Origin of the sequence: Streptomyces sp. NPDC001502 (genome assembly GCF_042894785.1) — a bacterium.
In the GTDB taxonomy this organism is placed as follows: domain Bacteria; phylum Actinomycetota; class Actinomycetes; order Streptomycetales; family Streptomycetaceae; genus Streptomyces; species Streptomyces kutzneri.
Genome location: NZ_JBIAVW010000007.1, coordinates 198,120 through 255,563 on the forward strand (window position 1 = coordinate 198,120; position 57,444 = coordinate 255,563).

Here is a 57,444-nt window from a genome sequence, read left to right on the forward strand (position 1 = left end):
CTCCCGCGGGGCAGGCTCCTGTGCGGGGCCGAGCCCCGGGGAGCGGACGGCCGCAGGAGCGCGTCCCGGTGCCTGCGGGCCAGGCCACTGCGCGGTGGTGTGCCCGCAGGGGTCGACGGCCCGGGGCGGGCCCCTGCCGCCGGGCCCGGCCCTCCGGCTCCGACGGGCCGTGGGCGCGGGGCGCCGGGCCGTACGGGCGGCCCGGGGTGCAACGGCCACGTCGGTGAAGGCCCGCTCCCGCGGGGCAGGCTCCTGTGCGGGGCCGAGCCCCGGGGAGCGGACGGCCGCAGGAGCGCGTCCCGGTGCCTGCGGGCCAGGCCACTGCGCGGGGGTGTGCCCGCAGGGGTCGACGGCCCGGGGCGGGCCCCTGCCGCCGGGCCCGGCCCTCCGGCTCCGACGGGCCGTGGGCGCGGGGTGCCGGTCCGTACCCGTGCGGGTACCGACCGCGGCGGCTCGGGGCGGAGGGCACGTGGGGGAAGGCCCGCTCCCGCAGGGCAGGCTCCTGCGGGGGGCCGAGCCCCGGGGAGCGGACGGCCGCAGGAGCGCGTCCCGGCGCCGGCGCGGCTGGCCACTGCGCGGGGTGGGCCCCGTAGGGCCGACGGCCCGGGCGGGAAGCCCGAAGGGGGCGCGCCCTGCTGGGCGCGCCCCCTTCGTCGTCGAGCAGGCCCGCAGGGCTAGCGGCGGGCCTGGAGGAGGTCCTCCAGCTGTTCCTCGCGGGCCTGGGCGGCCACGAAGAGCAGTTCGTCGCCCGGCTCCAGGGTCTCCTCCCCGTGCGGGGTGAGGACCCGGTTGCCCCGGATGATCGTGACCAGCGAGGTGTCCTCGGGCCAGGTGATGTCGCCGATCTGGGTGCCCGCGACCGAGGAGTCGGCCGGCAGGGTCAGCTCGACGAGGTTGGCGTCGCCGTGGCTGAAGCGCAGCAGCCGTACCAGGTCGCCGACGCTCACGGCCTCCTCGACCAGGGCCGACATCAGGCGCGGCGTGGAGACGGCGACGTCGACGCCCCAGGACTCGTTGAAGAGCCACTCGTTCTTCGGGTTGTTGACGCGGGCCACCACGCGCGGCACCCCGTACTCGGTCTTGGCGAGCAGCGAGACGACGAGGTTGACCTTGTCGTCACCGGTGGCCGCGATGACCACGTTGCAACGCTGCAGCGCCGCCTCGTCCAGCGAGGTGATCTCGCAGGCGTCGGCCAGCAGCCACTCGGCCTGCGGCACCCGCTCGACCGAGATGGCGGTCGGGGCCTTGTCGACCAGGAGCACCTCGTGGCCGTTCTCCAGCAGTTCGCCCGCGATGGAGCGGCCCACCGCGCCTGCACCGGCGATCGCGACCCTCATGCGTGTGCCTCCTCAGGCCCCTCGGCGAACGCCGCCTCGACCTTGTCGATCTCGTCCGTGCGCATCATCACGTGGACGAGGTCGCCCTCCTGCAGGACCGTCGCGGACGTGGGCAGCATCGCCTCGCCCAGGCGGGTGAGGAACGCCACGCGCACGCCCGTCTCGTCCTGGAGCTTGCTGACCTTGTGGCCGATCCAGGCGGCGGAGGTGTGCACCTCGGCGAGCTGCACCCCGCCGCTCGGGTCGCGCCACAGCGGCTCGGCGCCCGAGGGCAGCAGCCGGCGCAGCATCTGGTCGGCGGTCCACCGCACGGTGGCGACGGTGGGGATGCCCAGGCGCTGGTAGACCTCGGCGCGCTTGGGGTCGTAGATGCGGGCCGCGACGTTCTCCACGCCGAACATCTCGCGTGCCACGCGGGCAGCGATGATGTTGGAATTGTCACCACTGCTGACGGCGGCGAAGGCGCCCGCGTCCTCGATTCCCGCCTCCCTCAGGGTGTCCTGGTCGAAGCCGACCCCGGTGACGCGGCGGCCGCCGAATCCGGCGCCGAGCCGGCGGAATGCGGTGGGGTCCTGGTCGACGACGGCGACCGTATGCCCCTGCTGTTCCAGGGTTTGCGCGAGGGCGGAGCCCACCCTTCCGCAACCCATGATGACGATGTGCACGGCCGTCCTTCCGGCTGTCAGCGACTCGCTGGTTCCCAGCCTCATTGCATGCTCTGGTTTAACAGGGTCTCAGACCATGGCCCAAGCTACACACGGGCGGTCACCGATGGGGCCTCTTGCGTCGCAGTCGTGCTGCGGGTGGGGAGGAATTGCGGCGGGATTGCGGTATGAGGGGGTGGGGGTTCGTCAGTCTGATTTCGAACGCTTACGATCCTCTGCGTGTCCAAACTGACCGACGTGCCCAAACGGATCCTGATCGGCCGGGCGCTACGCAGCGACCGCCTCGGAGAAACACTCCTTCCCAAGCGGATCGCCCTTCCCGTCTTCGCCTCCGACCCGCTGTCCTCCGTGGCATATGCCCCTGGCGAGGTACTGCTGGTCCTGTCGATCGCGGGCGTGTCGGCGTACCAGTACAGCCCCTGGATCGCGCTCGCGGTCGTCGTGCTGATGTTCACCGTCGTGGCGTCCTACCGCCAGAACGTCCACGCCTACCCGAGCGGTGGCGGTGACTACGAGGTCGCCAACACGAACCTCGGACCCAGGGCCGGCCTCACCGTGGCGAGCGCCCTGCTCGTCGACTACGTCCTGACCGTCGCCGTGTCGATCTCCTCCGGGGTCGAGAATCTCGGCTCCGCGGTGCATTTCGTCATCGAGCACAAGGTGCTCTCGGCGACCGTCATGATCCTTCTGCTCACGCTGATGAACCTGCGCGGTGTGAAGGAATCCGGCAAGCTCTTCGCGATCCCGACCTATGTTTTCGTCGCCGCCGTATTCGTCATGATCGGCTGGGGTGCCTGGAAGGGCATCGTCCTCGGCGAGACCCTGACGGCGCCGACCGCCGACCTTGAGATCAAACCCGAGCAACAGGGGCTGGCCGGCTTCGCGATGGTCTTCCTGCTGCTGAGGGCCTTCTCATCCGGCTGTGCGGCCCTGACCGGCGTCGAGGCCATCAGCAACGGCGTACCCGCCTTCCGCAAGCCGAAGAGCAAGAACGCCGCGTCCACCCTCGCCTACATGGGCGGCCTGGCGGTCACCATGTTCTGCGGGATCATCGGCCTGGCCATGGCCAGCGACGTGAGGATGGCCGAGAACCCCGCCGAGGATCTGCTGGCGAACGGCGTCCCGGTCGGCCCCGAGTACATCCAGAACCCGGTGATCTCGCAGGTGGCCGAAGCCGTCTTCGGTGATGGCAGCTTCCTCTTCATCCTGCTGGCCGCGGCCACCGCCCTGGTGCTCTTCCTGGCGGCGAACACCGCGTACAACGGCTTCCCGCTGCTCGGTTCGATCCTCGCGCAGGACCGCTACCTGCCGCGCCAGCTGCACACCCGGGGCGACCGGCTCGCCTTCTCCAACGGCATCGTGCTCCTCGCCGGCGCGGCCATCCTGCTCGTCTGGATCTACGACGCGGACTCGACCAAGCTGATCCAGCTCTACATCGTCGGCGTGTTCGTCTCCTTCACGCTGAGCCAGATCGGCATGGTCCGGCACTGGAACCGCCACCTGAAGACGGAGCGCGACGCCGCCGCCCGCCGTCGGATGCACCGCTCCCGGGCGATCAACGCCTTCGGCGCCTTCTTCACCGGCATGGTGCTGGTCATCGTCCTCGCCACCAAGTTCACTCACGGTGCGTGGGTGGCCCTGCTCGGCATGCTGATCTTCTACGGCACGATGAGCGCGATCCGGAAGCACTACGACCGCGTCTCCGCGGAGATCGCCGCCGCCGAGGGCCCCAGCGACGACAGCGTGCGGCCCTCCCGGGTCCACTCGATCGTCCTGGTCTCCAAGGTCCACAAGCCCACGCTGCGCGCCCTGGCGTTCGCCAAGCTGACCCGCTCGGACACCCTGGAAGCGCTCAGCATCAGCGTCGATCCGGCCGAGACCAAGGCCCTGCGCGAGGAATGGGACCGGCGCGGGATCAACGTCCCGCTCAAGATCCTCGACTCGCCGTACCGGGAGATCACCCGCCCGGTGGTCGAGTACGTCAAGGGCCTGCGCAGCGAGAACCCGCGCGACGCGGTCAGCGTCTACATCCCCGAGTACGTCGTCGGCCGCTGGTACGAACACCTGCTGCACAACCAGAGCGCGCTGCGCCTCAAGGGCCGGCTGCTCTTCACCCCCGGTGTGATGGTCACCTCGGTGCCCTACCAGCTGGAGTCCTCGGAGCTCGCCAAGCGGCGGGCGAAGAAGCGCCAGGACTGGAACGCCCCGGGTGCGGTGCGCCGCGGCCCGGTGGACACGCCGCGGCCGCCGAGGCCGCCGAAGGAGCCCACCGCGAAGGGCTGAGCAGGTTGGTGAACGGCCGGACGAGATCCACGTAAACTGGTGGGTCGGTCGTCCGGCCGTTTTCCGTTGTTTCAGTTTTTGGAGTCTCCCCACCATGACGAGCGTCGAGCAGAACGAGAAGCAGTCACTGGTCGGGGAGGAGTACGAGGTCGAGGTCGGCCCCGTGGCGCACGGCGGGCACTGCATCGCCCGGACCCAGGACGGCCGCGTGCTGTTCGTCCGTCACACCCTGCCCGGTGAGAAGGTCGTCGCCAAGGTCACCGAGGGCGACGCGGACTCCCGCTACCTGCGCGCCGACGCGATCACCGTGCTCGACGCCTCCAAGGACCGCGTGGAGGCCCCCTGCCCGTACGCCGGCCCCGGCAAGTGCGGCGGCTGCGACTGGCAGCACGCCAAGCCCGGCGCCCAGCGCCGCCTCAAGGGCGAGGTCGTCGCCGAGCAGCTGAAGCGGCTCGCGGGACTCACCCCGGAGGAAGCCGGCTGGGACGGCACCGTGATGCCGGCCGAGGGCGACAAGCTGCCGGCCGGGCAGGTGCCGCAGTGGCGCACCCGCGTGCAGTTCGCGATCGACGAGGACGGCACCGTCGGCCTGCGCCGCCACCGCTCGCACGAGATCGAGGCGATCGACCACTGCATGATCGCGGCGCCGGGCGTCAGCGAACTGGGCATCGAGAAGCAGGACTGGCCGCAGATGGCCACGGTCGAGGCGATCGCGGCGACCGGCTCGCAGGACCGCCAGGTCGTCCTGACCCCCCGCCCCGGCGGCCGCCTTCCCCTCGTCGAGCTGGACAAGCCGGTCTCCGTCCTGCGCGTGGAGGAGAAGGACGGCGGCGTCCACCGCGTCCACGGCCGCCCCTTCGTACGGGAGCGCGCGGACGGCCGTACGTACCGCGTGGGCATGGGCGGCTTCTGGCAGGTCCACCCCCAGGCCGCGGACACCCTGATCAAGGCCGTCATGCAGGGCCTGATGCCGCGCAAGGGCGAGATGGCTCTCGACCTCTACTGCGGCGTCGGCATCTTCGCGGGAGCCCTCGCGGAACGCCTCGGCGAGACCGGGGCCGTCCTCGGCATCGAGTCGACGAAGCGCGCGGTGGAGGACGCCCGCCACAACCTGGCGGACTTCCCGCGGGTCCGCATCGAGCAGGGCAAGGTCGAGCAGATCCTCCCGAAGACCGGGATCACGGAATGCGACCTGGTCGTCCTGGACCCCCCGCGCGCGGGCGCCGGCAAGCAGACGGTCCGCCACATCACGGGCCTCTCGGCCCGCCGCATCGCGTACGTGGCCTGCGACCCGGCGGCCCTGGCACGCGACCTGGGCTACTTCAAGGAAAACGGCTACAAGGTCCGCACCCTCCGCGTCTTCGACCTCTTCCCGATGACCCACCATGTCGAGTGCGTGGCAATCCTGGAGCCGATCGCAAAGGGCGCCTGACCTGCAGGTCAGGGCGGTGTGCATGTGGGCGTTACGGGCGATGTCTTGACGCTGAGATGGCGCTCGTGACGCTCATCCGGCAGGGGCAGTGCAGGTCCGCGTCAGCAATCGACATGCCGCACTCCGGGGCGGTGAGCAGAGCTCAAGCGCCGCGCAGCATCATGCTGACAGCCGACGCTATGACGGCATCGGAGAGCAGCCGCCAACCGAATTCGTCGTCCCGGGCGAGGGCCGTCGAGTCGTGATCAGCCAGTTCCCCGTGGGTCGTGCGAAGCCTCTCGTGATCCTGATCGCATACGGCATCGAGGAGGCGGAGCGTCTGCATCTTGTATGGCATGCATGTCACCTCGGCTTCCAGGCTGAGGTGTCCGGCAGGCATGTGCGACACCATGCTGAGGAGAGTGGACAGGAGTGGCCGGCACTCAGGGGCGGGCGATGGGTCGGTTTCGCCGATCAGGACAGTGAACGCAGTGCGGCACTCGGGCACACCGGAGGCGACGGCCAGCCCCACACGCAGACCGACATTGTGTAGGGTCCTGGCCATCAACTGTGGGTGCAGCGGCCACTCGACCATGTACTCGCAGAGGGCCTGCAGGTGTTCCAGGGCATCGCTCCAACGATGCTGAAACGCCAGGGCCTCCGTGAGCAGCCCGGTCACTTGGAGGCGCTGCGGGCGGGGAAGGCTGTCCTCCTCGAGGAGTGATCGGCAGCGCTGCTCTACTTCCTCGTCCGACATGCGACCGGTGCTCAACGCCAAGGTGATCTGGCCGATCTCGCGTTGAGCCTGCGAGTGGGGAGTGCCCGGCATCCGTTGGCGCAGCGACTCTAGATCGTCTGCGAGGGTCTGCACCTCTGGTTGCGCAGCCCCACGGCCGGTGTGACTTGCGAGGATCGTCAGGCAGTTCGCAACGGCCAGAGATACGTCCTCGGGGCGGGAGTCGGCCAGTTGGAAGGCAAGGTCTCGGGCGCGGTGGAGATGGTGCAGCCACACTGCTGACGTTTCTCCCGTGTTGCGCAGTACGTCGGCGAGCTGGGTGCGGGTCTTGAGTTCCAGCAAGGGCGCGGGCTCTCTGCGGGTAAGCAGGTATGCCAGTTCGTTCTCAAATGCCTCGCGGGCATCGTCTAGCTTCCCTCGCAGGACGTACGCTCCGGCCAGGTTGCCCCACATGACGGCCAGCGTGTCGGTGGCGATGCCCAGCCGGCTCGCATGGTCAGCAAGGCTCTGTACGTGAGGCAGGACAGCGAGGAGGTGCTTCTCGTCATCCGCTTCGATGAATGCCGTCAGCCAGCCCTGAGCGTGGAAGGCGGCCTGGCTCAGGATTTCGGGCACGTCGCTGCTGCGCTCTGCCAGTGTGCGGATGACGTGCTGCACGATCTCGTTGATGCTGATGGTGTCATCGATGCCCTCGCAGTGGGCGGTCGACCATTCCTGCTGGGGCAGCGTGCACAGTGGTTCATCACGCTGGGCCAGGGACTCGGTGCGCAATGCGCGATGCATCTCGTGGGCGGTGAAGGGGACCTTGGCTGCCGGGCTGAAGACCGCCGGATGGCGAAGGCCGGCCTGGATGGCGTTGTCGCTGGACATCAGGGTGGAGAAGTAGAGCAGCCAGATCGGTATCTGCCTGGAGGCGAAGTACGCCGCGGGAAAGAGTGAGTGGGCTGCGCCGGTAGACGCTGGCTGCAGCTCGTCTTTGTCCATCAGCCGCTGCAGAGCCAACCGGATCGCTCCGACCAGCGTTTCGGGGTATCCATCCGGGATGGAGGCCGTGTCGTCCAGTGCCCAATCACGGATCTGCTCGAGATAGCGGGCTGCTTCGTTGAGTCCGAACTCGCAGCCGGCGAGATGGCCGCAGGCGAGCTCTATGGCCAGTGGCCAGTAGTTCAGGCGCTGTGCCAGATCTGAGGCAGTCCGTTCGCTGAGAGCGTCCCAGTCTTCGTCCGGGCTCAGGCGTATCCGGATCAGTGTCCTGGCTTGATCGGGAGTCATGCTCTGAACCACGACCCTGGCCCGATGAGTTGCCCAACTTGCTTGGTTGGTCGAGGTAATGAGGACGTGGCCACGGCCGCTGGTCGGCATCCAAGGCTGCAGGAGCCGACGGTCAACGACATTGTCGATGACCATGAGCCAGGGCCGCGCCGAGGCACTGAGCAAGGTGCGCACCCGGTCGCGGAGCCTGCTGTTGTCCGCACCGGCGTCATAGCTGTTGCGGGGGAGTAGCCAGTCATGGAGGCTTTGGAAGGAGGCGCGCAGGGATGCGCTGCTCTCGCCGTTGACCCAGAAGATGTGGTCGTAGGAATCTGCCAGGTCGTGGGCATACGCGGCGGCGATACTGGTCTTACCGATGCCGGAGGGGCCGAGTACCACGCAGGTGCTCACCGCGCGTTCCCCGCGGCCGCCGGTCAGCGCCGTACGGATGTGACCGACAAGTTCCGGGCGGGGGACGTCCGGAGGAGCAGGCACCGCGTTGACCATGACGCCCCAGTCGAACTCGCCCAGCTCATAAGCAAGATGGCGCCCCGGGGTCAGGAGTTCCTCGCGGAACTCTGCGAGCGAGAACAACCCGTCGAACTCACCCGAAGCACGGCGGTGGATTTCGAACGCCAGGTAATTCGTGAGGCGGCCAGCAGACTCGTGGCCGAGACCGCTGCGATGCTCGTTGCGAAGCCGTCGCATCCGCTCCCGAAGCTGATCGCGCAGCTGAAACCGCTCCCGGAGGTCCACCGAGACTCGTGCGCGGCGTAGACGGCTCACGTCTTCGTCGCTCATCACCGCAGGTTCTTGACGCCAGCGGCTGCGCTCCAGCAACCGTTGCAGCCGCTCGCGGAGCTCGTGTGGATCGTCCATGCCCAAGATACGGTTCAGTTGCACGGCCTTGGGATGGAGTCGCATATTCGTGATCAGCTGGTACGACCGCGCCCGGGGCCGTGCGCGGATCATTCGAAGGAGGATGCCGAAGGCGTCGGGAGCCGACATCTCCGCACCTGAGCCGCCGGATTTCACCTGTACGGCGTGCAAGCTGGTGCGCTCGTGGTCGACGAGCTCAAAGTCGACTGCATCGGGGTCCGTCGAATCTTGATCTGCGGTGATCGCCGGTTCGATCAGTGCGGCGGCGACTCCAGAGACGCGGTCTTCCGCGGCATCGAGGAGCGCTTCCAGCGTGACGAGGTACTGATACTGGAATCCATCTGCTGCTGCCTGACCTCCGCGCTCGGCCACCGGCGCCCCTATCCGTAGGAAGGGACCAACTTACCCGGCGCCGTAGACATTCCGCTCGCGAAGGGGTGCGAGGGAGGGTGTGAGCGACGTGCTCTGTGAACTGAGGACCTGGGTTCGGACAGGCGCAACCAGACGGCCAGCCGTGGAGTGTGAACCTCCTCGCCCTGCGGCCCCTCGCTGCCCGACTGGCTGTCTTCTCCGAAGGCGAGAGCTCGCTCGGCCGTATCCAGCAGGTCGGCATACGTCACTACCTGGATCCGGGAGAGGTGGGCGCTCAGGATAGCCAATCACCACTGTGGCGCGAGCGTGTCGGTAGTCGTAGTCCAGGTTCAAATCATTGCGGTGGAGAGCGCTGAGAGCGGCACCCATTTCGTCAAGAGTGCGAAGGTAATTCATGCACTGCCCGACAGCCTCATTGACGGCACTCGCCTTGAGGCGACTCCTGTGTGCTGGCCGCCAAAGATCCAGTGATGGCCGGACATGGCCTTGTGCATGACCGTCTCGTTGGCGGTTTCGGCGAGGGCGAGTTCACGCAATTCTCCCAGCAGCGCTCGCCGCCTGCGAACAACCGCCGCCTCGGCCGCAAACAGACCTGCGGGCGTTGAGGTAAGGCCAGTCAGGACTGCATCAATGTCACTACGTCTCGACAGCATCTCGCCGAAGGTCACGGACGTGAGTCCAGCTGCCCCATTGTCGCTCAGCGACTTGCCAAGACCGTCCCAATGCACTGGTAGATCTCCGACGGACGCCGGCTGGACCCGGGCATCCTGCCGCGCTTGCTTGCGTCTCGAAGCACCCGCCTGCGTTGCAGTGTTGGCAAAGCCGACGCTGCCGGTATCCGCCTGAAACCGCGGTGTCAGCAGCCCTCCAGAAGGCCTGTGACCCGCCCGGGTGCCCACCGAGCGTGTGCCATGCCAGGGCCGGATGGTCGGCGCGAACAGCGGTGAGGCTGGCGGTGGCCAACCCACACCGCTGGCACTTGGGCAGGGTGTAGGGCTGCTCGACCCAGTCGATGCGATAGCGACGGCAGATGAGGTAGTCGACAGCGAAGGCGAATTCGCCGTTCAGATGTGCCGGGTGTTGGCGCCAGCCATCCCGCTCGGTCGATGCCATGTCCTGCCATGGCGTATCCAGTTGAGGGACGACTGGCATCCGTACCCGACGGCCGCGCGTCGCCAACGCCCTCAGGCGCCGCACTTATCCGGGGATGCCGAGGTCCTTCAGGTACGTGAGGCGCGCGTTTATTGCCGCGGAGAAATGGCGCCAGTCGAGGCTCTCGACCAGTTCGATCGGCTTCGGGTTTTCGGCCGAGGACGTGACGTAGCATGCGGCATCGTAGAGCTGTTCGTTCATGAGTCTCTGGCAGAAGATTCCGAACCGGTCCTGATACGACGTTCCGTGCCAGATCTCATCGGCGGGAAGGGCGCCCTTGGCAGTCTTGACCGGCCGCCGTGATCCATCACCGTCCTGCATGACGAAGAAGTAGCCCAGCCAGGGCTTCTCCTTGGGGTACAGGTCAGCGAGGGACGCTCGACGCAGATCAACAGCGCTGCCCAACGCCTCTTCGACCCGGTTGTTGTAGTTGTTGCCGTACGACGGTCCGCCCAGTGCCTTCAGTTCGAACGCCGCCACGAGGACGTTGTCGTGAACCACCACGAGGTCCCATTGCTTCTGCGGCCGGTAGTAGCCAGGCAGTTCAAGGCCCTGTGACTTGGTGACCCGGATGCTCTCCTGCGGGTAGCCGGCTTCCAGAAAGAACTTCGCCAGGAGCGCCGCGATGACATCGAAGTGCTTGCCGCCTCGGACGGAGCCCGCAGTGCCGGCCCCTACCGCGTTCTTGATTGCAGACAGGTCGTTCTACAGTTGCTTTGCATCCCAGTACGCCGCGATGGCGTCTTCGAAGTCTTGGCGGGTGACCGTCAAGATCCGTTCCTCCTAGTCAGGCAGCTCGGCGAGTCCGTAGACACGCAAAGCAGCCTCGGTGGCAGCCTCCACATCCCGCTTGTCGAAGGCTTCTGCAAGAGCAAACTGGTCGCTCTCGCTGATTGCCTCCGGGGCAGGGACGCGGATCTTCCGGAGGTACTGCGCCTGGAAGCGGAGGGTGCCCCCACGCATCTTGACCGCGTACGCCTCCACGAATGCCTCCGCGACCTTGGACAGCAATAGGCCACCGAGTACGCGCATGTCCCAGACGTCCGAGACGATGAAGTACAGGTTGTGGTGAGGATACAGGCCGCCTTCGTCGAGGACCGGATGGATCCTCAGCTTCATGTCCGGAAACAGCAGCTTCTGACGACGGGTGAGGTGGTGGTCGACCTTGTCGATGGTCTTGTACCAGCGCTGCGGCTGCTTGACCGCGACGTAGCGCTTACGCAGGGCCTCGCGGTGCTTCTGGAAGTAGAAGGCGAGACGCGGGTACACGTCGAGGTCGACCAGGTCGCCGCTGGCCGTCCAGGGGTTGACCAGGTACGTGCCGTCCCAGTCGATCGTGCCGCTGGTGGTATCACGAACCATGGCCATGGGGAGCAAACGCTCCTCCTCCACCAGGTCCTTGTCCTTGGTGAGGAAGATCTTGTCTGCGCCGGTGGCGATGCCGATTCCGACCTTCGTTCCGGTCTCGGCGTCTTCCAGGAGCCGGAAGCGCTCGGTCAGGTCCTCAAGAACCGCGAGCCGCGCCGGCGAAGCGGCCGGCCACGAATCCTCCTCCGGGAACCAATGAGGCATGCGAGCAGCTTGGTGGGAGGTTGTGGTCACCGTCGACTGCTCGTTCCCCAGGTACCAGCCGGCGAACTCCCGAGCCTGTTCAGCGCCGAAGGAGCGGCTCGTGTCCGCGGCGACCGCTGCGCCCTGGGGCTTGTTCGAGATGAGGGTGATCGCGGGATAGGCCGAAACCTGATCTTCGAAGGCGTCGACATCGTGCATCACGAGGGCGAGGTCCATGCTGAAATTCTTGGTCACCAGCTGCCTGAGCCGTCGGCCGTACTGGTTGCGCATCCATCGGTCGGCGCAGATGAATCCCAGCTGGCCGCCGCGGTTGAGGCTGCGCAAGGCCACCTCGTAGAAGCCGATGTAGATGTCGGCTCGGCCTCCCATCGTGGGGCAAGCCTGGCGGTAAGCGGCCATCCGGTCGTCGGGAACGTCTTCGAGCCGGATATACGGAGGGTTGCCGACGACGTAATCGGCGCGATGCTCGGCGTCCGATTGCAGTAGGTAGTCGCCTTGTTTCACCCACGCTGTGGCGACTTTCCTTGCGTGCCTCGGATCCCAGCCCTCTCCTTGAAGCGCTTCCGCGATCAGCGTCCGGCTCTGTTCGACGTTGCGGTCCAGCAAGTCGAAGGCGCGGACGGCGTCGATCGCTTCTGTGATGGGACGCTGGCGCGCGCGGCATGACGCGCTGATTCGGGAGGCGATGACGGCCAGGAATGCTCCGCCGCCACAGGCTGGCTCTACGAGCTTCAGATTGCGGAGGTCTTTGTCTGCGGTGTAGCCGAGGAGATCCAGGATGAGCTCGACAACCCAGGCACGCGTGAATACCTCGCCATGCTCCACAGCCTCCTGCAGAGACTTGGGAAAGGAGAGGTCGTCGATGCTGAACAGCGAGATAGTTGCCACGCAAGGACAGTACCGCCCGTCCCTCCTCAAGCCTGACTTCTATCCACAGAACGTAGTCAGTCAATAACAGGAGTCTGTGATGTGGCGTGCCGAAGTCGATGGCGTGGCTGTCAGTGGTGATCGCCTACAGCCTGGAACGGAAGCGCAGTCCGGGCTTCGGACGGAATTCGGCTGGTCACGCGCGATGCGGCCTGTGAGGTCCATGCCAACGACGGAGGGCGTACGCGGATGCCATGGCTGCCAAAGGGGTCTCGCCCGACGACCCGTCGCTACGCGCGGTCGACCTCGACGCTGCCGACGCCCGGGTGCCACAGTGGTGCCGGGCGTCGGACCAGTTCGGGGGATCGGGCCGCAGCCCGCGTGCAGCCTCTTCGCGAATCCCATTGGTGCATCTCACCGCTCCGAATGTGCTGGTCTACCGGGCGGTGACGGGGGCGTGCCGTGCACCCGCTCCCTCCACGTTGCGCTGAGCCGGAACTGCCTGGAGCAGTCCACCTCAGCGGCCGTCCCCTTGGCAGCTTCGGGGTGGCGTGCGGAGGGGCGTCACGGTGTTGCCGGGGACCCGGTACGTATGCACGTCTGCTGCCCGAATAGCACCGATGGGAGAACGACCCCGGCACGCTCCTCGGCTACGGTAACCAATTCCCGCAGGCGTGGGAGGTCCGCGAGAAAGGCTGGGACGGTCAGCGCGGGAACGGGAACTACCAGCAGTTCGAGATCCTGGACGGCCCCGAGCCGGTCGGGACGACCGTTCTCATCGTCAATACCTTCGTCTCCACGGCCGAGTTCGTGATCGTCATCTCCCCCGAACACCGGGGCAAGGGCTACGCGGCCGAGGCGACTCGTCTGACCCTGGACTACGGGTTCCATCTCGGCGGCCTGCGCATGGTCCACCTCAAGGTCCTGGAGCCCAACACCGCCGGGAACAAGGCGTACACGAAGGCCGGGTTCAAGGAGGTCGGCCGCCTGCGGCGTTCCGGCTTCTGGCTCGGGCAGGACTGCGCGGAAATCCTGATGGACGCCCTCCCCGAGGACTTCACCGGCCGCTCCGCCGTACGGGCTCTGGCGGAATAGCCGCAACGCTGTGATGCGTACGGCCGCGCCCCGCTCTCCAGCGTGATCAGGAGAGCGGGTCCCGCATCCACGCCCGCCGCGGATTCCCTGAACCGGGAGTCCGCGGCGGGCCTTTGTTGTCCTGGTGCGTCAGCCTTGTGGTTGGGGTGGGTCAGGCCAGGGTCAGGGGGAGGGTGGTCAGGCCGCGGGTGAGGCGGGTTTGGCGCCAGGTCGGGGACTCCGTGGGGGTGGCCAGGCGGGTGTTCGGGAAGCGGGTCAGCAGGGTGCGGAGGGCGATCTCCGCCTCGGCGCGGGCCAGGGGAGCGCCCGGGCAGCGGTGGATGCCGTGGCCGAAGGAGAGGTGGGCGGTGGAGTCGCGGTCGAGGTCCAGGTGATTCGGGTCGGGGAACGCCGCCGGGTCGCGGTTCGCGGCACCGGGGGCGATGAGCACCGGGAAGCCCGCCGGGATGTCCATGCCGCCGATGCGCAGGTCCTCCGTGCTGTGGCGGAAGGTGGCCACGCTCACCGGGGAGTCGAAGCGGAGCAGTTCGTCGAGGGCGCCGGGGATCAGGTCCGGGTCCCGGCGCAGGCGGTCGAGCGCCTCCGGGTGCCGGAGCAGGGCCAGGACGGCGTTGCCGATGAAGTGGGTGGTGGTCTCGTGCCCGGCGACCAGGAGGAGGGCGGCCAGGGAGACCGTCTCGTCCCGGTCGAGGCCGCCCTCGTCGCAGTCCCGCAGGAGGGAGCGGAGCGGACCGTCGCCGGGTGTGGCGCGGGCCGTGTCGAGCAGGTGGGCGAGGTAGTCGCCGATGTGGTGTGACGCGGCGTCGACGAGGGCGGTGTCGGTCGCGTCGAAGAGGTCGTGGGATCGGGCGGCGAGGGTGGCGCGGTCGGCTTCGGGGACGCCCAGCAGCTCGCAGACGACGGTGACCGGCAGGGGGACCGCCAGGTCCGCCACCAGGTCGATGTCCGTGCCAAGTCGCCACGCGGCCGTGAGGTCGTCCACGACCCGGGTGATGAACGGGCGCAGCTCCCGGACGCGGCCGGTCGTGAACAGCCGGGTCGCCACCCGCCGGTGGCGGGTGTGCGCGGGCGGGTCGCTCGCCAGCATGTTGCGGGAGATCGCCGGGTGCAGGTCGCGGTCCGAGGGCCGGTCGGCGAAGAAGCGGGCCGTGTCCTTGGACAGGCGGGGGTCGGTGAACGCCTCGCGGGCCTCGGGGTGACCGGTGATCAGGTACGCGTGGTGTCCGCCGGAGCCGGTGGGGATGCGTCGGACCGGGCAGCCTTCGCGCAGCCGGTCGTACGTGGGGTAGGGGTCGGCGAAGAAGCGCGGGTCGCGCAGGGGGTCCTGCCGCGGGGCGGTCACGAGGCCACGCCCGCGTTCTCGGGTGCCGGGTGCCGCGCGTAGGCGTCCGCCACGAGCAGCAGCCACGCGGTCTCCGCCGGGAGGTCGCCCTTGCGGGAGCGGGTGCCGGCGGCGGGCGGGGCCTCGTCGCCGTCGAGGGGGAGTCCGGCGCGCTTCGCGTCGACGGCCGCGGCGATGACCGCCGCCTCCACCTCGGCGTCGCCCTCGGGGGTGTCGGCCGTGCCCAAGCGGGCCACCTCGGCGGCCGCGGCGTCCCGTACCGACGCCCGACGGTACGGGCGCAGGGCCAGTACGCAGTCGTTGATCTCGATGACCCGGCGGTGGAGGTGGAAGTCGAGGTCATGGGTGTCGGCCTCGGTGGGGCCCGGGTCGAGCACGACTTCGGGGACGGCCGAGGTGACTTCCCGCCACAGGGGTTCCAGCGCGGTGAACGAGTTCCGTTCCCAGCGACGGCGGCGCAGTTGGCTGAGCGGCCACAGCAGGGCGGGGAGGGTGAGTCCGACGGTGATGAGGAGAACGGCGACGGCGGGCGCGGTCACGCTGAACGTGCAGCGGAAGGGGGTCAGCGGGCTTGAGCACCGGGCGTGGTCGGGTACGAGCCCCAGGCCGAGGCCGATGGAGACCAGGGCGAAGAGCTTGTACGCGGCGTAGACGAGGGCGAAGCCACAGCCGATCGAGGTCGTGCGCAGGCCCCACCGCTGACTGCGGCGGGTCGAGCGCTTGGACTGGGCCCAGGTCTGCAGCAGGAAGTCCTTGGCCGTGTACCCCAGGTAGGAGATGTAGATGAGCACGTAGCAGGCGTACAACACCGGGTTTCGTCCGGTGAGTTGTTCGGCCGTGAAGAAGACGGTCATGCCGGCGACGCAGATCGCGAGCGCGAGGACGCGCAGCCGGATCTGCCGGCGGGCCCGTTCGCGGTCCAGATTGAGCTGGAAGAGGAAGGCGAGGACCGAGGTGGCCGCCGTCAGGGTGAAGGTGTTGCTGAGGAGCCGGGCGACGTGCGGGACCACCGATTCGACCGCGCGCTCCACAGCGGGGGCGTAGGAGGCGAAGGCGAGGGCGAACGAGGTCAGGAGCGCCGCCATCGCCCAGGCGCCCGTGGGGCGGTGTCCGCCGCGTCCGCGTACCCAGTAGGCGGCGAAGCACAGCAGCACGGCGGCCGTGCCCGTGAAGAGGATGTTGATCATTTCCGGTGGCGTTTCTTCCTGTGTGGCTCGGCGAACAGCGCGTCCCAGCTCTCGGCGCCGCTGGCGGGCCGGCTCGACGGGCTTTCGCGTCCCCGGTACATGAGTTGTCGGATCACGCTGGCCATCACCTCGGCCTCACGCTCGTCCTCGCTGGTGTAGCTGGTCCGGCCGGACATGCGCTGGACGAGGGTGGGGTTGAACCCGATCGCGCGCAGGGTGTCCTGGTCCAGTTCCAGGCTGCCCGGGTGGTCGCAGATGATGTGGCTGATCTCGTGGGCGAGGATGTGGTTCTGGTGGAGGGGGGACGTGGCCTCCTCGTAGAACAACAGGTCGGCGTCCGCGGTCTCCAGGCGGATGCCGCACGGGGCGTCCATGGCGCCCAGGGTGCTCAGGGGGCGCAGGATGATGGGGCGTCCGCGCTGTTCGGCCACGGCGTCGCGGAGGTCGCGGGTGCTGAAGCGGTGCGGGAGTTGAAGTGCCTCGACGCGCGCCTCACATGTGGCGCGAAGCTGCTCAAGGTCCATGTTCTCACTCTGGTGACGCCGGGCGGGGTGGTCGGCCGGGGCGGATCTCTCCCTGGAAGCCCGGTACGCGCGCGCCCCAATGCTGGCATGTCCGCGACGCCGATTCGAGGGCGGGGTGCCGTCGCGGCCGGGCCGTGCGGCGGGCGATGCCGGGCTTGTGCCGGGAAACGCCTGATGCCCCCCTGTCGATGAGCGGCCACAGGGGGGTGTCGTGTTGTGTCGCGTCGGGGCGGGGACCGTGGGATCGCCGCCCGGCGCGCGGTTCAGTCGTCCAGGTCGAGGCCCTGCGCGGGGTCGTCGGTGGTGAGCCCTTCGAGCTTCCGGGCCTGTTCGATCACCGTGGACAGCATCTTCAGGCTGTCGACGCTCAGGCCGTTGGCGCGCAGGGCCACCTTGCGGACGTCCCGATCGCGCATGGCGGCGAGGAGGTCGATCTCCGCCCGGGTGCGTTCGGCCGCCGCGCTGTCGACGAAGTAGCCCGCCGGGACGCCGAAGAAGTCGGCCAGGGCCTTGATGGTGTGTCGCGTCGGGTTCCGCTTGGCGCCGGTGCGCAGCTGCTGGATGGCGCTCGCCGTCACCCCGCGTCCCTCTCCGGTCGCGGCCTTGCGGATTCCCTCGGCGACCTCCGCGTAGGTGTAGGGCCCCCGGGAAGGGGGGTGCACCTCGCGGAAGAGATGGTCCAGGAGTTGGGCGAAGGTGGGCGACTGGTCATCCTCCACGTACAGACCTCCTTGGCGTGATGCCGAGCCTTTGCCCACCACAGTGTTTCTCGAAGCCCATCGGGCCGGCCCCGGCAACACTTTGGTTGACGCCGGACAGTCACTCTGGTGTACGTTACCAATGCTTCGTCGCCACTGAAGTGTCGACGTGGTGACGTGGTGACGTGGCGGCGGGGGCGGCACCGGCCGGGGTCGGGGCTGAGCTTCACGGGGGTGAGCTCGGCCGACGGCCCGGAGCGCCGTGGCCGCGCCGGACGGGTTCGCCCCGGCCGGCGCGCGGCGACGCGGGGGAGCTGCCGCCCCGTTCGTCGGCCGACGCGATCGGACGGGGAGGCCCCGCGGGCACGGCGCCGGGGCGCTCACGGACCCCCAACCATCGGCTCCTGGCTCTGTGGGCCGCCGCGTGAGCGGAGCACGTTCTGCACTGCTTCGAGTCGGAGCAGCCCTCGGACCCTCGGACCCTCGGACTCGCGGCCCCGCGAGGCGGATGGCCATGTCATGGCTGCGCCAAAGGAGTTGAGCGGAGCCGCTCGGCGTGCTCGCATACGCTGCCGGCCAGGCGGCGGTGGTGGCGCATGTCGCCGCACGCCGCACATGAGCTCGGCGCTGCGGCCTACGCGATCAAGGCCGCGCGTGCGGCGGCCCCTGGAGGGAAGGGTGAGGGCGCCGGCAGGCTCGGAGTGCCGCCGGCAGCGCGAACAGCTCCCGGTGTGATTCGCGAACTCGTCCTGGATGACCAGCGGTTGCGAAACGAGATCTGCCGGCCGGCCTTCGACTGTCGACGGGCGTGACGGGCGTGACCGGGCGGGACGGCTTGTCCGCACTGACCCGACGGGTGGCGTCCGGCTGCGGCCGGGGCCGGGGCGCGTACGCCACCGCCGCCTTTTCCCCCTGGAACTGGCCCCGGTTCGGCGCCGTCCGCAGGGCCTTCACCGTGGCGGGTCCCCACAGGCCGTCGGCGCCGACGCCGAGCCTGGTCTGGAGCCGGCCCCCGGCGCTTCGGTTCGGCGGGCAGCCGGAAGGCCGCGGTCACCTCACGCGGGGCCGACGGACGCCGGGTCGGCGGTCATCGCGTCGCGCAGGGTCTTCGGTCGCAGGTCGGTCCAGTTCGCCTCGATGTGTTCCAGGCACCGCCGGCGGCTCTCCTCGCCGAACACGATGCGCCAGCCGGCGGGGATCCCGGCGAACGCCGGCCACAGCGAGTGCTGTTCCTCGTCGTTCACCAGGACGTAGAACCGGCCGTCGGCGTCGTCGAACGGGTTGCTGCTCATGAATGCACTCCAATTCAAGCCGTTCACGATGCGATTCCCGTCCGGGAACCGGATCGTCATCCGTTGGTGGGGATGGAGCCGGCGTGACCGCCGTGCCCGATCATGACATCCTTCGGGCGCCCCGGGGAGGCCGTTCGTGCGGATGATGCGTTCCGTTGTGGGCCGCCAACGCGCCTTTCTGGTCCTCCTGTTGACACGGAAGGCGCCAACGGCCCTAAGGGAGCGGAAGGGCGATCAGCTTCTTCTCCTCGCGGAGGTAGAGCCGCTTGCCGTCCGGATCCGGCGTCAGGGCGTAGGCGCTCGTCCTGTAGTGCCAGACCGGGGCCTGGGTGCGGATGCGGACGGCTCGCAGGCCCGTCGCGTCCATCGTGTAGATGTGGCTCGGGGTGACCACAGGGGCGATGTCGCGATGGGGCTTCGCGCCTTCCGGCAGGATGTCCGTCCACTGCAAGGTGCCGAAGACGGCGCTGATGGCGACGACACCGCGCGTGCCCTCCACGGCGTACACGACCCCGTCGCGGACGGTCGGCATGCCGTACCGGCGCCGGGCGCCCACCTCGCCCGCGTCGCGGTCCGCGCCGAAGACCCAGGCCGACTCGCCGTCGGTGAGCCGCAGCGCGTGCACGGCCTTGGCGCCGATGTACACGCGGTCGTCGTCCGTGGCCGGCCGGCCCGGCGTGGCGCCGGGTGCTTCCACCGACACGTTCCAGCGCTCGGCGCCGCTGCCGGCGTCGTGCACGGACACCCGCAAGGCGCCGCTCGTCTCGGCGTGCTGCCACAGCAGTACGCCGCCGCGTACGGCCTTGACGCCGATGGGGGTCGGGCGTCCCAACTGCACCTGCTCCTCGGTGGGGGCCGCCGCCGGCTGCCGCCACAGTTCCTTGCCGGTCTTCAGGCTCGCGGCCACCACGGACCACTGGTCGCCCCCGGCCGCCTTGGCGTAGAGGAACACGGTGTCGCCGGCCACACCGAGGATCTGGTTGAGCGCGTTCGTACCGTCGTACGCGGGAAGCCGGACGAGCGGCGCCTGCTCCTTGCCGTTCTCCAGGGACAGGGGTAGGGGTACCACCGCGAGGGCCTTGTCCGCGGCGTCCCGCTTCCCGACCGCGTAGAGGACCGTGCCGTCGGTGGCGACACGCCAGACCTGAGCGAAACCCTGGATCTCCCTCAGGGGCTTGCCGTCCTGCTGGAAGATCCCGCTCGTCGTGGGCCCGGTGGCCGTGACGACCATGCCGTTCACCGGCAGCGGGGCGCTGCCCACCACGGGGCGCTCCAGGTCGGCCTTCCACAGCGCGTCCGGCGGTGGCTCCAGGGCCTGCTGCCCGGCGTCCGCCGCCCCGTCCCCGCCCTCTCCGCGGCTGCCGAGCCAGGCCCACAGCCCGCCCCCCGCCGCGAGCGCGACGGCGCCGGCCGCGGCCCCGGAGACCGCGAACAGCCTGCGGCGCGACAGGCCTGCGTCGTCGGCGACGACGGTGTCCGCCTCCCCGTGGGGGGCGGGCAGCCGGTGCGGCGGCTCCTGCCACACGGCCGCGGCGCGCCGGGCGATGTCCGCGAGCACCGGCTGCGGCAGCCCGTCCGCGAACGGGCCGTCGCCGGGCGCCAGCAGGTCGGCCAGCTCGGCCGTCGTGGGCCGCAGCGCCGGGTCCTTGGACAGACAGCGGGAGAGTACGGGAGCCAGCGCCGCCGGTACGCCGCTCAGGTCGGGCTCCGCGTACCGCACCCGGTACAGCAGGTCCGCGGCCTGGCCGCCGCCGAAGGGGCCGTGCCCGGACGCCGCGAAGACCAGGACGCCGGCCAGCGCGAACACATCACCGGCCGGGGAGTGTTCGAGACCGCCGGCCTGCTCGGGCGACATGAAGGCGGGCGTGCCGGCCGCGGCTCCGGTGCGGGTCAGCCGTTCGTCGCCGAGGGCGCGTGCGATACCGAAGTCGATGACCTTGGGCCCGGCGGCCGTGACCATGACGTTGGACGGCTTGAGGTCGCGGTGCACCACGTCCGAGCCGTGCAGCTGTCCCAGCGCACGGGCGAGCTCCGCGCCCAGGGCGCGGACGCACGGCTCGGGCAGCGGGCCGTCCAGCCCGACCGCCTCGTCGAGCTGCGGCCCGATGACGTACTCGGTGGCCAGCCACGGCGTCGCCGCCACTGCGTCCGCGGCGAAGACCCGGGCGCCGTAGCGGTCGCCGATGACCCGGGCCGCGTCCGCCTCCAGCCGGAACCGGGTCCGGAAGGTGGTGTCGGCGGCGATCCGGGCGTGCACGGTCTTGAGCGCGACCGTCCGCCCGGCCGCCGAACGGGCCAGGTAGACCGTGCCCATGCCGCCGCTGCCGAGCCGGGCGAGCAGCCGGAAATCGCCGAGGTGCTGCGGATCGTCGTGCGTGAGCGGTGCGAGTGGTGCGAGCGGTGCGCGGGTGGCGCGGGGGGCCGGGACGGACATCGGTCAGTGCACCTTCTGGGCCATGGCGAACGGCTGTTGCGGGGACGGGAGTTCTGCGGCGAGCAGCGCGGCGGACTGCGCGGCGAGCGCGGCGACGACCCGGCCCGGCAGCGGTACGGATCCGTGGTCGAGGACCGTTCCAGCCTGCGCGTACGGGTCCTCGGACGGGGCGGGTCCCATCCCGGGGGCCACGAGTTCGCCCAGGACCTCCCGCGCGGACTGCGGTCGGACCGCCGGGTCGGACGACAGGCAGGAGCCGACCAGGGTCCGCAGGCCCGGCGGCAGTTCGCCCTGCTCGGGCACGGTGTGGCCGGTCGAGGCGTAGGCCAGGACGGCCCCCAGCGCGAAGACGTCCCCGAGCGGCTGCGGGCGGCCCCCCGACGCCTGCTCCACGGCCAGGCAGCCCGGATCGAGCCCGGGCAGCCCCGTCCGCCGCGTCCCGTCGGGAGCCGCGGCCCGTACGGCACCGAAGCAGGTCAGCAGCGGTCCGCCCGGGGTGACCAGCACGGCGGCGGGCGACAGCCCCGCGTGCGTCAGCCCCTGGGCGTGTACGGCGGCCAGCCCCTCCGCGAGCGCGCCGCCGAGCCTGCGGACGGTGTCCTCGGGCAGCGGCCCCCCGTACGCCGCGAGCACGGCCGGCAGCGGCAGCGCGGGCGTGTACGGGGCCGCGTACCAGGGGAAGCCGGCCGTGCCGCCCACCTCCGCGAGGCGGAGGAACCGGGGCGCGGACAGCCGCCGGGCGCCCTCGGCCTCGATCGCCCACCGGGACGGATCGGCGCCGACCCGGGGCACGCAGACGAGGACCGTGCGCTGCCCGTCGGCCGTGCGCCCGAGGTAGCGGCGTTCGGGAACGGTGCGCTCGGCGGACTCGGAGTCGAGCCGGGCCAGGATCACGTACGGCCCGACGTGCGACGGGTCGTCGTGACGAAGGCGTTCCATGTGCGCTCTCCCGGGTCGGTTGATCGGCCCCGAGCCTAAGCGGTGCCTGCCGGGGCGGCTGAACCGGGCGGGAACCGCGTGCGGGGGAACGGGCCGGGAGCGTGCCTCACTTCTCGACGGTGGGCATGGCCGTGAGCTTCCCGTCGTTGACGAGGAAGACGCGGTTCCCCGCGCCGGACATGCCCCAGGGGCCGCGCGATGCGGGCGACCAGGTCCAGTACCGCCGGCCGCTCACGATGCTGTGGGCCGAGACGCCCTGACCGTCCCCCTGGACGACCCACAGCGTGCCGGCCCCCACGTGCGGGGGAGTGTGCGGCACAGGGCCCTTCGCGCCGCGGTCCAACGCGAGTGCCCCGCCGAGCTCGGTGTACACCTCGCACAGCGCCGTACCGTCCATCGCGAACACCATGTCGCCCGACGAAGCCGCCGGGCCCCAGCCGCCGGCCCCCGGCTGCGGGGCTTCGGTGGCCTTGGTCTCCTCGTCCTTCCACACCGAGACGCCCGTCCTGATGTCCAGGGCCGTCAGATTCCGGCCGCCGAGGTAGACGACGTCCTTCACGACGAGCGGCTGCAGGGCGGACTTCGCCTGGCCGCCGAGCCGCCAGGCCGTCGCTCCGGAAGCGGTGTCGACGGCGACGACATCGCCGTCGGCGCCGAAGACGACGAGCCGGCCGCTTCCGACCGCGGCCCGCGGCCCGGGTGCCTTCACCGCTGCCTCGGGCAGCGGCACCGTCCAGCGGACCTTGCGCCCGGCCGTGTCCACGGCGCGCAGTTGCCCGCCGCGCGTCACCAGGTAGACCGCCGACGCGTCCGCGGCCAGGATGCGGCCGGTGTCGGCGTCCCCCACCGACCACACCTGCCTGCTGGTGGAGCCCTCGAAGCCGAGCAGCGCCCCGCCGGATCCCGCGGTCGCGAACCGGTTGTCCGGGAGTCCGACGAGGCCGGCGGCCGGCCGGACGTCGGGCAGCCGCCACTTCTCCTTGCCGTCGGTCGTCAGACGGGCCGCGAGGCCGCCGCCCGCGGCCGCGAAGACGACCACGTCGAGGACCGGCAGCGGGGTGGTGACCACGCCGTCGACCGGGCCCGCCGCCACGGGCAGCGGACCCCACAGCTCGCCGGGCGGCGTCCCGTACTTGCCGACGACGATCGACAGCGGCTCGGCGTCCCTGGCCGGTCCGGCCGCGGGGATCTTGCGCGGCTCCTCGCGCAGCATCCACCACGCGCCCCCGGCCCCGCCCGAGGCGGCCAGGACGCCCCCCGCCACGAGCGCGGTGCGCAGCAGCCGTCTCCGGGAGGGCCCGCTCCCGGAGCCCTGCCCGACGACCGTGGCCTGCTGGTCGGCCTCGGCTCCCCGGCGCTCGATGTCCTGGGCCAGCGGCCCCGTGCGCCAGACCCGGTCGGCGCCCGGCGGCGGGGCGAACGCGCCCGCGATCTCGTCGGGGGCCGGGCGGTGGGCGGGGTCCTTGGCGAGGCAGGGCGCGATCAGCAGCCGCAGTTCGGGCGGTACGGAGTCCAGTCGCGGCTCCCCGTGCACCACCTCGTACTGCACGGCGGCCACGTGCGTACCGTCGAAGGTGCGCTGTCCGGTGGCCGCGTACGCCAGCACCGCGCCCAGCGAGAAGACGTCCGCGGCCGGACCGACGCGCCGGCCGAGTACCTGCTCCGGAGCGCCGTACCCGGGCGTGACCGGCACCTGGCCGGTGGTGGTGAGTGTCAGCCCGTGCTCGGGGCGCGCGATGCCGAAGTCGATGACGCGCGGTCCCGCGGAGGTGAGCACGATGTTGGCCGGCTTCAGGTCGCGGTGCACCAGCCCGGCCGCGTGGATGTCCCGCAGGGTGGTGGCGAGGGAGGCGGCGAGGGCGCGTATGCCGTCGGCGCCGAACGGCCCGTACCGGCGCACTGCGTCGTCGAGGGTGGGCCCGGACAGGAACTCGGTCGCGATCCAGGGCCGGTTGTCGGCGTCCTCGGTCCGTGCGTCCAGGACCCGGGCGACGCCGCCGCTGGTGACCGCCTGGGCGGTGTGCGCCTCGCGCAGGAAGCGCTGGGCGAGGTGCGGGTCGTGCGCGAGCTCGGGCAGCAGCACTTTGACGGCCGCCGGCCGGCCGCTGTCGTCCCGGCCGAAGTACACCTTGCCCATGCCGCCTTCGCCGAGGACGCCGAGGACGCGGTACGGGCCGAGCCGGATCGGATCACCGGCACCGAGGGGTTTCATGACGTACTGCTTCCTGTCGTTCACGGGTGTCAGCGGAAGTCGACGGGCAGGCCGTCCGGTTCCTTGATGCGTTTCATGATGATCTGCGAGTTGACCTCGGTGATACCGGTGAGGGCCGTCAGCTTCTCGATCCACAGGCGCTCGTAGGCCCGCAGGTCGGCGACGGCGATGCGCAGCAGGCAGCCGGGGCTGCCGAAGAGGCGGTAGGCCTCGATGACGTCCGGGATGTCCTGGAGGGCCGCCTCGAAGGCCTCGACCGCCTCCCGGTCGCGCCGCACCTCGACCGAGACGAGCACCTCGAAGCCGCGGTCCACCGCCTCGGGGGAGATCACGGCGCGGTAGCCCTGGATCACCCCGTCCTGTTCGAGCTGGCGCACCCGGCGCATACAGGGGGAGGGGGTCAGTCCCACGCGCTGGGCGAGTTCCTGGTTGCTCAGGCGGCCGTCGGCCTGGAGCTCGCGCAAGATATCTCGGTCAATGGCGTCCATGACGCAATTATCACCCAGCGTTTGTGAACGGGTCTGAGGGGAAACGCAATCACATTGCGCGTAGATCGCTCTATCATTGCTGCTTTGAGTACATATGTACGAGTGACGTACTAGTGACACGAGTGACACGAGTGAAGGGCGGCCACGGCCGATGGGACGGATCGTCGTGATCAGCACCGGCGGGACGATAGCCAGCCGCTGGCAGGGTTCCGGCTTCGCAGCGGACGCCGACGGGAACGAGGTGATCGCCACCGCACCACTCCCCGAGGGCATCACCGTCGAACTGGTCGACCTGTTCAGCGTGAACAGCCCGCGACTCACCACCGCACACCAGCTCACCCTGCTCCGCACCGTGCACGAGGTGCTCGCCGACCCCGGCGTGGACGGCATCGTCGTCACGCACGGCACCGACACCCTGGAGGAGTCGGCGTTCCTCCTCGACCTCCACCACCACGACCCGCGCTCCGTGGTCTTCACCGGCTCGCAGCGCCCCATGGGCACCGCCGACGGGGACGGCCCGGGGAACCTCTACGACGCCCTGCTCACCGCCGCGAACACGCGCGGGCTCGGCGTACTGATCGCCTTCGCCGGGCGGGTGCACGCCGCCCGCGGCACCGTGAAGACCCAGGCCGTGGAGCTGGACGCGTTCGCCGACCCCTCGAAGGAGCTCTTCGGGAAGATCGGCTTCGGCAAGGTCACCATCCTGCGCACCCCGCAGCGCCCGGCGCCGCTCCCGCTGCCCGCGATGCCGGAACTCCCGCCGCGCGTGGACGTGGTGGTGCACCACGCCGACGGCGACCCGGTCCTGCTGAACGCCGCCGTCGAGGCCGGCGCGCGCGGCATCGTCCTGGTCGGGACCGGCGCGGGCAACGCCACCCCGGAGATCGTGGAGGCCGTCCGCGCCGCCGTCGGCCGTGGGGTCCTGGTCGCGCTGACCACCCGCGTCATGGCCGGACCGGTCACCGAGATCTACACGCACGGCGGCGCGGTGGACCTGGTCGCCGCCGGCGCCGTCCCGACCGGCACCCTGCGCGCCGGACAGGCCCGCATCGCGGTCCTGTCCGCCCTCCTCGCCACGGACAACAAGGTCGAGCAGGCCCGCATCCTGCGCGAGGCGCTGGGCGCGCCCGGCTCGGTCCTCGTCGGGGCATAACCCTCCGGGGCAGCGTGGGCGGCCGCTACGATCCGGGTAACGGTCGCTGCGCTGCGGGGGGTTGCGTGGAGCCCGGGACCATCGGCGTCCGGCTGGCCTCGGCGGCCATCGCGCCCCTCGTCACGAGGCTGTTCGTCAGCGAGGGCGGCGGCGCGGGCCTCGTCGACCGGCCGATCCGCATCTCGGGCCACGTGTCCTTCACCGGCGAGAAGGGCGCGCTCACCGAAGCCGACCTCGGGACGCCGGCCGCCAAGCTGGTGGAACAGGCCCTGCGCACCGGCGAGCGCCCGATCGCCGCCGACGAACAGCAGGCGGTCGCCGACGGCCTCGCGCAGACCCTGCGGGGCCTCGGCGAGCTGACGACGACCGACTGGACGCCGTACGCCCCGGCTCCGCGGCCTTCGCCCGCGAGCTGCACGCCGTGAGCGGCCGCCCCGAGCGGGAACTCGGCTCCGACGCCACGTACTTCGTCCGCCGTCCGCCTGAGCTGTCCGGGACCCGGGCGGCGCCCAGTGGGCGCCGCCCGGCCCGCCCTCAGCTCCCCGCGTTCCCGAACGCCGCCAGGATGCGGTCCGCCGCCGACGTCGGGGTCACCGTGCCCGCCCGGACCGCGGATTCCAGGCCCGGCGCGAGGTCCCGTACCGCCGGGTCCGCGCGCAGGCGTTCCAGCAGTTCGTCGCGGACCATCGACCAGGTCCACTCCACCTGCTGCGCCGCCCGCTTCGCCGCCAGCCGGCCCCCCGCGTCCAGCAGGGTCCGGTGCTGCTCCAGCCGGCTCCACACCTCGTCCAGCCCGGTCGACTCCCGCGCGCTGCACGTCAGGACCGGTGGCGTCCAGGACGCGTCCACCGGGTGCATCAGCCGCAGCGCGCCCGACAGTTCGCGGGCCGCGGCCTTCGCGTCCCGCTCGTGCGGGCCGTCCGCCTTGTTCACCGCCAGGACATCGGCCAGCTCCAGGACGCCCTTCTTGATGCCCTGCAGCTGGTCGCCCGTACGGGCCAGGGACAGCAGCAGGAAGGAGTCGACCATCCCCGCCACCGTGGTCTCCGACTGGCCCACGCCGACCGTCTCTACGAGGACCACGCCGTAGCCCGCCGCCTCCATCACGATCATCGACTCGCGGGTGGCCTTGGCGACCCCGCCCAGCGTGCCCGCCGACGGCGACGGCCGCACGAACGCCGCCGGATCCACCGACAGCCGCTCCATCCGGGTCTTGTCACCCAGGATGGAGCCGCCCGTGCGCGTCGACGAGGGGTCCACCGCGAGGACCGCGACCCGGTGGCCCAGCCCCGTCAGCATCGTGCCGAACGCGTCGATGAAGGTGGACTTGCCCACCCCCGGCACGCCGCTGATGCCGATCCGGCGGGCCCGGCCCGCGTGCGGCAGCAGCTCCGTCAACAGGCCCTGCGCCAGCACCCGGTGAGCCGGCAGGGTGGACTCGACGAGGGTGATCGCACGCGCGACGAACGCGCGCTTCCCGTCGAGCACCCCCTTGACGTAGGCCTCGATGTCGATCTTCGGCACCCGCGGCCGCCTACAGCTCGTGGCCCAGGTCCGCGGCCAGCCGCGTCACCAGGTCGTGGGCCGCGTCCGGGATCACCGTGCCCGGCGGGAAGACCGCCGTCGCGCCCATCTCCAGCAGCGTCGGGACATCGGCCGGCGGGATCACCCCACCCACGACGATCATGATGTCCTCGCGGCCCTCCTCCGCCAGCTGCTCGCGCAGCGCCGGTACGAGGGTCAGGTGGCCGGCCGCCAGCGACGACACGCCCACCACGTGGACGTCCGCCTCGACGGCCTGGCGGGCCACCTCCGCCGGGGTCTGGAACAGCGGGCCGACGTCCACGTCGAAGCCCAGGTCGGCGAAGGCGGTCGCGATCACCTTCTGGCCGCGGTCGTGCCCGTCCTGGCCCATCTTGGCGACCAGGATGCGCGGACGGCGGCCCTCCGCCTCCTCGAACCGGTCGACGAGCGCACGGGTGCGCTCCACGGACGGGGACTCGCCTGCCTCGGTGCGGTACACACCCGAGATCGTACGGATCTGGCTCGCGTGCCGCCCGTACACCTTCTCCAGTGCGTCCGAGATCTCACCGACGGTGGCCTTGGCGCGCGCCGCGTCCACCGCCAGGGCCAGCAGGTTGCCGTCGCCGCGCTCGGCCGCGTTCGTCAGCGCCCGCAGGGTGTCCTGCGTGACCGCCTCGTCGCGCTCCTCGCGCAGCCGCCGCAGCTTGGCGATCTGCTGCGAGCGCACCGAGGAGTTGTCGACCTTCAGGACGTCGATCGCCTCGTCGTTCTCCACGCGGTACTTGTTGACGCCGATCACCGGCTGCCGGCCCGAGTCGATCCGCGCCTGCGTGCGCGCCGCGGCCTCCTCCACGCGCAGCTTCGGGATGCCCGCGTCGATGGCCTGCGCCATGCCGCCGGCCGCCTCGACCTCCTCGATGTGCTGCCAGGCCCGCCGCGCCAGGTCGTACGTCAGCTTCTCGACGTACGCGCTGCCGCCCCACGGGTCGATCGACCGGCAGGTCCCCGACTCCTGCTGCAGCAGCAGCTGGGTGTTGCGGGCGATGCGCGCCGAGAAGTCCGTCGGCAGCGCGAGGGCCTCGTCGAGGGCGTTGGTGTGCAGCGACTGGGTGTGGCCCTGGGTCGCCGCCATCGCCTCGATACAGGTGCGCGTCACGTTGTTGAAGACGTCCTGCGCGGTCAGCGACCAGCCCGAGGTCTGCGAATGAGTGCGCAGCGAGAGCGACTTGGCGTTCTTCGGGTCGAACTGCTTGACCAGGCGCGCCCACAGCAGCCGGGCCGCGCGCAGCTTCGCGACCTCCATGAAGAAGTTCATGCCGATCGCCCAGAAGAACGACAGGCGCGGCGCGAACGCGTCCACGTCCAGCCCGACGGCCTGCCCGGCCCGCAGGTACTCCACGCCGTCGGCGAGGGTGTACGCCAGCTCCAGGTCGGCCGTGGCCCCGGCCTCCTGGATGTGGTAGCCGGAGATGGAGATCGAGTTGTACCGCGGCATCTTCTGCGAGGTGAACGCGAAGATGTCGGAGATGATCCGCATCGAGGGCTTGGGCGGGTAGATGTAGGTGTTGCGGACCATGAACTCCTTGAGGATGTCGTTCTGGATGGTCCCGGCGAGCTTGTCGGGGGAGACGCCCTGCTCCTCCGCCGCCACGATGTAGAGCGCGAGGACCGGCAGCACCGCGCCGTTCATCGTCATCGACACCGACATCTTGTCCAGCGGGATCCCGTCGAACAGCTGCCGCATGTCGTAGATCGAGTCGATCGCCACGCCCGCCATGCCGACGTCGCCCGTCACCCGGGGGTGGTCGCTGTCGTAGCCGCGGTGCGTCGGCAGGTCGAAGGCCACCGACAGGCCCTTCTGGCCGGACGCCAGGTTGCGCCGGTAGAAGGCGTTCGACTCCTCGGCCGTGGAGAAGCCGGCGTACTGCCGGATCGTCCAGGGCTGGTTGACGTACATCGTCGGGTACGGGCCGCGCAGGTAGGGGGCCACGCCCGGGTACGTCCGCAGGAAGTCCAGGCCCTCCAGGTCACGCCCGGTGTACAGCGGCTTGACGCCGATGCCCTCGGGCGTCTCCCACAGCAGGTCGGCGGCCGCGGTGCCGGTGGACTCCTTCACCGCGGAGCGCCACTGCTCCTCGGACACCCCTGCGACGGCGGTGGGGTCGAGCGCCAGCTCGGAGAAATCGGGGATGCTCATGCGGGCACTCCCATCCGGTCGAGTACGGAGGACAGCACGGCGACGGCGTCACAGCCGGTGAAGACGTACTCGTCCACGGAAGCCTCAGCGGTGCCCGGCCTGCCGGCGAGGAAGACGGTCGTGGCGCCCGCCGCGCGCAGCGCCTCGGACACCGCCGCGGCCTGCTCCTCGTACAGCGCGTCGCTGGAGCAGAGCACGGCCATGCCGTCCGCCCCGCTCGCGGCGTAGGCCTCGGCGGCCGTCGCCGGGTCCACCGACACCGGATCGTGCACGGGTTCGATGCCGCCCGCCTGGAACAGGTTCGAGGCGAAGGTGGCGCGCGCGGTGTGCGCGGCCGCCGGGCCCAGCGCGGCGAGGAAGATCCTCGGCCGGGCGCCGGTCGCCGCCAGGTGTGCGTCACTGCGGGCGCGCAGGGCCTCGTACGCCTCGTCGCGCCGTACGCGCGGCAGTCCGCCGGTGGGTCCGGCGGGCGCGGGCTCGCGGACGACCGGCTTCTCCGAGAGCAGCGGGAACTCGCTGACGCCGGTGATCGGCTCGCGGCGCCTGGCCAGCTTCTTGGAGCGCGCGGCCCAGGTGGCGGCGAGCCGCTCGGCGACCAGCCCGGAGCGCAGGGCGGCGGCCTGGCCGCCGGCCTTCTCCACGGTCTGGAAGAACTCCCAGGCGGCGTGGGCGAGTTCGTCGGTGAGACGCTCCACGTAGTAGGAGCCGCCGGCCGGGTCGATCACCCGGGCCAGGTGCGACTCCTCCAGCAGGATGGTGGAGGTGTTGCGGGAGACCCGGCGCGCGAAGGCGTCCGGCAGACCCAGCTCGTTGTCGAAGGGGAGCACGGTCACCGCGTCCGCGCCGCCCACACCCGCGGCCATGCAGGCCACGGTGGTGCGCAGCATGTTCACCCAGGGGTCGCGGCGGGTCATCATCACGGGCGAGGTCACCGCGTGCTGGAGCTGGGCACCCGCCTCCGGGGCCCCCGAGGCCTCGGCGATACGGGCCCACAGCCGGCGCGCGGCGCGCAGCTTGGCGATGGTCAGGAACTGGTCCGCGGTGGCGGCGTAGCGGAACTCCAGCTGTCCGAGCGCCGCTTCGGTGCTCAGGCCGGCCTCGGTGAGGGCGCGCAGGTAGGCGACACCGGTGGCCAGGGACAGTCCCAGTTCCTCGGCGGCGCTGCCGCCGGCCTCGTGGTACGGCAGCGCGTCCACGGTCAGGGCGCGCACCCCGGGCCAGCCTGCGGCGGCCTCCCGGGCCAGCCGGGCGGCGTCGGCCACGTCCAGTGCCTCACCCGTGCGGGCCTCGTGGCCCAGCGGGTCGGCGCCCAGCGAGGCCCGAGCGGCCTCGGGGGCCACCGCGCTCCCGGTGAACAGGCGCAGCAACGCGCGCGCGGCCTCCGCGTAGTCGGCTCCGGCGTCCAGGGTGATGGGGGCGAGGTCCAGGTAGACCCCGTCCAGCGCCCGGGCGAGGCCCTCGACCGGGAGACCGCCCCGGCCCACGGTGAGCCAGAGGGAGGTGACCCCGTTCTCCAGATCGGCGAGGGCCGCCTCGTTCACGCGTACCGGATCGGTGCCCGCGAGGCGCTGGCGCACGTCCCAGCCGTTCGCGGTGGTGCCTTCCGGCCTGCCCCCGCGGACGAACGGGGCGAAGCCGGGGAAACCGGTGTCGGGAGCCGCCCCGTCGGGCGGCGCGGTGTACAGCGGGCGCGTGGTGAGCCCGTCCTCGATTGGGGTGGACAACGCGTCTTCTGCGGCCTCGCCGGAGACTTCCTTGCCCGACTTGCGCAGTACGCCTTCTACAAGGCGCTGCCACTGCTCATGCGTCGCGTCAGGGAACTCGGCGGCCAGGGAGAGCCCGTCGTCAGGCAGGACCGTCATGGCTCGAATGTAGGGGAGCGCGCTCAGGTGGCACCATACCGGTGGGTGTGATCTCGCCCTCTCGGGCCATGCCGAAGGGGTCCTGGAACACCCGGCTGAGCAGCACGGTTGCCGCCGCCTCCGGGAGTACGGCAGGTCCCGCGTGCGGTACCACGATCCGCTCCGGATCGTCGCAGACGTGCGAGAGCCCGATCGCGGCGGCCCGGATCTCCTGCAGGTATCCCTCGTCGAGGACGCTCGCCAGCTCGGTCACGACCATGACCGCCGGATTGAAGACATCCAACAGAAGAGCCGCCGCGCGGCCCACCGCGCGGGCGCGCTCGCGCAGCAGCCGGTCGGCGCGCGGATCACCGGTGGCGGCGGCGTCCACCAGCAGGTTCACGGAAGGGTCCGGCACGATGCCCCGGCGCACGGCCTCGGCGCCCAGCGCCGTGTCGGACGCCGTCGCCTCCAGGCAGCCGGTACGCCCGCACGCGCACGGGGCCTGCGAGCGCGGCACCGGCAGATGGGCCACGTCGCCGGCCGCCGCGCCCGGACCCTGGTGCACGGTCCCCTCGATCCCGAAGGCGGCGTCGACGACCCGGCCGATGAACAGGTGCACCAGGCTCCGGCGGGCCTCGGGCCGGCCGAAGAGGATCTCGGCCCGCGCGACGGCCCGGGCGTGGTTGTCGATCCACACCGGCAGCCCGAGCGCGGCCGACAGCTCGGCGGCGAGCGGTTTGCCGCTCCAGCCCAGCGCGGGGTGCCGTACGACGGTCCCCTCGTCCGGGCCGACCCATCCGCCGAGGGCCGCGCCGACCCCGAGGAGCGGCCGCCCGGATTCGTACGCGCCGAGGAAGCGGCGCAGTTCGGAGGCGATCGCGGCGGACAGCCCGTCCGACGGGAGCCCCTCGTGCGGGAAGGCCCGCCGGGCGAGCAGCTGCCCCCGGAGGTCGACGAGGCTGAAGGTCGAATGCGGCACCCCGATGTGCAGCCCGGCGGCGACCGGCCCGCCGACGGCCCCGGTGTGCAGGTCCAGCGGGATCCGCGGCCGCCCCACCCCGCCGCCGGGCCCGGGCAGCTCGCGCAGCAGCCCGCCGCGGAGCAGCCCGGTGGTCTGCCGGGACACGGCGGCGGGACTCAGCCCGCACAGCGGGGCGATCGCGCTGCGCGCGACCGGACCGTGGTCGAGCACCGTCCGCAGCACGGTGGCGGCATTGGCTGCGGCCCGGCTGTCACCGGCCATACGCGTCACGCGGTCTCCTCGAAGGGTGAGGGGGTGCTCCCAGGGGTGTGTCCCCCGATCATGCACGGCCGATCACGCATGGCGGTTGCGTTGCGGCGCCATGAAATCCGGCCACGGTTTTCGGCCGCCGGGGTGGGGTGGCGTACGAGGGTGAAAGGGCAGGTCGCAGGGGTGTGCGGGCCGGGCGGGGGGCCGGACGCGGGGGCGTTCGGCGGCCACGGAAGGGGGTTGACCGCGATCGGGGCCGCTGACACGCTCCGGGACATGTCCGCGAACGCACTCCTCGCCCCGCGGCTCCACACCCCCGGCCTCTGTACCGAGCCGGGTGAGTGTCCGGGCCGCTGTCCGGCCCCCGGCCGCGCCTGACCCGTCGGTCCGGCGCCCCGGCCCGCCGGGTCCCCCCGGCCCCGTCCCGGCCCGGCCCCGTCCGGCGACGGCGCCCCGCGGGGCCGCCTCGCAGGGTCCTCCTGAGCCCGTCGTCCGTCCGATCCGCTCCGGTCGCGGTGGGGCACCCCCAGGGGTGGTGCCCCACCGGGACACCCGGCCGGGTGTGCCGGGGCGCCGGGTGCCTCGTCGGTGAGCCGGCCGGGGTGTGCTGCGGAGGTCCCGGCCGGCGTCCGCCCGGGACGGCCCGTGCCAGGGCGACGCGTTGCCGCTCTCGTCGGTTCCGGGCGGGGCCGGGGTCGCCCGAGGGGCCTCCGCGGCCTCGGGCGACCGCTTCCCGCACCACCTCGTGCCCGTACCCCTGCCCGTGCCCGTACCCGTACCCGTACCCGTACCCGTGCCCGTACCCGTGCCCGTACCCATGTGCGTATCCCCACCCGTACCGCTCGGCGCAGCGCAGCGCCAGGCCACTCCGTAACGCCATTTCTTCCGCTGCGGAAATAATCCCCGCAGCCCCGACCAGGGAGTCCTCATGGCCACTGCCACCACCTCCACCACCGTCACCAGGATCGGCGGCCGCATCGGTGCCGAGATAGGCGGCGTGCAGCTCGGCGGCGACCTGCCCGACGGCACCGTCACCGAGATCCGGGCCGCCCTCCTCGCCCACAAGGTCGTCTTCTTCCGCGGCCAGGACCACCTCGACGAGGCCGGTCACGAGGCCTTCGCCCAACTGCTCGGCGCGCCCGTCGCGCACCCCACCGTCCCCTCCGCGGACGGCCGTTACGCCCTCGGCATCGACTCCCACCACGGCGCCCGCGCCAACCAGTGGCACACCGACGTCACCTTCGTCCCCGCCTACCCCGCCTTCTCCATCCTCCGCGCCGTCACCCTCCCCCCGTACGGCGGCAACACCCTCTGGGCCAACACGGCCACCGCCTACAGCAACCTCCCCGAGCCGCTCCGCGCCCTCGCCGACAGCCTGCGCGCCGTCCACTCCAACGAGTACGACTACGCCGCGCTCAGGCCCGACGCCCTGCCCGAGGCCCTGGCCCAGTACCGCGAGGTGTTCACCTCCACCAAGTTCCTCACCGAGCACCCGGTGGTCCGCGTCCACCCCGAGACCGGCGAACGCACCCTGCTCCTCGGCAACTTCGTCCAGCGGATCAACGGCCTCACCGGCCGTGACTCCCGCGCCCTCCAGGACCTCTTCCAGGCGCACATCGAGAGCCCCGAGAACACCGTCCGCTGGCAGTGGCGGGCCGGCGACGTCGCGATCTGGGACAACCGCGCCACCCAGCACTACGGCGTGGACGACTCCGACGACCACGAGCGCACCCTGCGCCGCGTCACCGTCGACGGCACCGTCCCGGTCGGCCCCGACGGCGAGCCCTCCCGCCTGATCAGCCCGGAGGCCGTCCCGGACCCCTCCTTCGGCATCGCCTCCGGCGCCTCCACGTCCACGTCCGCCGCCACGTCCGCTGCCACGTCCGCCGGCTCCGCCGCCGCCTCCGCCTGACGACACCCAAGGAGCGCCCCCGTGCCCAACCTGCTCGCCATCACCGGCAGCCCCTCCGCCCACTCCCGTACCGCGATCGTCGCCGATCACGTACTGCGCCGCCTGTCCCACTCCGGCTTCGAGACCGCGCACCTGTCCGTGCGCGAGCTCCCCGCCGCCGACCTCCTCGCCGCCCGCCGCGGCGAGCCCGAGATCCGCCGGGCGCTCGAAGCCGTCGCCGAGGCCGACGGCCTGGTGATCGCGACCCCGGTCTACAAGGCCTCGTACACCGGACTGCTCAAGGCCTTCCTCGACCTGCTCCCGCAGGACGGCCTCGACGGCAAGACGGTCCTGCCGCTGGCCACCGGCGGCAGCCTCGCCCACGTCCTGACCATCGACTACGCCCTGCGCCCCGTGCTCGCCGCCCTCGGCGCCCGGCACGTCACCGCCGGCCGGTTCGTCCTGGACTCCTCCGTCGAGCGCGGAGAGGGCCCCGACCGGCTGCGGCCCGAGGCCGAACTGGACCTCTACCAGGCCGTCGACGAGTTCGCCGCGGCACTTCGCTCAGCGCCCGCCACCGCCGTCACCGCCGCCGCCCTCACCACCACCCCGTAACGCCGCCGCCACCACGCGACCCGCACCGACAAGGAACCGTCATGCCCGCAGCCTTCACCTCGACCACCACCTCCCGACGCCAGTTCCTCGCCCTGCTCGGCATCTCGGCGGCCGCGGTGAGCTGCGGCACGGCCACCGCACGCAGCGGCGGCTCCGGCGCCCAGGTCAAGACCCTGAAGTACCAGGGCTCGGTCGGCGCCGTCACGCTCCCCGAACTCGCCGCCGACCTCGGATACCTGGGAGACCTCAAGCTGGAGTGGGTCGGCAACACCATCAGCGGCCCGCAGGACATCCAGTCCGCCGCCACCGGCCAGACCCACTTCGGCGGCGCCTTCAACGGCGCGATCGTCAAGCTCGCCTCCAGCAAGGCCCCCATCAAGGCCGTCATCTCCTACTACGGCGTCGACGAGCACTCGTACAGCGGCTACTACGTCCTGGAGGACAGCCCGATCCGCTCCGCCCGAGACCTCCTCGGCAAGAAGGTCGGCATGAACACCCTGGGCGCGCACTCCCAGGCCGTCCTCGACATCTACCTGAGCCGCAACGGCCTCGCCAAGGCCGATTCGTCCAAGGTCGAGTCCCTCGTCGTGCCGCCCGTCAACACCGACCAGGTGCTGCGCCAGAAGCAGATCGACGTGGGCGTGCTGGGCGGGATCCTGCGCGACAAGGCCGTGGCGGGCGGCGGGATCAGACCGCTGTTCAGCGACTTCGACCTGCTCGGCAAGTTCAGCGCCGGCTCCTACATCATGACCGAGCGGTTCATCAAGGAGAACCCGGACACCGTACGGACCTTCGTGACGGGCGTGGCCAAGGCCATCGAGTGGGCCCGCACCACCCCGCGCGAGGAGGTGATCGCGCGGCAGACCGAGATCGTCAAGAAGCGCGGCCGCAACGAGGACACCGCCACCCTCCAGTACTGGCGCTCGTACGGCGTCGCCGAGACGGGCGGCCGGATCGAGGACAAGGAGTTCCAGCTCTGGCTCGACTGGCTCGGCGAGCGCGGCGAGATCAAGCAGGGGCAGCTGGAGCCCGCCGACCTCTACACCAACGAGTTCAACGGCTTCGGGAAGGGCTGACCCGGCATGGCGAAGATCGTGTTCGAGGAAGTGACCAAGACCTTCCCGACCAAGGACAAGAAGGACAAGGAGCAGTTCACCGCGCTCGACGGCATCGACCTGGAGATCGAGGCGGGGGAGTTCGTGGTGGTCGTGGGCCCCAGCGGCTGCGGCAAGTCCACCCTCCTGGACCTGCTCGGCGGGCTGACCCGGCCGTCGTCCGGCCGGATCCTGCTCGACGGGAAGCCGATCACCGGGCCGGGCCTGGACCGGGGCATCGTCTTCCAGCAGTACGCCCTGCTGCCCTGGCGGACGGCGCTCGGCAACGTGGAATTCGGCCTGGAGGCGACCGGCGTCCCGCGCCGCGAACGCAAGGCGAGGGCCCGGGAGTTCCTCGACCTCGTCGGCCTCACCGGCTTCGAGGACCGGCACCCGCACGAACTCTCCGGCGGTATGCGCCAGCGCGTCGCCATCGCCCGCTCGCTGGCGTACGACCCGGACGTGCTGCTGATGGACGAGCCGTTCGCCGCGCTCGACGCGCAGACCCGCGAGTCCCTCCAGGACGAGCTGCGGCGCATCTGGCAGCGCACCGGCAAGACCGTCGTGTTCATCACGCACGGCATCGAGGAGGCGGTCTACCTCGGCCAGAAGGTGGCCGTCATGACCTCCCGCCCGGGCCGCGTCAAGGAGATCGTCCCGGTCTCCTTCGGCGACCGCGGCGCCGGTTTCCAGGGCGAGGACCTGCGTTCCAGCCCCGAGTTCGCCCGCTATCGCCACGAGATCTGGACCCTGCTCCACGACGAGGTGGCCCGTGCTCAGCAACTGGAGAAGGAGGAGGCCACCGTATGACCACGAACATCACCACCCCCGCCACCGATGCCCCGGCCGGGCAGGAGGCGGTACGGGAGGACACGGCGCCCGCGGCCCCCGCATCCACCGACCGGGAGTCCCGCAGGACGCGGCCCGGTGTCCCGGCGCTGCCGGCACGCCGCCTGCGCAGCGCCGGCCGGGCGACCACGGCAACGGCATCCCCCCTTCCGGAGGCCCCTGCGGCTCCGGAAGCTCCGGCGGCCACCGAGGTCCTTGAGGTCCCTGCGGCTCCGGCGGTTCCGGCGGATCCCGCAGCCCCAGAGGCTCCTGCGGCCCCCGCGGCTTCAGCGGCCCCCGAGGCACTGGAGGCTTCAGCGGCCCTTGAGGTCCCCGCGGTTGCGGAGGCTTCTGCGACTCCAGCGACTCCAGCGGCCCCAGCGGTTCCAGCGGCCCCAGCGACTCCAGCGACTTCAGCGGCCCCTGCAGTTCCGGAGGCTCCCGAGGTCCCGGCGGCCCCTGCGGATCCCGCAGTCCCGGAGGCCCCCGCGGCTCCCGAGACTTCAGCGCCTGCCGAGGCTCCCGCGGCCCCGGGTGCTCCCGCCACCGGACCGGAGGCCGCCCCGGTACCCAAGGCCGCGTCCTCCCAGAGCGCCGGCCACGCCCCGTCCCCCGTCCGGAAGGCCGCTGCGGCGCTGGGCCGGCGGCTGCGCGCCGCCGCCCTCCGCTCCGTGGCCCTCGTCGCCCTGCTCGCCCTGTGGGAGACCGCCCCCCGCCTCGGCCTGGTCGACGCCACCTTCCTGCCGCCGGTCAGCGAGGTCGCCACGGCCTGGTGGGACCTCCTGGGCAACGGCCAGCTCGGCCAGCACACCCGGGCCAGCCTCGCCCGCTCCTTCGGCGGCTTCGGCATCGCCGTCGTCATCGCGGTCCCGCTCGGCCTGCTCATCGGCTGGTACCGGCCGGTCGCCGCGCTGCTCGGCCCCCTGCTGGAGGTGTTCCGCAACACCGCCGCGCTGGCCCTGCTGCCCGTCTTCGTCCTGCTCCTCGGCATCGGCGAGACCTCGAAGGTCTCGATCGTCGTCTACGCCTGCCTCTGGCCGGTCCTGCTGAACACCATCAGCGCGGTGGGCAACGCCGACCCCACCCTGGTCAGACTGGCCCGCTCGATGGACCTGTCCACCCCGAGGCTCTTCCAGAAGGTGATCCTGCCGTCCTCCGTACCGGCCATCTTCACCGGCATCCGGCTGGCCGGTGCGGTCTCCATCCTCGTCCTGGTGGCCGCCGAGATGATCGGCGCCAAGGCGGGCCTCGGCTACCTGATCAACGCCTCGCAGTACAACTTCGCGATCCCGCAGATGTACGCGGGCATCATCACCATCTCCGCCGTCGGCGTGGCCTTCAACCAGCTGCTGGTCACGATCGAACGCCGTCTGAGCACCTGGCGCGTCCCCGCCTGACGCCCGCCCCGCCGTCCCCGCCGTCTCCGCCGTCCACGCCGCCCCGCGCCCCCGCCGCCCCGCGCCGTCCGGGCCGCCACCGCACGCAACGCCACCGAACACAGGGAACAGTCATGACCGCGAACCGCACCCTCCACCTCAACGCCTTCCTGATGAACGCCGGCCACCACGACGCCGCCTGGCGCCACCCCGACAGCCGGCCCGAGTTGATCACCGACCTGCGCTACTTCCAGGACCTGGCCCGCACCGCCGAACGCGGACTGCTCGACTCCATCTTCTTCGCCGACGGAGTCGCCCTCTGGGGCAAGGCCCGCCACAACGCCCTCGGCGGATTCGAGCCGCTCACCCTGCTCTCCGCCATCGCCGCCGTCACCGAGCACATCGGGCTCATCGCCACCGTCTCCACGACCTTCAACGAGCCCTACAACCTGGCCCGCAAGTTCGCCTCCCTCGACCACATCAGCGGCGGCCGGGCCGGCTGGAACATCGTCACCTCCGGCACCGTCGACGAGGCCCGCAACTTCAACCGCGACGAGCACCTGGAGCACCACCTCCGCTACGAGCGCGCCCGCGAGTTCCTCGACGTCGCCACCAAGCTCTGGGACAGCTGGGAGGACGACGCGATCGTCCTCGACAAGGAGCGCGGCATCTACGCCGACACCGACAAGCTGCACCCCGCCGCCCACCGTGGCGAGCACTTCGGCGTCGCCGGACCGCTCAACGTCCCGCGCTCCCCCCAGGGCTACCCGCTGCTCGTGCAGGCCGGCTCCTCCGAGGACGGCAAGGAGTTCGCGGCCCAGTACGCCGAGGCCGTCTTCACCGCCCAGCAGACCCTCGCCGACGGCCAGACCTTCTACAAGGACCTCAAGTCCCGCCTCGCCAAGTACGGCCGCGCCGAGAGTGACCTCCTCGTCCTGCCCGGCATCGCGCCCGTCATCGGATCCACCGAGGCCGAGGCGAAGGCCCTGGAGCAGCAGCTCACCGACCTCCAGGTGCCGGAGTACGGCCTCGCCCAGCTCTCCGGGATGCTGAACGTGGACCTCACCGGCCTGCCGCTGGACGGTCCGCTCCCGGACCTGCCCGAGGAGCGGGACATCAACGGCAACAAGAGCCGCTTCACCCTCGTCGCCGAGCTCGCCCGCCGCGACGGCCTGACCCTGCGCGAGCTGATCGCCCGCCTCGGCGCCGGCCGCGGTCACCGCGTCTTCGCCGGCACCCCCGAGCAGATCGCCGACCAGCTCCAGGAGTGGTTCACCCAGGGCGCCGCCGACGGCTTCAACATCATGGCGCCGGTCCTGCCCACCGGCCTGACCGCCTTCGTCGACCACGTCGTGCCGATCCTCCAGCGGCGCGGGCTCTTCCGCACCGAGTACACCGGCGCCACCCTCCGCGAGAACTACGGCCTCGCCCGGCCGGTCAACCGGCACACCCGGGAGGGCGTATGACCGAGTACGCCACCGACGTCCTCGTCGTCGGCGGCGGACCGGCCGCCACCTGGGCCGCCCTCAAGGCCGCCGGGGCGGGGGCCCGGGTCGTCCTCGCCGACAAGGGCTACTGCGGAACGAGCGGCGCCACGGCCGCGGGCGGCACCGGCGTCTGGTACGTCCCGCCCGAGCCCGCCGCCCGGGAGGCCGCCATGGCCTCCCGGGAGGGCCTCGGCGGGTACCTGGCCGACCGCCGCTGGATGGCCCGGGTCCTCGACGAGACCTACGACCGGATGAACGAGCTGGCCACGCACGGCCGTTACCCGTTCCCCACCGGCCCCGACGGGCAGCCGCTCCGGGGCGGCCTGCAGGGCCCCGAGTACATGCGGCGGATGCGCATCCGGATCCGCCGGGCCGGGGTCCGCGTCCTCGACCACAGCCCGGTCACCGAGCTGCTCACCGACGCCGACGGGGCCGTCGCGGGCGCCGCCGGCTACCGCCGTCAGCTGCACGAGTCCTACCGGGTCCGGGCCGGCGCCGTGGTCCTCGCCACCGGCGGCTGCGCCTTCCTCAGCGGAGCCCTCGGCACCAACACCAACACCGGCGACGGCGCGCTCTTCGCCGCCGAGGCCGGGGCGGAGCTCTCCGGCATGGAGTTCTCCAACGCCTACGGGATCGCCCCCGAGGGCACCTCCGTCACCAAGACCGCCTTCTACTCCTTCGCCACCTTCTACCAGGAGGACGGCAGCGTCCTGGAGGGCGCGGCCAGCCAGGGCGGCCGCTCGGTGATCGCCCGTGAACTCCTCACCGGCGCCCGGGTCCACGCGCGCCTCGACCGCGCCGACGAGGGAGCCCGGGCGGCGATGCGCCTCGCGCAGCCCAACTTCTTCCTCACCTTCGACCGGCTCGGCATCGACCCCTTCACCGACCGGTTCGCCGTCACCCTGCTCGCCGAGGGCACGGTCCGCGGCACCGGCGGCATCCGGATCACCGGCGACGACTGCGCCACCGGCGTCCCCGGGCTGTACGCCGCCGGGGACGCGGCCACCCGCGAGGAGATCTGCGGAGGCTTCACCGGAGGCGGCAGCCACAACGCCGCCTGGGCCATCTCCTCGGGCAGCTGGGCGGGCCGGGGCGCCGCCGGACATGCCCTGTCCCTCGGCCCCGGCCGGGCCGCCGGCCGCCCCCTCACCGGCGCCGGCGGTGCGGGCCTGCGCCCGACGGGGAGAGCGGCCGCCGGACCGGAACACCGCGAGGCCGTGGCGCTCGTACAGCGGGAGGTGCTGCCCTACGACAAGAACTACCTCCGCCGCGGCGACGTCCTGGCGGCTTCCCTGCGCATCCTCGACACGGCGTGGTCACAGCTGCGCGCGGGCCTGCACGGCTCGGGGGCCGACGTGGTCAGGGCCCGGCAGGCGGCGGCGATGACCGCGCACGCCCGGTGGATGTACGCGGCCGCCCTCGCCCGGTCCGAGACCCGGGGGATGGCCAAGCGCCTCGACCACCCGGACCAGGACCCGGCTCAACACCACCGGATCCTGGTCGGCGGCCTGGACCGGGTGTGGACCAGGCCCGCGGCGAAGGCGGTGGTGGCGGCGTGATCGAACTCGTCTCGGCGGAGCGCTGCATCGCCTGCGACAAGTGTGTGGAGGTGTGCCCGACGGATGTCTTCGAACGGGGGCCCGAGGGGATTCCGCTGCTCGCACGGCAGGAGGACTGCCAGACCTGCTTCCTGTGCGAGGCGAACTGCCCGGTGGACGCGCTGTTCGTGGCCCCGCTGACCCATCCCCTTCCGGAGGATCCGGCCGTACGGGACGAAGCGGGGCTGGTGAGCCGCGGGCTGCTCGGCAGCTACCGGCGCCACATCGGCTGGGGTGAAGGGCGGACGCCCGGATCGCTGCGGGCGATCGGGCCGCCGCTGGGCCGGTCCGCGCCGCCGATCACGTCCTGAGCGGGTGCGCGCCGCCGGAGCCCCGTGCTCCGGCGGCGCGCACGTGTGCCGTGGGCCGGTCGGACGGCCGGGCGGTCAGACGGTCAGGACGATCTTGCCGCGGGTGCGGCCCGCGGCGCTCAGCTCCCAGGCCCTGGCGGCCTCGGCGAGCGGCAGCGCGTGCTCCACGTTGACCGTGAGCTTCCCCGCGTCGGCCAGTTCCGCCAGGAAGGTCAGGTCGGCGGTGTCCGGGCGCACCCACAGCTGGTGGGCGCCCTTGGCGGCCGCGTTGTAGTCGGCGATGGAGACCACCCGGTGGCGTTCCCTGACCAGGGACTGGAGGGTCTCGATGACATCGTCGCCGTAGAAGTCCAGGCCCGCGTCGATGCCGTCGGGCGCGAGCGCGCGGATCCGGTCCGCCAGCCCCTCCCCGTACAGCACGGGCTCCGCGCCGAGGGAGCGCAGGTAGTCGTGGTTGTGCGCGCCCGCCGTGCCGATGACCCGCAGGCCGAGCGCGACGGCGATCTGCACGCCGAAGGATCCGGTGCCGCCGGCCGCGGAGTGGATGACCACGGTCTCCCCGGCCTTGAGGCCGGCGCGGGTGAGGGACTGGTAGGCGGTGAGGCCGGCCAGCGGGAGGCCCGCGGCCTGCTCGAAGCTCAGCTCGCGGGGCTTGCGGGCGAGGGTACGCACGGGGGCGGACACCAGCTCGGCGTACGCGCCGAGTTCGACCCACTCCTTGCGGACGTAGCCGTAGACCTCGTCGCCGACGGCGTAGTCGAAGGTGTCCTCGCCGACGGCTTCGACGACTCCGGCCACGTCCCAGCCGGGTATGACCGGGTAGCGGACTTCGAGGATCGGGTCGAGGTATCCGGCGGCGAGCTTCCAGTCCACCGGGTTGACCCCGGCGGCCTTGACGCGGACGAGCACCTCGCCCGGGCCCACCTTGGGCTGCGGCAGGTCAACGAGCTGGAGTGTGGCGGGAGTTCCGTATGCGCTGTATGCGATGGCCTTCATGATCATCTCCAACGCGGGTCCGCGGCCGGGTATTCCGGCCCGTCAGGCCGGCAGGGTGTTGCGGTGCGAGCTCCGCCGGGCCGCGCTGAAGAGTGCCTGGATCTGCGTACCGGCCTGCTCGACGTCGTCGAGGGGCGAGGGGAACGGCAGCCGCACGTCGCGGTGGCCGCGCCGTTCCTCCAGCCGCAGGGTGATCCCGTACCGGTCCATGGCGACCGGCAGCGCGCGGAGCACCGTGGCGGCGGGCAGCGGCCGGACCAGCCGCAGCAGCAGGGTGACCAGGTCGTGGTGGTCGTCGAGGAGGTGCGTGAGCATGCCCGCCTCGTACGGGGACAGGGGGTCGGGGCAGGCCGCGTCCAGCTCTTCGAGGCCGACGTGCGAGCGGCCGTCCGGGGTCTCCAGGACGGCCCGGTCGAATTCCATGCAGGTGGAGTCGGCGCCGGAGCCTTCGGCCAGGTCGGAGTAGGGGGTGAGCAGACGGCCCAGCACGGTGACGCGGGCGCGCACCCGGTCCCGTACGGGGGTGGGGGCGACGTCGGTGAACTCCAGCCGGATCGACGGCCGGTACTCGGACTCGCCGCCGGGCTCGGCGGGGTGCAGGTGCAGCCGTCCCATCGGGTCGCTGCCGTCGAGGTGACGGACCTCGGAGCGCTGCCCGTCGGTGATCACGGTCATGGAGTGGGCGGCGGTCAGGATCGACCGGATGTGCTCGGCATCGGTGGGCCGGTCGGCCGGGGTGACGGGGGCACCGAACAGGCGCATGCGGATCTCTCCTCGTCCGAGTGACTTAGGTATGCCTAACCTAACCTATCCGGCTCTCCAGGAGTACCCGGCACGCTCGTGTCGTTGTTGGGCTGAACGGGTGAAACGCGAGAGGATGGGGGGATGCACATGAAGCGCACGGCCGAGGCGGCCCGGTGAGCAGGTACGACGTCACCGACGAACAGTGGGAGGGGCTCGCGCAGGTGGTCCCCCTGCGCAGTCGCAACGAATGGCCCTCCCGGGTGGACCACCGCACGATTCCGACGGCGCCCGGGGCGTCGGCGGCGGAGCAGCGGCGCTTCGTGGTGATCAGAGTTCAGATCTTCGCGGACGCGCGGGAGGTGGCGGAGTACCTGATCGCGCAGATCCCGGTCCTGCTCGACCTCACCGGGGCGGACAGCGAAGTGGCCAAGCGGATCCTGGACTTCAGCAGCGGCGTGGTCTTCGGCCTGGGCAGCGGGATGCACCGGGTGGACCGGAACGTCTTCCTGCTCGCGCCGGTGGGGACCGAGGTCGAGGGGATCGCGGCCGCGGCCGTCCCCCGATCGTAGGAAGGTCCCCGCGAGGGAACGGTTCGCCGGAGCCGCGGGGGGTCCGGCGGGCCGTACCGTCCCGCGCATGGACGCCACCCTGGACGCGACGACGGCGGGGCGCACCGCCGCCGGCGTCGTCGCGTTAGCCGACACCCGCACCGATTCCCCCGAGGCCGGACCGGCCGGCGAGCAGCCCGCCGCGGCGCCCCCGGCCCCGCCCGCCCCTCCTGCCACACCGACCGCTTCCGCGACTTCCGCGACTTCCGCGACCTCCGTGCCCGCAGAGACCTCCGGGGTCTCCGGGGCCGCCTCGGTGGCCGGACCGCGGCCCGATCCCGCCGGTGACCCGGCCGTGCCGGCGCAGGCCGGCCCCGGCGGCTCCGGGCGGCGCTCCGCCGAGTCCGCGCAGCGGCAGCCGCGGCCCGTGGTCACCGAGCTGCGGCTCTCCGCCTTCGGGCCGCACCGCTCGGCGGTCTTCCCGCTCGGCCCCCTCACCCTCTTCGCCGGGCCGAGCGGCAGCGGCAAGTCCCAGGCCCTGGCCGCCTACGAGGCCCTGGCCGCGCTGGGTTCCGGGGCCACGCTGGAGGAGGTCTTCCCGGATCCGCGCGCCCGCATCCCCGACCGGGCCGTCCCCGACGCGCAGCGCCGGCGCGGGTTCCGCCTCGGCTGCACCGTGGACGGACCCGTCGGCCCGGTCCGGCTCGACCTCGCCGTCCAGGCCGAGCCCACGCTGCGGATCGTCGGTGAACGGCTCTCGCAGGACGGGCAGATCCTGCTCGCCACCGCCCTGCGCGACCCCGGCCGGCGCTCGGTCCAGGCCGCCTGGCTGACCGGCGGCGCCATCGGCGTCACCAGGGCCCCGCTGCCCGACGACCGGCTCGGCACGGCACTGCTCCCGCTCCGCGTCGCCGGTTCCACCGCGGGCCAGCGCCAGGTCCTGGCCGCCGCCGAGCAGGTGGTCGTGGCCCTGCGCGCGGTGTTCCCGTGCGACCCCCGCCCCGACCGGATGCGCGCCGCCGTCCCGCCGGGCGAGGGACGGCTGCTGGGCGACTGCGCCAACCTGGCCGACGTGCTGCGCCGGACCCGCAGCGAATGCGGCACCCGCCACGCGCTGCTGGCGGAGGCGGCCCGCACCGGCTGCGCGGGGCCCGTCGCGGGGCTGGACGTACGGGCTCCTGCGGGCGGCGGCCCCGTCGCGGCGGTCCTGGACCGCGGCCCCGGCCGGCCCGCCACGGAGCTGGCCCGGCTGGGCGCGGGCGAACTCCGCTTCCTCGCACTGGCGCTGGTCCTGCTGACCGGTCCCGGAGTGCTGGCCATGGACCCGGCGGCCGAACTGCTCTCCGCGCGGCAGGCGCTGACAGTGCTGGCCGACGGCTTCGACCGGGGCCTCGACCGGCGGCAGAGCGCCGAGCTGCTGCGCCTGGCCCTGCTGTCCTGCGGCCGCGGCCACATCCGGCTGGTGGCGGCGGTGGGGGAGGGGACCGCGGCGGCGGCCCGCGACCTCCCGGGCATCGCGATGGTAGACCTGAGGGCATGAACGAGACGCAGGAACAGCCCGAGCGGCGGCCGGAATCCCCCGAGGGGCGGATCGGCGAGCGGCCCGACGAGCGGCTGGACCGGCTGCAGCGCCGGCTCGCGCAGTTCGCGGCGGCGCGCGGCTGGGAGCCGTACCACACGCCCAAGAACCTGGCGGTGGCGCTCAGTGTGGAGGCGGCCGAACTGGTCGAAATCTTCCAGTGGCTGACACCCGAGCAGTCGGCGAAGGTCATGGAGAAGCCGGAATCGGCCCACCGGGTGGCCGACGAGGTGGCCGACGTGCTGGCGTATCTGCTGCAGTTCTGTGAGGTTCTCGGGGTGGATGTGCTGGATGCGCTCGCCGCGAAGATCGAGAGGAACGAACTCCGCTTCCCCGTTCCGGGCTCATCGAGCCCGAATCGTCACTCTTCGGAGTGATGGACTCATCCACAATCACGTTTGTGTCCACATTTTCCGAATACCCCTGGCTTTACTGAGCTGTTGCCCTCACTCTGGGTAGTGGTGAGGATGGCGGATGTCGTGCGGACGGGGGACGGCATATGGATGCGGTACGGCTCATCGCGGCCGGCCGGCACGCGCTGGCACAGAGCGGGGTCGCGTGGGACATCGTGGGCGAGGCCTGGCAGGCCCAGGCGCTCGCCCAGGGCATAGGGAGCTATCTGGCGGTCACCGGGCCACCGGAGCTCAGATCGGAGGCACGGGGACTGGGGGAAGCGGGAGGCAGAGGCTGCGGGGTGCTCGACCGGGCGGCCCTGCGCGGAGAGGGCAGCGCGCCCGAATATCCGCCGAGGGCCGCGCAGTTGAGCGAGGTGTCGGATGTCCGGCAGGCGCTGCTCGGACTCCAGGCGCTGCTGGGTGAAGTGGGGATAGCCCTGGTCGGGGTGGCCTGCGGGACGGACGACGAGGCCCTGTACTGGCAGTGCATAGAGTCGATCGACGCCGCCGACGAGTCGAGCGACCGGGTGCGGGCGATCCTGCGCCGCATGGTGGTCCGTGAGCGGGGGTCGGCCTCGGGCGTGGCCTGAGGGCGGCGCGGAGGGGGTCCCGCCGTGCGCGGCGGGACCCGCACGGTCAGGACGACCGGTAGGACGGGCGCCCGCCCTCGGGGGTGCGGTCCGTGGAGGCCTGGAGATCGGCGTCGAGCTGGGACAGGTCGGCGTTGAGCGCGGCCATCAGTTCTTCCATCTGCTGCAGCAGGCCCTTCGGCGCGCCGCCGCCCTGGGCGGGTACCGCGGGCTCCTGACCTGCCTGGTCGTGTGCTGCCTGTGCTGCCTGTGCTGCCTGTCCGGTCGCTCCGGTGTGTCGGTGGGTCTCCGGCACGGCCTCGTGGGACATGGCGGCCTCCTCGGCCCTGGCCCTTCCAGGGCGGAAGGGGGCGGTGGACGCACCGGCGGGACGCCGCCGGCGCGCGGGCCGGGCGGTCCGGCTCCGTCCGAGCCAACGATCTCCGTCCGGGCTGGTCACTGGCGGGTCCGGGGGCGGACCGTCCGGTTGACGAAGATTCACCCTGCCGGGGCGGGAAGTGCAGGATGGGGGGCATGGACCTTCGCATTTTCACCGAGCCCCAGCAGGGTGCGAGCTACGACACCCTCCTGACCGTCGCCAAGGCCACCGAGGACCTGGGCTTCGACGCGTTCTTTCGCTCCGACCACTACCTGCGCATGGGATCCGACGACGGCCTGCCCGGCCCCACCGACGCCTGGATCACCCTCGCGGGCCTGGCCCGGGAGACCAAGCGGATCCGCCTCGGCACGCTGATGACGGCAGCAACCTTCCGGCTGCCCGGAGTCCTCGCCATCCAGGTGGCCCAGGTCGACCAGATGTCCGGCGGCCGCATCGAACTGGGCCTCGGCGCGGGCTGGTTCGAGCAGGAGCACAAGGCGTACGGGATCCCCTTCCCGGCGGACCGGATGTCCCGGCTGGAGGAGCAGCTGGCCATCGTCACCGGCCTGTGGGCCACCGAGGCCGGCGCCACCTTCGACTACGCGGGCAAGCACTACCAGGTGGAGAACTCGCCCGCGCTTCCCAAGCCCGCCCAGACCAAGGTCCCCGTCCTCATCGGCGGCCACGGAGCCAAGCGCACCCCGCGGCTCGCCGCCCGCTACGCCGACGAGTTCAACATGCCCTTCGCGTCGATCGCCGACAGCGAGCGGCAGTTCGCCCGGGTCCGGGAGGCCGCCGAGGAGGCCGGCCGCAAGGCCGACGACCTCCGCTGCTCCAACGCCCTCGTCGTCTGCGTGGGCAAGGACGACGCCGAGGTGGCCCGCCGGGCCGCCGCCATCGGCCGTGACGTCGACGAGCTCAAGGCCAACGGCCTGGCCGGCTCCCCGGCCGAGGTCGTGGAGAAGATCGGCGCCTACGGCGCCGCCGGCTCCTCCCGCGTCTACCTCCAGCTGCTCGACCTCGACGACCTGGACCACCTGGAGCTGATCTCCGCCCAGGTGCTCTCCCAGCTCCGCTGAGAGGGGCGGGAAACCCATGCCACGTGCGTCCGCCCCGCTCGCCGAAGCCCTGGTCCGCAGGGCCGTACTCCTGGACGGCGGGCTCAGCAACCAGCTCACCGACCAGGGCTGCGACCTGTCCGGCGACCTCTGGTCGGGCCGGGTGCTCGCCGAACGCCCGGACCAGGTGGCGGCCGCCCACACGGCGTACGCCCGGGCCGGCGCCGAGGTGCTGATCACCGCCAGTTACCAGGTCGGCTACGAGGCCTTCGCCGCCCACGGCCACGACCGCGCCGAGACCACCGCCCTGCTGCGGCACAGCGTGCGCCTGGCCGCCCGGGCGGCCGAGGCCGCCGACCACGAGGTGTGGGTGGCCGCCTCCGTGGGCCCGTACGGAGCGGTGCTCGCGGACGGCTCCGAGTACCGCGGCCGGTACGGCCTGAGCGTGCGCGAGCTCGCCGCCTTCCACCGCCCCCGCATCGAGGCCCTGCTCGCCGCCGGCCCCGACGTCCTGGCCGTGGAGACCATCCCCGACAGCGACGAGGCCGAGGCGCTGCTCGCCGTCCTCGCCGAGACCGGCGCACCCGCCTGGCTCTCGTACACGGTGGCCGCCGGCCGCACGCGGGCCGGACAGCCCCTCGGCGAGGCCTTCGCCCTCGCCGCCGCCTCCCCGGAGGTCATCGCGGTCGGCGTCAACTGCTGTGACCCTGCCGATGTCCTGCCCGCGCTGGAGGCGGCGGCCGGCGAGACCGCCAAACCCCTCGTGGCCTACCCCAACGACGGCTCGGTCTGGGACGCCGGCACCCGCACCTGGCGCACCCCCGAAACCCCCGCCCCCTGGCCCACGCGGGTCTGGTACACCACCGGCGCCCGCCTCATCGGCGGCTGCTGCCGCATCGGCCCGACCCGGATCGCGGACCTGGCCCGGACCGTCCGCGCGGGCTGACGGTCACGGAGCTGTCTCCTCGTGCGCCCGGTGTCCTCCAGAAGGGCCTCCTTGCCGCCGCTCCCGACGACCCCGTGGTCGTGCACGACCCGCAGCCGGTCCGCCCCGCACGGCGTGCCGAGCTCACCGATCCCGGTCGGCTCGCGGCGGCCCTCGCCCGAGAGGGAAAATCCCTGGTCGGCGGGGAGGGCCACGGACGATACTCGGTCATGTGTTCCTGACGATCTCCACCACCGGTTCCCCCGAACGACCCGCCACCGACCTGGGCTATCTGCTGCACAAGCATCCCGGCAAGACGCAGGCGTTCTCCACCTCTCACGGCACCGCTCACGTGTTCTACCCCGAGGCCTCGGTCCAGCGGTGCACGGCGGCCCTGCTGCTGGAGGTGGACCCCGTCGCGCTCGTGCGGCGCGGCCGGGGCAAGGGCCGGGGCGGAGCGCCGGACGCCGCGCTCGCGCAGTACGTGAACGACCGGCCGTACGCCGCGTCCTCGCTGCTCGCCGTCGCGCTCAGCGGAGTGTTCCGCACCGCCCTCAAGGGACAGTGCACCGCCCGCCCCGAGCTCCCGGAGCAGGCCCGGCCGCTGCGCGTCGAGATCCCGGTGCTGCCCGCCCGCGGCGGGGCCGCGCTCGTGCACCGGCTGTTCGGCCCGCTCGGCTGGGACCTCGTGGAGGCCGAGCCCGTACCGCTCGACGAGCAGTTCCCCGAGTGGGGGGACTCCCGCTACGTACGGCTCGTCCTGGAGGGCGAGCTGCGCCTCGCCGACGCCCTGCGCCAGCTCTACGTGCTGCTGCCGGTCCTCGACGACTCCAAGCACTACTGGATCTCCCCGGACGAGGTCGACAAGCTGCTGCGCGCCGGAGACGGCTGGCTCGCCGCGCACCCCGAGAACGGGCTGATCACCTCCCGCTACCTGGCCCGCCACAAGCGGCTGACCCAGAACGCCATCGAGCGCCTGGAACTGGTCCGCCTCGCCGAGGCCGACGGCAGCGAGGTCGAGGAGCTCGACAACGCGGTGGACGAGACCCGCGACACCGAGGAGCGGCCCGTGCCGCTCGCCGTGCAGCGGCGCGAGGCGATCCTGGCCGCCCTGCGGGTCGCCGGCGCCCAGCGGGTGCTGGACCTCGGCTGCGGCCAGGGGCAGTTGCTCCAGGCGCTGCTCGGGGACCCGGCGTACTCCGAGATCGTCGGCATGGACGTGTCCGTGCGGGCCTTGCAGATCGCGGCCCGGCGGCTGCGGCTGGACCGGATGGGCGAACGGCAGAGCGCGCGCCTGAAGCTCCTGCAGGGCTCCCTCGCGTACACCGACAAGCGGCTGGCCGGCTACGACGCGGCCGTGCTCAGCGAGGTCATCGAGCACCTGGACCCCGAGCGGCTGCCCGCGCTGGAGTACGCGGTCTTCGGCTCGGCCCGCCCCCGCACGGTCCTCGTCACCACCCCCAACGTCGAGTACAACGTGCGCTGGGAGACCCTGCCCGCCGGCCACGTCCGCCACGGCGACCACCGCTTCGAGTGGAACCGCGAGGAGTTCCGCGCCTGGGCCGACCAGGTCGCGCGGCGCCACGGCTACGGGGTCCGCTACGTGCCCGTCGGCGACGACGACCCCGAGGTCGGGCCGCCGACCCAGATGGCCGTCTTCACCCAGCACGACGGCACCGAGGCGACCGACATCATCGACGCGACCGACACCACCGACACCACCGACACCACCGACACCACCGACACCGCCGACACCACCGACACGATCCGCACCACCGACACCCCGAAGGAGGGCGAGGCAGCATGACCGGCACCGAGACCCCCCGTACGCGCACACTTCCCGTCACCGACCTGTCCCTCGTCGTCCTGATCGGGGCCACCGGATCGGGCAAGTCCACCTTCGCGCGCAAGCACTTCAAGGCCACCGAGGTCATCTCCTCCGACTACTGCCGGGGCCTGGTCTGCGACGACGAGAACGACCAGAGCGCCAGCCGCGACGCCTTCGACGTCCTGCACTACATCGCGGGCAAGCGCCTCGCCGCCGGCCGCCTCACCGTCGTCGACGCCACCAGCGTCCAGGCCGACGCCCGCCGGCAGCTGGTCCAGCTCGCCCGCGAGCACGACGTCCTGCCGATCGCCATCGTCCTGGACATGCCCGAGGAGGTCTGCGCCGAACGCAACGCCGGCCGCCCCGACCGGGCCGGCCTGCCCCGTGCGGTCATCCAGCGGCACCGCCGCGACCTGCGGCGCTCGCTGCGCGGTCTGGAGCGCGAGGGCTTCCGCAAGGTCCACGTACTGCGCTCCGTCGAGGAGGCCGAGACCGCCGAGGTGGTCCTGGAAAAGCGGTTCAACGACCTCACCCACCTCACCGGCCCCTTCGACATCGTCGGTGACATCCACGGCTGTTCCTCCGAGCTGGAGACCCTGCTCGCCAAGCTCGGCTACGAGGACGGGGTCCACCCCGAGGGCCGCACCGCCGTCTTCGTCGGCGACCTCGTCGACCGCGGCCCCGACAGCCCCGGCGTCCTGCGCCGCGTCATGGGCATGGTGAAGTCCGGCAACGCCCTGTGCGTGCCCGGGAACCACGAGAACAAGCTCGGCCGTTACCTGAAGGGCTCCAAGGTCCAGCGGACCCACGGGCTCGCCGAGACCATCGAGCAGCTGGAGAGGGAGCCGGAGGAGTTCGTCCAGGAGGTGAGGGAGTTCATCCGCGGCCTCGTCAGCCACTACGTCCTCGACGGCGGCAAGCTGGTGGTCTGCCACGCCGGTCTGCCCGAGAAGTACCACGGCCGCACCTCCGGCCGGGTCCGCTCGCACGCCCTCTACGGGGAAACCACCGGCGAGACCGACGAGTTCGGCCTGCCCGTGCGCTACCCGTGGGCCGAGGACTACCGGGGCAAGGCCGTCGTGGTCTACGGCCACACCCCGGTCCCCGACACCACCTGGATCAACAACACCATCTGCCTCGACACCGGCGCCGTCTTCGGCGGCCGGATGACCGCCCTGCGCTGGCCCGAGCGCGAACTGGTCGACGTACCGGCCGAGAAGGTCTGGTACGAGCCGGTCAAGCCGCTCGTCGCCGAGGCGCCGGGCGGGCACGACGGCCGCCCGCTCGACCTGGCGGACGTGCACGGCCGCCGGGTCGTGGAGACCCGGCACCTGGGCAACGTGAACGTGCGCGAGGAGAACGCGGCGGCGGCCCTGGAGGTCATGAGCCGCTTCGCGGTGGACCCCCGCCTCGTCCCGTACCTGCCGCCCACCATGGCGCCCACGGCCACCTCCCGCCAGGACGCCCGCGGCGGAGCCGCTGATGAGGGCTACCTGGAGCACCCGGCCGAGGCCTTCGCCCAGTACCGCAAGGACGGCATCGCCCAGGTGGTCTGCGAGGAGAAGCACATGGGCTCCCGCGCCACCGTCCTCGTCTGCAAGGACGCCGACGCGGCCCGCGAGCGCTTCGGCGTCGACGGGCCGACCGGCTCCGTCTACACCCGCACCGGGCGGCCCTTCTTCAAGGATCCGGCGGTCACCGAGGAGGTCCTCACCCGGCTGCGCTCGGCGGTCACCGACGCCGGCCTCTGGGAGGAACTCGGCACCGACTGGCTGCTGCTCGACGGGGAACTCCTGCCCTGGTCCCTGAAGTCCGGCGGCCTGCTGCGCAACCAGTACGCCGCCGTCGGCGCCGCCTCCGGCGCCGTCTTCCCGGGCGCCATCGCCGCCCTGGAGGCGGCCACCGCCCGGGGCGTCGAGACCGGCGAGCTGCTGGAGCGGCAGCGCGGCCGGGCCGCCGACGCGGCCGCCTTCACCGACTCCTACCGGCGCTACTGCTGGACCACCGACGGTCTGGACGGCGTACGGTTCGCGCCGTTCCAGCTGCTGGCGGTGGCCGGGCGGTCGCTGGCCGCGGTGCCCCACGACGAGCAGCTGTTCTGGCTGGACCGGCTGGTCGCCGCTGACGAGGCGGCCGGCACCGGACTGCTGCGCCGCACCGGCCGGATCCTGGTGGACACCGCGGACGAGGATTCCGTACGGGCCGGCACGGACTGGTGGCTGGAGCTGACGGCCGCCGGCGGCGAGGGCATGGTCGTCAAGCCGCTCCAGGCGTACGCCAAGGACGGCAAGGGCCGACTGGTCCAGCCCGGGGTCAAGGTGCGCGGGCGCGAGTACCTGCGGATCATCTACGGCCCGGAGTACACCCGTCCGGACCACCTGGAGCGGCTGCGCGACCGGTTCCTCGGGCACAAGCGCTCGCTCGCCCTGCGCGAGTACGCGCTCGGGCTGGAGGCGCTGGACCGGCTGGCGGCCGACGAGCCGCTGTGGCGGGTCCACGAGGCGGTCTTCGCGGTGCTGGCGCTGGAGTCGGAGCCGGTCGACCCGCGCCTGTGAGACGGCACCGCCGCGCGGGGGGGGGGCCACGTCAGCACGGCCCGTAAAGGGGTGGCCCCCGTACGGCCTCGAATTAGGTCGTATGGGGGAACTTTCGCGGAGAACTCCGGGAAAACCACCGGCGGGATCGTTCAACCAGGGCAGCGGAATGTCCGCGACCCTGGAAGGACGGAACGTCACCTATGAAGATGACCGCGCGCGGAAGCATTGCGGCGCTCATGACCTGTATGGCTGCGGCCGGAGCGGCCACCCCGGCCGTGGCCCAGTCGGTGCCGGTCGATGTCCCGCTGGACGCCGTGAAGACCACGCTGGGCGTGGACACCCCGCGCGTGGGCACGGGCGTGCCGATGCCGGTCGTGGGAGCGCCCGAGGCGCCCCGCTTCCACAAGGGGAACATGCTTCCGACCCCACTGTTCCCGTCGCTCCCGATCGGCACCGAGCTCGGCAGCACCCTCGTCACCTCCCCGGTGCCGAACCTGCTGGGCAAGCCGGAGACGGACGGCGAGGGTTCCGTCGAGGCGCCTGCCACCGGCCTGCTCGCCCGGACCCCCGGCCTGGTCGCCGGTGGTCTGCTGACGATGCCGGACGCCTCCAACTCCGGAGTGCCGAACCTGACCGTGCCCGAACTGGGCTTGACCACCCCGGAGCTCACCGGGGCCCCCTCGGCTCTTCTCGGCCTCACCACCCCTCGCTGAGCGGACGCCACGTCAAAAAGCCGTTCGGTCTGGGAATGTGTACGGCATGGGATTCCATGTCGACTCCGAGACCGGGCGGCTTCGCCGCGTCATCCTCCACCGGCCCGACCTGGAGCTGAAGCGGCTCACACCGAGCAACAAGGACGCACTCCTCTTCGACGACGTGCTGTGGGTGCGCCGGGCCCGCCAGGAGCACGACGGCTTCGCGGACGTGCTGCGGGACCGGGGCGTGGAGGTCCACCTCTTCGGTGACCTCCTGTGCGAGGCCCTCGACATCCCGGAGGCGAGACACCTCGTACTGGACCGGGTCTTCGACGAGAAGGAGTACGGGCCGCTCGCCACCGACCACCTGCGGTCGGTCTTCGACGGGCTGACCTCGGCCGAGCTGGCGGAGGCCCTGGTCGGAGGGATGACCAAGCGGGAGTTCCTGGAGCGGCACGCCGAGCCGGTGTCGGTGCGCTTCCACGCCCTGGACCTGGACGGTTTCCTGCTGGGCCCGCTGCCCAACCACCTCTTCACCCGGGACACCTCCGCCTGGATCTACGACGGGGTGTCCATCAACGCGATGCGCTGGCCCGCCCGGCAGCGCGAGACGGTCCACTTCGAGGTGATCTACAAGCACCACCCGCTCTTCACCACCTCCGGCGCCTTCCACTACTGGTCGCAGGGGCAGGCGGACTACCCGTCGACGATCGAGGGCGGGGACGTCCTGGTCATCGGCAACGGGGCGGTGCTGATCGGGATGAGCGAGCGGACCACCCCGCAGGCGGTGGAGATGCTGGCACGAGGCCTGTTCGCCGCCGGTTCGGCGACGTCCATCGTGGCGCTGGACATGCCCAAGTCGCGGGCCTTCATGCACCTGGACACGGTGATGACGATGGTCGACGGAGATACGTTTACTCAGTACGCCGGGCTCGGGATGCTCCCCTCCTACACGATCGAGCCGGGCGGCGGGCCGCAGGAGCTGAAGGTCACCGACCACCCGGAGGACCACATGCACCGGGCCATCGCGGGGGCGCTCGGCCTGGACTCGATCCGGGTGCTGACCGCGACGCAGGACGTGCACTCGGCGGAGCGCGAGCAGTGGGACGACGGGTGCAACGTGCTCGCCGTGGAGCCGGGGGTGGTGGTCGCCTACGAGCGGAACGTGACGACCAACACGCACCTGCGCAAGATGGGCATCGAGGTGATCGAGATCCCGGGCAGCGAGCTGGGGCGGGGCCGGGGCGGACCGCGCTGCATGAGCTGTCCCGTCGAGCGGGACGCGGTCTGAGGCGGGCCGGGCCCGGGGTCTGAGGCGGGCCGAGCCTGGGGGAGGGGTTCAGGGCCCGGGGAAAGGTCCCGGGCCCGGTCTGTATATCAATACAGAGGATCGTATAGACTTCCAACATCCCCTGTCACCGTGACGCTGGAGCGACCCCATGGCCACCGACCTCGCCGGCCGCAGTTTTCTCAAGGAGCTGGATTTCACGGCCGCCGAGTTCCGCGGTCTGATCGAGCTCGCCGCCGACCTGAAGGCCGCCAAGAAGGCCGGGGTCGAGCAGCGCCTGCTGCAGGGCAGGAACATCGCGCTGATCTTCGAGAAGACCTCCACCCGGACCCGCTGCGCCTTCGAGGTCGCCGCCGCGGACCAGGGCGCGCACACCACCTACCTCGACCCCGCCGGCTCCCAGATGGGCCACAAGGAGTCGGTCAAGGACACCGCCCGGGTGCTCGGCCGGATGTTCGACGGGATCGAGTACCGGGGGGACAGCCAGCAGGCCGTGGAGGAGCTCGCCGCCCACTCGGGCGTCCCCGTCTTCAACGGACTCACCGACGACTGGCACCCGACCCAGATGCTGGCCGACCTGCTCACCATGACCGAGCACACCACCAAGCCGCTGAACCGGATCGCCTTCGCCTACCTCGGCGACGCCCGCTTCAACATGGGCAACTCCTACCTCGTGACCGGAGCGCTGCTGGGCATGGACGTGCGGATCGTCGCGCCCCGGTCCTACTGGCCCGCCGAGTCGGTGGTGGCCGCGGCGCGGGAGCTCGCGGCGGAGAGCGGAGCCCGGCTCACCCTGACCGAGGAGGTCGCCGAGGGGGTCGCCGGGGCGGACTTCGTCGTGACCGACATCTGGGTGTCCATGGGGGAGCCCAAGGAGGTCTGGGACGAGCGGATCGCGGTCCTGTCCCCGTACGCGGTGACCATGGACGTGCTGCGCGCCACCGGGAACCCGGACGTGAAGTTCATGCACTGCCTGCCGGCCTTCCACGACCTCGGCACCAAGGTGGCCCGGGAGATCCACGAGCGGCACGGGCTCGACTCCCTGGAGGTGACGGACGAGGTGTTCGAGTCGGAGCACTCCATCGTCTTCGACGAGGCCGAGAACCGGCTGCACACCATCAAGGCCGTGCTTGTCGCCACCCTCGCCCGGCCCGGCCGGTCCGGCCGGGGTGACGCATAGTCATACGGCTCGTCATGCGTCGCGCCATGCGCCGCGTCAGGCGCTGCCGGTGCCGCTGCCGGTGCCGCTGCCGGCGCCGGTGCGCTGTGCGGGCAGGGTGAACCACACGGCCTTGCCGCGCGGGGTGGGGCGGTGGCCGCAGTCGGAGCTCAGGCTCCGGATCAGCAGCAGGCCGCGGCCGTGCTCCTGCCAGGGGTCGGGCCGGCCGGCGTCCGGACGGGCCGACAGGTCGCCGGGCGGGCACGGATCGCCGTCGTGGACCTCGACCTGGCAGCCGTTCGCGCGCAGTTCCACGACCAGCTCGATCGGGGCGCCGGAGCTGGTGTGCTCCACGGCGTTGGCGACCAGTTCCGCCGTCAGGAGCTCCGCGGTGTCCCGGTCGGCGGGCGCGTCGGTGTCGGCCAGCGCGGTGCGGACGAGGGCGCGGGCCATGGGTACGGCGGCGGCCGTGTGGGGCAGGGCGATCCGCCAGGCGGAGGCGTCGGGCAAGGAAGGGCCATCCGTTCCGGGGTCGGGGTAGGGCGGGGTCGGTGTAGGGCGGGGAAGGGTGAACTCCCGGTTTCAACGATACGAAGTCGAATTCTCATCCCGTCAGGCGCCCCGCGGCGCGAATATGTCGTGCTTCTGTGACGGCAGTCACGATCTGGTGATACCTTCGGTGACGTGAGCCCCTTCACCGGTTCCACACCAGCGACCGAACGGTGGCACCACCTCCGGGTCACCCGGCAGGACGGCGTCGCCACCGTCACCTTCGACCGCCCCGAGAAGCTGAACGCGCTCACCTTCGGCGCCTACGCCGACCTGCGCGATCTGCTCGGCGAACTGTCCCGTGAGCGCT

General features: G+C 71.8%; 47 protein-coding genes and 2 pseudogenes (1 of these 49 cut by a window edge). 26 read left to right on the plus strand and 23 right to left on the minus strand.

The genetic code is table 11. The features are described 5' to 3' along the window. Window positions 1-674: 674 nt before the first annotated feature. Together ACFY0D_RS14455 and ACFY0D_RS14460 are read right to left on the minus strand one after the other, a co-directional pair. Window positions 675-1,337 (minus strand): TrkA family potassium uptake protein, encoded by a 663-nt coding sequence (locus ACFY0D_RS14455; RefSeq protein WP_189739014.1) that lies wholly within the window; start codon window positions 1,335-1,337, stop codon window positions 675-677. Continuing rightward, on the minus strand, window positions 1,334-2,002 hold the full coding sequence (locus tag ACFY0D_RS14460; protein WP_030016272.1) for a TrkA family potassium uptake protein: 669 nt from the start codon (window positions 2,000-2,002) through the stop codon (window positions 1,334-1,336). The genes ACFY0D_RS14455 and ACFY0D_RS14460 overlap by 4 nt, the downstream gene beginning before the upstream one ends. A gap of 219 nt (window positions 2,003-2,221) precedes the next feature. Here ACFY0D_RS14460 and ACFY0D_RS14465 point away from each other — a divergent pair, with 219 nt between their 5' ends. Both ACFY0D_RS14465 and ACFY0D_RS14470 read left to right on the plus strand, forming a co-directional pair. Next, window positions 2,222-4,285, plus strand: coding sequence for an APC family permease (locus ACFY0D_RS14465; protein ID WP_390798641.1), 2,064 nt, complete (start codon window positions 2,222-2,224; stop codon window positions 4,283-4,285). A gap of 94 nt (window positions 4,286-4,379) precedes the next feature. Then, complete coding sequence (locus ACFY0D_RS14470; RefSeq protein WP_390798642.1) at window positions 4,380-5,717, plus strand: class I SAM-dependent RNA methyltransferase; 1,338 nt, start codon at window positions 4,380-4,382, stop codon at window positions 5,715-5,717. Between the two features lie 142 nt (window positions 5,718-5,859). On the opposite strand, the gene ACFY0D_RS14475 is transcribed toward ACFY0D_RS14470, so the two are convergent. The 4 genes from ACFY0D_RS14475 to ACFY0D_RS14490 form a co-directional block, all read right to left on the minus strand. Next, complete coding sequence (locus tag ACFY0D_RS14475) at window positions 5,860-8,934, minus strand: NB-ARC domain-containing protein (RefSeq protein ID WP_390798643.1); 3,075 nt, start codon at window positions 8,932-8,934, stop codon at window positions 5,860-5,862. Between the two features lie 392 nt (window positions 8,935-9,326). Continuing rightward, window positions 9,327-9,602 (minus strand): hypothetical protein, encoded by a 276-nt coding sequence (locus ACFY0D_RS14480; protein ID WP_390798644.1) that lies wholly within the window; start codon window positions 9,600-9,602, stop codon window positions 9,327-9,329. Between the two features lie 529 nt (window positions 9,603-10,131). Beyond that, window positions 10,132-10,785: a PaeR7I family type II restriction endonuclease gene (locus ACFY0D_RS14485; RefSeq protein WP_390798813.1), complete on the minus strand. Its 654-nt coding sequence runs from the start codon at window positions 10,783-10,785 to the stop codon at window positions 10,132-10,134. 84 nt (window positions 10,786-10,869) lie between these two features. Further along, window positions 10,870-12,546 carry an Eco57I restriction-modification methylase domain-containing protein gene (locus ACFY0D_RS14490; RefSeq protein WP_390798645.1) on the minus strand — a complete coding sequence of 559 codons (1,677 nt, stop codon included), beginning with the start codon at window positions 12,544-12,546 and terminating at the stop codon, window positions 10,870-10,872. A gap of 651 nt (window positions 12,547-13,197) precedes the next feature. Between ACFY0D_RS14490 and ACFY0D_RS14495 the strand changes: the two are divergent. After that, window positions 13,198-13,620, plus strand: a pseudogene (locus ACFY0D_RS14495) (GNAT family N-acetyltransferase); the annotation flags it as partial. 151 nt (window positions 13,621-13,771) lie between these two features. Here the strand turns inward: ACFY0D_RS14495 and ACFY0D_RS14500 are convergent. The 4 genes from ACFY0D_RS14500 to ACFY0D_RS14515 all read right to left on the minus strand — a co-directional run bounded on the left by ACFY0D_RS14500 (window position 13,772) and on the right by ACFY0D_RS14515 (window position 17,392). Continuing rightward, window positions 13,772-14,962 (minus strand): cytochrome P450, encoded by a 1,191-nt coding sequence (locus ACFY0D_RS14500; protein WP_390798646.1) that lies wholly within the window; start codon window positions 14,960-14,962, stop codon window positions 13,772-13,774. Then, a complete protein-coding gene (locus tag ACFY0D_RS14505; protein WP_390798647.1) occupies window positions 14,959-16,149 on the minus strand; it encodes an MAB_1171c family putative transporter in 1,191 nt (396 codons plus the stop codon). The genes ACFY0D_RS14500 and ACFY0D_RS14505 overlap by 4 nt, the downstream gene beginning before the upstream one ends. Next, a complete protein-coding gene (locus ACFY0D_RS14510; protein ID WP_390798648.1) occupies window positions 16,146-16,673 on the minus strand; it encodes a regulator component in 528 nt (175 codons plus the stop codon). The genes ACFY0D_RS14505 and ACFY0D_RS14510 overlap by 4 nt, the downstream gene beginning before the upstream one ends. Window positions 16,674-16,936: 263 nt before the next feature. Further along, window positions 16,937-17,392, minus strand: a complete 456-nt coding sequence (locus tag ACFY0D_RS14515; RefSeq protein WP_390798649.1) for a helix-turn-helix domain-containing protein — start codon at window positions 17,390-17,392, stop codon at window positions 16,937-16,939. 371 nt (window positions 17,393-17,763) lie between these two features. Here ACFY0D_RS14515 and ACFY0D_RS14520 point away from each other — a divergent pair. Further along, window positions 17,764-18,183: pseudogene (locus ACFY0D_RS14520) on the plus strand (putative immunity protein); the annotation flags it as partial. A 243-nt stretch (window positions 18,184-18,426) separates the two neighbouring features. On the opposite strand, the gene ACFY0D_RS14525 reads toward ACFY0D_RS14520, so the two are convergent. The 5 genes from ACFY0D_RS14525 to ACFY0D_RS14545 form a co-directional block, all read right to left on the minus strand. Then, window positions 18,427-18,663: an MbtH family protein gene (locus tag ACFY0D_RS14525; RefSeq protein ID WP_390798650.1), complete on the minus strand. Its 237-nt coding sequence runs from the start codon at window positions 18,661-18,663 to the stop codon at window positions 18,427-18,429. A gap of 214 nt (window positions 18,664-18,877) precedes the next feature. Next, window positions 18,878-21,097, minus strand: coding sequence for a protein kinase (locus tag ACFY0D_RS14530; RefSeq protein ID WP_390798651.1), 2,220 nt, complete (start codon window positions 21,095-21,097; stop codon window positions 18,878-18,880). Between the two features lie 3 nt (window positions 21,098-21,100). Continuing rightward, window positions 21,101-22,036: a serine/threonine protein kinase gene (locus tag ACFY0D_RS14535; RefSeq protein WP_390798652.1), complete on the minus strand. Its 936-nt coding sequence runs from the start codon at window positions 22,034-22,036 to the stop codon at window positions 21,101-21,103. 106 nt (window positions 22,037-22,142) lie between these two features. After that, a complete protein-coding gene (locus tag ACFY0D_RS14540; RefSeq protein WP_390798653.1) occupies window positions 22,143-24,272 on the minus strand; it encodes a PQQ-binding-like beta-propeller repeat protein in 2,130 nt (709 codons plus the stop codon). Between the two features lie 5 nt (window positions 24,273-24,277). Next, a complete protein-coding gene (locus ACFY0D_RS14545) occupies window positions 24,278-24,736 on the minus strand; it encodes an Lrp/AsnC family transcriptional regulator (protein ID WP_351154435.1) in 459 nt (152 codons plus the stop codon). Between the two features lie 151 nt (window positions 24,737-24,887). Between ACFY0D_RS14545 and ACFY0D_RS14550 the strand changes: the two genes are divergently transcribed. Then, on the plus strand, window positions 24,888-25,889 hold the full coding sequence (locus ACFY0D_RS14550; RefSeq protein ID WP_390798654.1) for an asparaginase: 1,002 nt from the start codon (window positions 24,888-24,890) through the stop codon (window positions 25,887-25,889). A 65-nt stretch (window positions 25,890-25,954) separates the two neighbouring features. Then, complete coding sequence (locus ACFY0D_RS14555; protein WP_390798655.1) at window positions 25,955-26,314, plus strand: hypothetical protein; 360 nt, start codon at window positions 25,955-25,957, stop codon at window positions 26,312-26,314. A gap of 109 nt (window positions 26,315-26,423) precedes the next feature. Here ACFY0D_RS14555 and meaB read toward each other — a convergent pair whose 3' ends face one another. From meaB to ACFY0D_RS14575, 4 genes are read right to left on the minus strand one after another with little or no spacing between them, the layout of a single operon-like run. After that, window positions 26,424-27,413, minus strand: coding sequence for a methylmalonyl Co-A mutase-associated GTPase MeaB (gene meaB / locus ACFY0D_RS14560; protein ID WP_390798656.1), 990 nt, complete (start codon window positions 27,411-27,413; stop codon window positions 26,424-26,426). 10 nt (window positions 27,414-27,423) lie between these two features. After that, on the minus strand, window positions 27,424-29,610 hold the full coding sequence (gene scpA / locus ACFY0D_RS14565) for a methylmalonyl-CoA mutase (protein WP_301365667.1): 2,187 nt from the start codon (window positions 29,608-29,610) through the stop codon (window positions 27,424-27,426). Then, a complete protein-coding gene (locus ACFY0D_RS14570; RefSeq protein ID WP_390798657.1) occupies window positions 29,607-31,472 on the minus strand; it encodes a methylmalonyl-CoA mutase family protein in 1,866 nt (621 codons plus the stop codon). Before ACFY0D_RS14570 ends, scpA begins: the two co-directional genes overlap by 4 nt. Then, the gene (locus ACFY0D_RS14575; RefSeq protein WP_390798814.1) at window positions 31,456-32,697 is read right to left on the minus strand and encodes an ROK family protein; all 1,242 of its coding nucleotides are present in this window, start codon (window positions 32,695-32,697) and stop codon (window positions 31,456-31,458) included. The genes ACFY0D_RS14570 and ACFY0D_RS14575 overlap by 17 nt, the downstream gene beginning before the upstream one ends. Window positions 32,698-33,613: 916 nt before the next feature. On the opposite strand from ACFY0D_RS14575, the gene ACFY0D_RS14580 reads away from it, so the two are divergent. The 8 genes from ACFY0D_RS14580 (at window position 33,614) to ACFY0D_RS14615 (ending at window position 41,885) form a co-directional block, all read left to right on the plus strand. Then, complete coding sequence (locus ACFY0D_RS14580) at window positions 33,614-34,597, plus strand: TauD/TfdA dioxygenase family protein (RefSeq protein ID WP_390798658.1); 984 nt, start codon at window positions 33,614-33,616, stop codon at window positions 34,595-34,597. A gap of 21 nt (window positions 34,598-34,618) precedes the next feature. After that, window positions 34,619-35,191, plus strand: a complete 573-nt coding sequence (ssuE, locus tag ACFY0D_RS14585; RefSeq protein WP_390798659.1) for an NADPH-dependent FMN reductase — start codon at window positions 34,619-34,621, stop codon at window positions 35,189-35,191. 41 nt (window positions 35,192-35,232) lie between these two features. Then, window positions 35,233-36,267, plus strand: coding sequence for an ABC transporter substrate-binding protein (locus tag ACFY0D_RS14590; protein ID WP_390798660.1), 1,035 nt, complete (start codon window positions 35,233-35,235; stop codon window positions 36,265-36,267). 6 nt (window positions 36,268-36,273) lie between these two features. Then, entirely contained in the window at window positions 36,274-37,095 is an 822-nt protein-coding gene (locus ACFY0D_RS14595) for an ABC transporter ATP-binding protein (protein WP_390798661.1), read from the plus strand. A gap of 689 nt (window positions 37,096-37,784) precedes the next feature. Further along, entirely contained in the window at window positions 37,785-38,510 is a 726-nt protein-coding gene (locus ACFY0D_RS14600) for an ABC transporter permease (RefSeq protein ID WP_390798662.1), read from the plus strand. A gap of 113 nt (window positions 38,511-38,623) precedes the next feature. Further along, on the plus strand, window positions 38,624-39,955 hold the full coding sequence (locus tag ACFY0D_RS14605) for an LLM class flavin-dependent oxidoreductase (protein ID WP_301365658.1): 1,332 nt from the start codon (window positions 38,624-38,626) through the stop codon (window positions 39,953-39,955). Continuing rightward, window positions 39,952-41,535 (plus strand): FAD-binding protein, encoded by a 1,584-nt coding sequence (locus ACFY0D_RS14610; RefSeq protein ID WP_390798663.1) that lies wholly within the window; start codon window positions 39,952-39,954, stop codon window positions 41,533-41,535. The genes ACFY0D_RS14605 and ACFY0D_RS14610 overlap by 4 nt, the downstream gene beginning before the upstream one ends. Beyond that, entirely contained in the window at window positions 41,532-41,885 is a 354-nt protein-coding gene (locus ACFY0D_RS14615; protein WP_351154447.1) for a ferredoxin family protein, read from the plus strand. The genes ACFY0D_RS14610 and ACFY0D_RS14615 overlap by 4 nt, the downstream gene beginning before the upstream one ends. Before the next feature lie 75 nt (window positions 41,886-41,960). Here the strand turns inward: ACFY0D_RS14615 and ACFY0D_RS14620 are convergent, their stop codons facing one another. Next, window positions 41,961-42,881 carry an NADP-dependent oxidoreductase gene (locus ACFY0D_RS14620; RefSeq protein WP_390798664.1) on the minus strand — a complete coding sequence of 307 codons (921 nt, stop codon included), beginning with the start codon at window positions 42,879-42,881 and terminating at the stop codon, window positions 41,961-41,963. Between the two features lie 42 nt (window positions 42,882-42,923). Then, complete coding sequence (locus ACFY0D_RS14625) at window positions 42,924-43,643, minus strand: DUF2470 domain-containing protein (RefSeq protein ID WP_390798665.1); 720 nt, start codon at window positions 43,641-43,643, stop codon at window positions 42,924-42,926. A 155-nt stretch (window positions 43,644-43,798) separates the two neighbouring features. Between ACFY0D_RS14625 and ACFY0D_RS14630 the strand changes: the two genes are divergently transcribed. The 4 genes from ACFY0D_RS14630 to ACFY0D_RS14645 all read left to right on the plus strand — a co-directional run bounded on the left by ACFY0D_RS14630 (window position 43,799) and on the right by ACFY0D_RS14645 (window position 46,737). Further along, a complete protein-coding gene (locus tag ACFY0D_RS14630) occupies window positions 43,799-44,194 on the plus strand; it encodes a cell division protein SepF (protein WP_030012729.1) in 396 nt (131 codons plus the stop codon). Between the two features lie 67 nt (window positions 44,195-44,261). Continuing rightward, window positions 44,262-45,713 (plus strand): ATP-binding protein, encoded by a 1,452-nt coding sequence (locus ACFY0D_RS14635; protein WP_390798666.1) that lies wholly within the window; start codon window positions 44,262-44,264, stop codon window positions 45,711-45,713. Further along, the gene (locus ACFY0D_RS14640) at window positions 45,710-46,129 is read left to right on the plus strand and encodes a nucleotide pyrophosphohydrolase (RefSeq protein WP_390798667.1); all 420 of its coding nucleotides are present in this window, start codon (window positions 45,710-45,712) and stop codon (window positions 46,127-46,129) included. Before ACFY0D_RS14635 ends, ACFY0D_RS14640 begins: the two co-directional genes overlap by 4 nt. Before the next feature lie 122 nt (window positions 46,130-46,251). Next, a complete protein-coding gene (locus ACFY0D_RS14645) occupies window positions 46,252-46,737 on the plus strand; it encodes a DUF6099 family protein (protein ID WP_390798668.1) in 486 nt (161 codons plus the stop codon). 46 nt (window positions 46,738-46,783) lie between these two features. On the opposite strand, the gene ACFY0D_RS14650 is transcribed toward ACFY0D_RS14645, so the two are convergent. After that, on the minus strand, window positions 46,784-47,047 hold the full coding sequence (locus ACFY0D_RS14650) for a hypothetical protein (RefSeq protein ID WP_390798669.1): 264 nt from the start codon (window positions 47,045-47,047) through the stop codon (window positions 46,784-46,786). Between the two features lie 203 nt (window positions 47,048-47,250). Between ACFY0D_RS14650 and ACFY0D_RS14655 the strand changes: the two genes are divergently transcribed. The 7 genes from ACFY0D_RS14655 to argF all read left to right on the plus strand — a co-directional run bounded on the left by ACFY0D_RS14655 (window position 47,251) and on the right by argF (window position 56,606). Beyond that, a complete protein-coding gene (locus ACFY0D_RS14655; RefSeq protein WP_390798670.1) occupies window positions 47,251-48,174 on the plus strand; it encodes an LLM class F420-dependent oxidoreductase in 924 nt (307 codons plus the stop codon). Between the two features lie 16 nt (window positions 48,175-48,190). Further along, a complete protein-coding gene (mmuM, locus tag ACFY0D_RS14660) occupies window positions 48,191-49,099 on the plus strand; it encodes a homocysteine S-methyltransferase (RefSeq protein ID WP_390798672.1) in 909 nt (302 codons plus the stop codon). Window positions 49,100-49,310: 211 nt separating this feature from the next. Then, a complete protein-coding gene (locus tag ACFY0D_RS14665) occupies window positions 49,311-50,885 on the plus strand; it encodes a 3' terminal RNA ribose 2'-O-methyltransferase Hen1 (RefSeq protein WP_390798673.1) in 1,575 nt (524 codons plus the stop codon). Beyond that, the gene (locus ACFY0D_RS14670) at window positions 50,882-53,461 is read left to right on the plus strand and encodes a polynucleotide kinase-phosphatase (protein ID WP_390798674.1); all 2,580 of its coding nucleotides are present in this window, start codon (window positions 50,882-50,884) and stop codon (window positions 53,459-53,461) included. Before ACFY0D_RS14665 ends, ACFY0D_RS14670 begins: the two co-directional genes overlap by 4 nt. Window positions 53,462-53,688: 227 nt before the next feature. Further along, window positions 53,689-54,156 carry a hypothetical protein gene (locus tag ACFY0D_RS14675; protein WP_390798675.1) on the plus strand — a complete coding sequence of 156 codons (468 nt, stop codon included), beginning with the start codon at window positions 53,689-53,691 and terminating at the stop codon, window positions 54,154-54,156. Window positions 54,157-54,202: 46 nt separating this feature from the next. Further along, a complete protein-coding gene (locus ACFY0D_RS14680; protein WP_390798676.1) occupies window positions 54,203-55,429 on the plus strand; it encodes an arginine deiminase in 1,227 nt (408 codons plus the stop codon). A 148-nt stretch (window positions 55,430-55,577) separates the two neighbouring features. Beyond that, the gene (gene argF, locus ACFY0D_RS14685) at window positions 55,578-56,606 is read left to right on the plus strand and encodes an ornithine carbamoyltransferase (RefSeq protein ID WP_390798677.1); all 1,029 of its coding nucleotides are present in this window, start codon (window positions 55,578-55,580) and stop codon (window positions 56,604-56,606) included. Between the two features lie 36 nt (window positions 56,607-56,642). On the opposite strand, the gene ACFY0D_RS14690 is transcribed toward argF, so the two are convergent. Beyond that, window positions 56,643-57,038, minus strand: coding sequence for an ATP-binding protein (locus ACFY0D_RS14690; RefSeq protein WP_390798815.1), 396 nt, complete (start codon window positions 57,036-57,038; stop codon window positions 56,643-56,645). A gap of 231 nt (window positions 57,039-57,269) precedes the next feature. On the opposite strand from ACFY0D_RS14690, the gene ACFY0D_RS14695 reads away from it, so the two are divergent. Continuing rightward, a protein-coding gene (locus tag ACFY0D_RS14695; protein ID WP_382538972.1) for an enoyl-CoA hydratase family protein crosses the window boundary here: on the plus strand, window positions 57,270-57,444 show its beginning. The gene runs 653 nt beyond the window's last position; 175 of the gene's 828 nt are visible here — the first part of the coding sequence; it begins with the start codon at window positions 57,270-57,272; its stop codon lies off the right edge, out of view.

Excerpts from the sequence above, each read along its gene's own strand:
- ACFY0D_RS14455 (WP_189739014.1), bottom strand. The coding sequence starts at position 1,337 with ATGAGGGTCGCGATCGCCGGTGCAGGCGCGGTGGGCCGCTCCATCGCG.
- ACFY0D_RS14470 (WP_390798642.1), top strand. The coding sequence starts at position 4,380 with ATGACGAGCGTCGAGCAGAACGAGAAGCAGTCACTGGTCGGGGAGGAG.
- ACFY0D_RS14505 (WP_390798647.1), bottom strand. The coding sequence starts at position 16,149 with ATGATCAACATCCTCTTCACGGGCACGGCCGCCGTGCTGCTGTGCTTC.
- ACFY0D_RS14510 (WP_390798648.1), bottom strand. The coding sequence starts at position 16,673 with ATGGACCTTGAGCAGCTTCGCGCCACATGTGAGGCGCGCGTCGAGGCA.
- ACFY0D_RS14525 (WP_390798650.1), bottom strand. The coding sequence starts at position 18,663 with ATGAGCAGCAACCCGTTCGACGACGCCGACGGCCGGTTCTACGTCCTG.
- ACFY0D_RS14530 (WP_390798651.1), bottom strand. The coding sequence starts at position 21,097 with ATGTCCGTCCCGGCCCCCCGCGCCACCCGCGCACCGCTCGCACCACTC.
- ACFY0D_RS14535 (WP_390798652.1), bottom strand. The coding sequence starts at position 22,036 with ATGGAACGCCTTCGTCACGACGACCCGTCGCACGTCGGGCCGTACGTG.
- ACFY0D_RS14545 (WP_351154435.1), bottom strand. The coding sequence starts at position 24,736 with ATGGACGCCATTGACCGAGATATCTTGCGCGAGCTCCAGGCCGACGGC.
- ACFY0D_RS14550 (WP_390798654.1), top strand. The coding sequence starts at position 24,888 with ATGGGACGGATCGTCGTGATCAGCACCGGCGGGACGATAGCCAGCCGC.
- scpA (WP_301365667.1), bottom strand. The coding sequence starts at position 29,610 with ATGAGCATCCCCGATTTCTCCGAGCTGGCGCTCGACCCCACCGCCGTC.
- ACFY0D_RS14570 (WP_390798657.1), bottom strand. The coding sequence starts at position 31,472 with ATGACGGTCCTGCCTGACGACGGGCTCTCCCTGGCCGCCGAGTTCCCT.
- ACFY0D_RS14575 (WP_390798814.1), bottom strand. The coding sequence starts at position 32,697 with ATGGCCGGTGACAGCCGGGCCGCAGCCAATGCCGCCACCGTGCTGCGG.
- ACFY0D_RS14580 (WP_390798658.1), top strand. The coding sequence starts at position 33,614 with ATGGCCACTGCCACCACCTCCACCACCGTCACCAGGATCGGCGGCCGC.
- ACFY0D_RS14590 (WP_390798660.1), top strand. The coding sequence starts at position 35,233 with ATGCCCGCAGCCTTCACCTCGACCACCACCTCCCGACGCCAGTTCCTC.
- ACFY0D_RS14595 (WP_390798661.1), top strand. The coding sequence starts at position 36,274 with ATGGCGAAGATCGTGTTCGAGGAAGTGACCAAGACCTTCCCGACCAAG.
- ACFY0D_RS14605 (WP_301365658.1), top strand. The coding sequence starts at position 38,624 with ATGACCGCGAACCGCACCCTCCACCTCAACGCCTTCCTGATGAACGCC.
- ACFY0D_RS14610 (WP_390798663.1), top strand. The coding sequence starts at position 39,952 with ATGACCGAGTACGCCACCGACGTCCTCGTCGTCGGCGGCGGACCGGCC.
- ACFY0D_RS14620 (WP_390798664.1), bottom strand. The coding sequence starts at position 42,881 with ATGAAGGCCATCGCATACAGCGCATACGGAACTCCCGCCACACTCCAG.
- ACFY0D_RS14625 (WP_390798665.1), bottom strand. The coding sequence starts at position 43,643 with ATGCGCCTGTTCGGTGCCCCCGTCACCCCGGCCGACCGGCCCACCGAT.
- ACFY0D_RS14635 (WP_390798666.1), top strand. The coding sequence starts at position 44,262 with ATGGACGCCACCCTGGACGCGACGACGGCGGGGCGCACCGCCGCCGGC.
- ACFY0D_RS14640 (WP_390798667.1), top strand. The coding sequence starts at position 45,710 with ATGAACGAGACGCAGGAACAGCCCGAGCGGCGGCCGGAATCCCCCGAG.
- ACFY0D_RS14645 (WP_390798668.1), top strand. The coding sequence starts at position 46,252 with ATGGATGCGGTACGGCTCATCGCGGCCGGCCGGCACGCGCTGGCACAG.
- ACFY0D_RS14650 (WP_390798669.1), bottom strand. The coding sequence starts at position 47,047 with ATGTCCCACGAGGCCGTGCCGGAGACCCACCGACACACCGGAGCGACC.
- ACFY0D_RS14655 (WP_390798670.1), top strand. The coding sequence starts at position 47,251 with ATGGACCTTCGCATTTTCACCGAGCCCCAGCAGGGTGCGAGCTACGAC.
- mmuM (WP_390798672.1), top strand. The coding sequence starts at position 48,191 with ATGCCACGTGCGTCCGCCCCGCTCGCCGAAGCCCTGGTCCGCAGGGCC.
- ACFY0D_RS14670 (WP_390798674.1), top strand. The coding sequence starts at position 50,882 with ATGACCGGCACCGAGACCCCCCGTACGCGCACACTTCCCGTCACCGAC.
- ACFY0D_RS14675 (WP_390798675.1), top strand. The coding sequence starts at position 53,689 with ATGGCTGCGGCCGGAGCGGCCACCCCGGCCGTGGCCCAGTCGGTGCCG.
- ACFY0D_RS14680 (WP_390798676.1), top strand. The coding sequence starts at position 54,203 with ATGGGATTCCATGTCGACTCCGAGACCGGGCGGCTTCGCCGCGTCATC.
- argF (WP_390798677.1), top strand. The coding sequence starts at position 55,578 with ATGGCCACCGACCTCGCCGGCCGCAGTTTTCTCAAGGAGCTGGATTTC.
- ACFY0D_RS14690 (WP_390798815.1), bottom strand. The coding sequence starts at position 57,038 with ATGGCCCGCGCCCTCGTCCGCACCGCGCTGGCCGACACCGACGCGCCC.